Here is a 57,243-nt window from a genome sequence, read left to right as displayed (position 1 = left end):
GGATCCGCGAGCGTTGAGGTATCGCCGAGGTTGCTGGTGTCTCCAGCCGCGATTTTGCGCAAGATACGACGCATAATTTTGCCGGAACGGGTTTTCGGCAGCGAGTCGGTCCAGTGCAGCACGTCCGGCGTCGCCAGCGGGCCAATCTCTTTACGCACCCAGTTGCGCACCTCAGCGTAGAGCTCAGGCGACGGTTCTTCACCGTGGTTCAGGGTGACATAGGCGTAAATCGCCTGGCCTTTGATGTTGTGCGGAATGCCCACAACCGCCGCTTCGGCAATCTTCGGATGCGACACCAGCGCCGATTCAATCTCAGCGGTGCCCAGACGGTGGCCGGAGACGTTCAGCACGTCGTCCACGCGCCCGGTTATCCAGTAATAGCCATCTTCGTCACGACGCGCGCCGTCGCCGCTGAAGTACATGTTTTTAAAGGTCGAGAAGTAGGTCTGCTCGAAGCGATCGTGATCGCCGAACAGGGTACGCGCCTGACCAGGCCAGGAGTCAGTGATCACCAGGTTGCCTTCGGTGGCGCCTTCCAGCGGGTTGCCTTCGTTATCCACCAGCGCAGGCTGCACGCCGAAGAACGGACGGGTTGCGGAACCGGCCTTCAGCTGCGTGGCGCCCGGCATCGGGGTGATCATGAAGCCGCCGGTTTCGGTCTGCCACCAGGTGTCCATCACCGGGCATTTCTCGTTGCCGATTTTCTTCCAGTACCACTCCCAGGCTTCCGGGTTGATTGGCTCACCCACGGAACCGAGGATGCGCAATGAAGAGCGGTCAGTGCCTTCGATGGCTTTATCGCCTTCAGCCATTAATGCGCGGATCGCCGTTGGCGCAGTGTAGAGAATGTTGACCTGGTGTTTGTCGACCACCTCACACATACGCGCCGGGGTCGGCCAGTTTGGTACGCCCTCAAACATCAGCGTTGTTGCGCCACAGGCCAGCGGGCCGTACAGCAGGTAGCTGTGTCCGGTAACCCAGCCCACGTCGGCGGTACACCAGTAGATGTCGCCCGGATGGTAGTCGAAGACGTATTTGAAGGTGGTGGCCGCATAGACCAGATAGCCGCCGGTGGTGTGCAGCACGCCTTTCGGCTTACCGGTGGAGCCGGAGGTATAAAGAATGAACAGCGGATCTTCTGCGTTCATCTCTTCCGGTTGATGCTGGTCGCTCGCGTTCTCGATCAGGTCGCTCCACCACAGGTCGCGCCCCTCGTTCCAGTCGATTTTGCCGCCGGTACGCTTAAGGACGATGACGTTACTGACCGTTTTGACGTTCGGGTTTTTCAGCGCTTCGTCGACGTTTTTCTTCAGTGGGATTCCGCGCCCGGCGCGCACGCCTTCATCGGCGGTGATCACCAGTTTTGAACTGGAATCGACAATACGGCCCGCAACCGCCTCTGGCGAGAACCCGCCGAAAATCACCGAGTGGATCGCACCGATACGCGCGCAGGCCAGCATGGCCACCGCCGCTTCCGGCACCATCGGCATATAGATAGCGACCACGTCGCCTTTTTTAATGCCTTTATCCAGCAGGACGTTGGCGAAGCGGCACACGTCGCGGTGCAGCTCTTTGTAGGTAATGTGTTTGCTCTGCGAGGCGTCATCGCCTTCCCAGATGATGGCCGTCTCATTCCCGCGCTCGGCGAGATGACGATCGAGGCAGTTCGCCGCCAGGTTCAGGGTGCCATCTTCATACCATTTAATGGAGACATTGCCGGGTGCAAAGGAGGTGTTCTTCACCTTCTGATAAGGTTTGATCCAGTCAAGGATATGGCCCTGCTCACCCCAGAAGGTGTCCGGGGCGGTGATAGATTGCTGATATTTCTCGTGGTACTGCTCCGGGGTGATCAGGCAACGGTCCGCAATGTTTGCGGGAATGTCATGTTTGTGTATTTGGCTCATGGCTTTTTTTCTCCTTGTAAGATGTTAATAATATGTCGCAAAAACGTTAATTGTAGGGGCTTTACAAGCTTTGTTTATTATTTGGGCTGCAGATCACGCATTGTTTGAAGAGTATGAAAATTGAGCGAATGAATCTTTGAAGGGAAATAATTTACGCTGATTATTATTCACATTTATGTTTAAAAAAGCGTTTTTATAACAAAAGGTTATTTATCAGAATTAGAACAAACTCCCGTCATCGTCGCTTTTGTGAGTGAAACGCGTCGTTCTTTAAGGCTTGCGCAACAGGTCGCGCAAATGATACTCATACGCCGCGTTAAAAAATCCCATAAACCAACGCAACACAATTCATACCCTTTCAGTATGTCTCCCTGTTCATGCAGTTTGAATGAATAAGGCGCTTCATTGAGGAAGTCAGTTTTTATGAAAAACGTTAAAGTCAGCCTTGCCTGGCAGATCTTAATCGCCCTTGTGCTGGGCATCTTGCTGGGCAGTTACCTCCACTATCATAGCGACAGCCGCGAATGGCTGATTGCGAACTTGCTCTCTCCGGCAGGGGATATCTTTATTCATCTGATCAAGATGATTGTGGTACCGATTGTGATCTCGACGCTGGTGGTCGGTATTGCGGGCGTCGGCGATGCGAAGCAGTTAGGCCGTATTGGTGCGAAAACCATTATCTATTTCGAAGTGATCACTACGGTTGCGATTATCCTCGGTATCACGCTGGCGAACGTGTTCCAGCCGGGTTCCGGGATCGATATGTCGCAGCTGGCCACGGTGGATATTTCGAAATACCAAAGTACGACCGCTGACGTGCAGAGCCATGCGCATGGCCTGATGGGCACTATCCTGTCGCTGGTGCCGACCAACATCGTGGCGTCGATGGCGAAGGGCGAGATGCTGCCCATCATCTTCTTCTCGGTGCTGTTTGGTCTGGGGCTCTCTTCTCTGCCGGCGACGCACCGTGAGCCGCTGGTGACCGTGTTCCGCTCTATCTCCGAAACCATGTTTAAAGTGACCCACATGGTGATGCGTTACGCGCCGGTAGGGGTGTTTGCGCTTATCGCCGTCACCGTGGCGAATTTCGGTTTTGCCTCTCTCTGGCCGCTGGCGAAGCTGGTGCTCCTGGTGCATTTTGCCATCCTGTTCTTTGCGCTGGTGGTGCTGGGGGTCGTGGCGCGTCTGTGCGGGCTGAGCATCTGGATCCTGATTCGCATCCTGAAAGATGAGCTGATTCTGGCGTACTCCACGGCAAGTTCTGAGAGCGTGCTGCCGCGCATCATTGAGAAGATGGAAGCCTACGGCGCGCCTGCCTCTATTACCAGCTTCGTGGTACCGACCGGCTACTCCTTTAACCTGGACGGTTCGACGCTGTACCAGAGCATCGCCGCTATCTTTATTGCGCAGCTGTACGGCATTGACCTGTCGCTGTGGCAGGAGATTGTACTGGTGCTGACGCTGATGGTGACGTCCAAAGGTATTGCAGGCGTTCCGGGCGTCTCCTTCGTGGTGCTGCTTGCAACGCTTGGCAGCGTCGGTATTCCGCTGGAAGGTCTGGCGTTTATCGCCGGTGTCGACCGTATCCTCGACATGGCGCGTACCGCGCTGAACGTGGTGGGGAATGCCCTGGCGGTGCTGGTTATCGCCAAGTGGGAACACAAATTCGATCGTAAAAAAGCGCTGGCGTATGAACGCGAGGTGCTGGGTCGTTTTGATAAGACTGCTGACCAGTAATGTAACGTTTTCTTCCCTCTCCCCTTTGGGGAGAGGGTTAGGATGAGGGGATTTTATTCCCCGCTCAACGCATCAAACTCTTCGCACCCCGTATCAAACCCTTCCGTACAGCTCAGGTTCAACCAGTACAGCGCTTTCTGTTTATTGGGCGTGATAAAGCCTTTCTCACCCTGCCTGAACAACATCCCTGCCCAGTACTCGGAGTAGCCCGTGCGTGAAAGTGCCGAGCTCCGCTTGAACCACGAGGCGGCCTGCACGTCGTCCTGGGCCACTTCAACGCCGTTGGCATAAATCAGCCCCAGCAGCATTTGCGCATCTACCGCAGAGTCGTTGTCGATATCTTCGGCCGCCGTTTGCAGCAGTTTGATGGCCTGAGGATAGTCAGTTTTACCTGCCTGAGTGTTGACCAGCACGCGCGCCAGCATGATCGCGCCGCGTTTGCTGCCTGCGATGGTTGCCTGCTGCGCCAGTGCCTTAGCTTGCGCATAATTTCCCTGGGTAAAGAGGATTTGCGAGAGCAGCCCCATGGCGTCGACGTCGCCACCTTTAGCGGCTTTCTCGGCCCACAGCGCGGCCTGCTTGCTGTCACCGGAGCTAAAGTATGTATCGGCCAAATAATACTGGGCACGGGCGTCACCCGCTTCAGCCTGTTCTTTGTACTGGCTGCCAATCTCGTCGGCACGGACAAGCGATGTAAAAAGGGCTTTGTTGAATAAATCGAACTTTTGCTGAGTTGAAGGATCAGATCACGCATCTTCCCGACAACGCAGACCGTTCCGTGGCAAAGCAAAAGTTCAAAATCACCAACTGGCCCACCTACAATAAAGCCCTCATCAACCGTGGCTCCATAACTTTCTGGCTGGATGATGAAGCTATTCAGGCCTGGTATGAGTCGGCAACGCCTTCATCACGGGGAAGACCTCAGCGCTATTCTGATCTCGCCATCACCACCGTTCTGGTCATTAAACGCGTGTTCAGGTTGACCCTGCGGGCTGCACAGGGTTTTATTGATTCCATTTTTACACTGATGAATGTTCCGTTGCGCTGCCCGGATTACACCAGTGTCAGCAAGCGCGCAAAGTCGGTTAATGTCAGTTTCAAAACGTTCACCCGAGGTGAAATCGCGCATCTGGTGATTGATTCCACCGGGCTGAAGGTCTTTGGTGAAGGCGAATGGAAAGTCAAAAAACACGGCAAAGAACGCCGTCGTATATGGCGAAAGTTGCATCTGGCAGTTGACAGCAACACACATGAAATCATCTGTGCAGACCTGTCGCTGAACAATGTGACGGACTCAGAAGCCTTCCCGGGTCTTATCCGGCAGACTCACAGAAAAATCAGGGCAGCATCGGCAGACGGCGCTTACGACACCCGGCTCTGTCACGATGAACTGCGGCGTAAGAAAATCAGCGCGCTTATCCCGCCCCGAAAAGGCGCGGGTTACTGGCCCGGTGAATATGCAGACCGTAACCGTGCTGTTGCGAATCAGCGGCTGACCGGGAGTAATGCGCGGTGGAAATGGACAACAGATTACAACCGTCGCTCGATAGCGGAAACGGCGATGTACCGGGTAAAACAGCTGTTCGGAGGTTCACTGACACTGCGTGACTACGATGGTCAGGTTGCAGAGGCTATGGCCCTGGTACGAGCGCTGAACAAAATGACGAAAGCAGGTATGCCTGAAAGCGTGCGTATTGCCTGAAAACACAACCCGCTACGGGGGAGACTTACCCGAAATCTGATTTATTCAACAAAGCCTGTAAAAAGTAACAACAACAGAAAAATATGTTTCATAGGTTCTTATCATCGGGGTACACGCCGCGCAGTATAATCGCGGCGACAGAAGAAAAAAATGGGTGCATTAAGACCTCAGCATCCTGCAAGCCGGGCGGAACAGTGGTTCCGCCCGTAGAGGTTAGCCTGCGTTACAGGCTAATTTAGCCGCCACCTCCTGATGTTCACCCTTTATTGAAAACTCGCATAGCTTACCTCGAGTAATAAAGATAAAGATCACTATCGTCAGGCAAATAATAAAGACGATGCCTAACGCAGTTTTTAATGGCGTCATGCCTTTTACTCCTTGTCAAAAAAAGAATAAGAGGCTACTCTCAACTTGTTCGGAGTTGAGGGAGTAGCCTCGGGTTGTACTGACCCCAAAAAGTTGGACAGTTAAACACGAGGCACATAGGTCTGGGTTCGATATTCAATTGGACTCAGACCTTTTAATTTCAGGCTAATTCTTCTGCTGTTGTAGTAGTCAATATATTCCGTAACAGCATCCTTCAGTTCGCTTATATTACTGAACTCGTCAAGATAAAAACACTCCGACTTTAAGGTTCCAAAGAAACATTCCACGACTGCATTATCCAGACAATTGCCTTTTCTGGACATGCTCTGTGTAATGCCTTGTTCTTTAAGGATGTTTTGATACCTTCTCATACGATACTGCCATCCCTGGTCAGAGTGCAGAATAGGATGCTCGTGAGGCTTAAGCTTTTTGAATGCCTGATCGAGCATATTCTCGACCATGTTCATCACAGGTCTTTCCGACAGGCTGTAAGAAATAACTTCGTTGTTGAAGAGATCTATTACTGGAGACAAATACAGCTTTCGCCCATTGACTGCAAATTCAGTAACGTCGGTAACCCACTTCTCGTTTGGCCGTGTAGCCTTGAAATCCCTTTGGAGAACATTGGGGGCGGTTTGCCCTACCTCTCCTCTGTAGGAGCTGTATCGCTTGACCTTAATCGCTGCCTTAAGCGAGAGGGTTCCCATCAGGCGCTGAACGGCTTTATGGTTAATCCGTTCCCCGTCTCGATGGAGAGACAACGTTACCCTACGGTATCCGTAACGACCTTTATTCTCGTGATAAATCTCACCAATACGCTTTTTAACATCCGCATACTTATCAGGCTTGCTGAGAGCCTTTAGATGGTAATAAAACGTACTGCGCGGTATCTCCGCTGCCTTGAGAAGCTCATCAAGAGGGTAAAACTGCCTTAGCTCGTTGAGTACTTTCACTTTTTCGCGGGATGAGCTAAGGCTTTCAGCTTTTTTAGATACGTAAGCCGCATTTCAAGGAATCGAACTTGTCTTTCAAGATCCTCAATACGTCGGTCTTTCGACAGCTCCAATGCTAACGCCGCTTTTTCTGGATCAACTGACATTGTAATGTTTCTTTTGGTGCCGATCTTGAGTGCGCGTAAACCAGCTTCTCCGTGCTCCTCATAGACTTTCAGCCACTTGGCTACAGAACCACTACCAGCAAGCATAAAGTGAGCAGCAGCCTGATTGAGGGACATCTGCTGCTCGGTCACGGCTTTCACGACCTTAATGCGCAACTCTGGATCAGCACTAACGCCTTTAGGTTTGGGAATTAAACCTTTTTCTCCATGTTTTTCATAGAGGGCAACCCACGTCCTGACCTGTGTTCGAGGCACACCAAAACGTGCAGAGATGATCCTGTAACCATCATCAGTTGTGAAGTAGTGATTCACGACTTCAAGGCGCTTTTCGAAGGGGTATTTTGGCTTTGACATATCAGGGACTATTCCATTTCATCGTCCAACAAAATGGGTGCAGTACAGGTAAATGAAAATTTCCCGGGGCTTTCTACTTTCTGTCCCTCAACAATGCTCAAGACAGAAAGTCTTAAGCACCCGCCGCACATCTTATCCCTCTGAATTAAAATGAAAAGATGTAATTCTTTTTCGCGAGAATTACATTATTTCTGCGAGCCGCTTTCCAGATTAATAATTGATATATTTGATGAGTTAATCGGAAATAAAAAGGGAGTGAATATCTCACTCCCTTTATTCACTGATGAATTAACGGCTTCAACCCATTGCGCTTTCTCGCAGTCGGGCTTTCAGCTTGTTATATTCGTCGATGACGTACTGTTCCGCTGCGTGCTGATCCGCAATCGGCTCCACGCGTACGGCGCAGTATTTATACTCCGGCGTTTTGGTTATCGGGCTTAAGTTCTCCGTGACCAGCTCGTTACAGGCGCCAATCCACCACTGGTAGGTCATATAGACCGCCCCTTTGTTCGGACGATCGCTGACCTGCGCACGGGTAATGATCCGGCCTTTGCGCGAGTTCACCCACACCAGCGCTTCATCCTCAATGCCGAGGCGCGCTGCGTCGGCGGTGTTGATTTGCGCGTAGCCCGGTTCGTCCGCCAGCGCCGCCAGCGCGGCGCAGTTACCCGTCATCGAACGACAGGAGTAGTGGCCCACTTCACGCACGGTGGAGAGCACCATCGGATACTCGTCAGTGAGTTTATCGATCGGCGCGACCCAGTCGCAGGTGAAGAACTGCGCCAGCCCGTTCGGGGTGTCGAACTTCTCTTTAAAGAGGTATGACGTCCCCTGGTCGGCTTCGGACTCATCCCGGCACGGCCACTGGATGTATCCCAGCTCACCCATTTTTTCGTAGGTTGCCCCGTAGAAGTCTGGGCACAGATTGCGCAATTCGTCCCAGATCTCCTGAGTGTTGTTGTAGTGCATCGGGTAGCCCATGCGGGTGGCGATTTCGCTGATGATCTGCCAGTCCGTTTTCAGGTCCCACTTCGGCTCGACCGCCTTAAAGAAGCGCTGGAAGCCGCGGTCTGCCGCCGTGTAGACGCCTTCATGCTCGCCCCAGGAGGTCGACGGTAAAATCACATCCGCCGCCGCCGCGGTTTTGGTCATGAAGATATCCTGGACAATCACCAGCTCCAGATCCTCAAACCCTTTGCGCACGGCAGACAGCTCGGCGTCGGTCTGGAGCGGATCTTCACCCATGATGTAGGCCGCACGCACCTCGCCGTGCGCCGCGCGGTGCGGCAGCTCGCTGATGCGATACCCGGTGTGTTCCGGCAGGCTTTCCACGCCCCAGGCCTTCGCGAATTTCTCGCGGTTTTCCGGGAACTTCACGTACTGGTAGCCCGGATAGGTATCAGGCAGCGCGCCCATATCGCAGGCACCCTGAACGTTATTCTGACCACGCACCGGGTTAACGCCGACGTGCGCTTTACCCAGATTGCCGGTCAGCATCGCGAGGCTGGTCAGGGAACGCACGGTTTCCACGCCCTGGTAGAACTGGGTCACGCCCATGCCCCACAGAATGGCGGCGGTTTTCGCCCCGGCATACATCCTGGCCGCCTGACGAATCTCCTGCGCGCTGACGCCGGTGATCGCTTCGACGGATTCAGGCGTATAGCCTTCGACTATTTTCTTATACTCTTCAAAGCCTTCCGTACGGGTGGCGACAAACGCCTGGTCGTACAGGTTCTCCTCAATAATGACGTGCCCCATTGCGTTCAACAGCGCGATGTTCGAGCCGTTTTTCAACGCGATGTGCATATCCGCAATGCGCGCGGTTTCAATTTTGCGCGGATCGCAGACGATGATTTTCGCCCCGTTCTGCTTAGCGCGAATAACGTGGTTCGCGACGATAGGGTGAGAATCCGCCGGGTTATAACCAAAGATGAAGACGAGATCGGTATTATCTATCTCGTTGATGGCATTACTCATTGCGCCGTTACCGACCGACTGGTGCAGACCTGCAACCGATGGGCCGTGTCAGACGCGAGCGCAGCAGTCGACGTTATTGGTTCCAATAACGGCGCGCGCGAATTTTTGCATCACATAGTTGGTTTCATTCCCCGTCCCGCGTGAAGAGCCGGTGGTCTGAATCGCATCCGGGCCATACTTTGCCTTGATGGCGCTCAGACGCGTGGCGACGTAATCCAGCGCCTCGCTCCAGGAGACGGCTTCCAGCTTGCCGCCGCGCTCGCGGCGGATCATAGGGGTTTTCAGGCGCGGGGTGAGGATTTGGGTATCGTTAATAAAATCCCAGCCGTAGTAACCTTTCAGGCATAGCGTGCCCTGGTTGGTTTTCCCCTGTGCGGCCTCCGCCCGGACGATTTTGCCGTTATCGACCACCAGGTGGATCTTGCAACCTGAGGCACAATAAGGGCAAACCGTGACGACTTTTTTCATCAGTCTGCTCCAGTTAATCGAATCATTCGCACCCACTATGCAGCTTCTATGCCATGTTTTTTGTATGGGTATACCCTGACTTTACGGTCCCTTCGCGGTGAAAACCCTGACAAAAAGCAGCCAATCGTCAAAATTGACGTGTCGACAGGGCAGCGGATGTGACATGGGTTGAATTTCCGTCACTGAAAAAACCATTTGACTGGAGCCGACGCCAGAATGGTTCAGACTTAACATAATCCCATGACGGAAGCATACGATGAAACCGGCGATCCTGGTGGTTGATGACGATACGGCAGTCTGCGAACTGCTTCAGGACGTGCTGAGCGAGCACGTCTTTAGCGTGCTTGCCTGCCATAACGGCCAGGATGCACTGCGGCAGGTACAGCAGGATCCGAATATTGCGCTGGTGCTGCTGGATATGATGCTGCCGGATATCAACGGCTTACAGGTTTTGCTGCAGTTGCAAAAGCAGCGCCCGGCGCTACCGGTGATCATGTTAACCGGGCTGGGCAGTGAGTCAGACGTGGTGGTGGGGCTGGAGATGGGGGCCGATGATTATATTGGCAAACCGTTCAATCCGCGCGTGGTGGTCGCCCGCGTGAAAGCGGTGCTGCGCCGTACGGGCGTGCTGGCGGCAGAAGCCCCCGCAGCGCCGGTCGCGGGCATTGCTTTTAACGGCTGGACGCTCGATACCACCCGCTGTGAGCTGAGCGATCCGCAGCGTAACCCTGTTCCCTTAACCCAGGGCGAGTACGGCCTGCTGCTGGCGCTCACGCAAAATGCCCGTCGGGTGCTGAGCCGAGACAGGCTGCTTGAGCTGACCCACAGCGAAAGCGCCGACGTGTTCGATCGCACGATTGACGTGCTGATCATGCGCCTGCGCCGGAAAATAGAGGCTAACCCGCATCAGCCTGCGCTCATCAAAACGATCCGCGGGCTGGGTTACGTGTTTGCTACCGATGTGAGCCGGCCCGAGCAGGCGGCATAAGGCTTACGTTATCGCCGGAACAATGATGGCGGCAAAAATTGCGACGATGCACAGATACTTGAGGGCGTAATAGGCTTTACGGTTCCTTTTTTTCAGACGCTGTCCTCGTTCGCGGGCCGCATGAACGTATTTAAAAATGCGGTTAATGCCGCCGGTGCTGTCATTCTCGTCATTCGGTGAGCTGGCTGCGGACATCAGTGTGGTTCCCACCCAATGGTTAACCGCCTGCGCCCAGCGCCATTTCATCGGACGTTCAATATCACAGAAAAGAATAATGCGCGTTTGATCCGATTTATTCTCTGCCCAGTGGACGTAGGTCTCATCAAAAATAACGGCTTCACCATCCCGCCAGCTGTGGCGCTGCCCGTCGACTTCAATAAAGCAGCGGTCGTCATTCGGTGTGAATAAGCCCAGATGGTAACGAACCGAGCCCGCATACGGATCCCGGTGCTTGCCAAGCTTTGCACCCGCCGGCAGCTCGGCAAACATGGCCGCCTTCACCGAGGGGATTTCACTCACCAGCCGGGTCGTCACCGGGCATAAAGACTGCGCAGAGGGGTGGGCATCGGCATACCATTTCAGATAAAAACGTTTCCAGCCGCGTTTAAAAAAAGTGTTAAAGCCAGCGTCGTTATTATTTTGCGCCGCCTTAATATGATGCTGCAAACGCAGGGCCTCTTCGCGAATAACCAGCCAGTTTTCCGTCAGCTTATTTAATTCCGGGAAGCGTTCTGTTTCAAAGAATGGCTGCCTGGCGGGCAGGGAAGAAAACGCCGTCATAAACATATTGATGGGCGCCATGAACGTCGAATGGTCAAAGAGCTGACGAGAAAGCGTCTGTTTTTCTTTGCCGCGTGAATGCGCATAAATAACGCTGATAATGAAAATACCGATGATGATGGCTGCGAACATTTTTCCCTTGTCCTCTTTCTATCTCATTTCGGAAAAGCGTGCGGGCAGAGTGCTGCCCACGCCGAATATGCCAGATGGAGAGAGTGTAGTTCGGGGATATAAAATTCATAGAACTGTAATGAAAAATCGCAATTTTTGTTAAATTAAGTGCTCTCGCGAATAAACGCCTGCAGCTCGGCCAGCGTTTTCGCGCCGTCAATTGCGTTGGCGGCCAGCAGGCTTGCGCGCGCGCAGGCGTGCGCCAGATAAATGCTCTCCGTGAGCGGGAGCGATTCGTGGCAGCCGTATAAAAACCCCGCGCAAAACGCATCGCCCGCGCCGACGCTGCCGACAATGTCTTTCTGCTCCAGCAACCATGATGGGATCCAGCGACCTTGTTCACCCGGCGCTTCACCCCATGCTCCTTCCGGACAGTGGATCACCACCCGCTGACGCACGCCTGCCGCCAGCAGCTGCGTCGCGGCATCGGCGATATGGGCGATATTCAGCGCATCGTCGCCGTCGCGCATCTCAAGCCCGCTAAACTCCCCGGCTTCCAGCTCGTTAATCACCAGATAATCCAGATGGCGCAGGGCAGGGAGCACCAGCGGCTGATAGCGCGGGTCGCCCTTGCGGGACACCAGATCGAGCGACGTTTCATACCCCTGGTCGCGCATCTGCGCCAGCAGGCGCGCGCTGCGGGTGCCAAACTCGTCATCGGGCATATCCAGGCTGTCGAGCAGCAGCAGGTAGCCGAGATGGAAGATCTTCATCGATCCGTCTAAGCGATCGAAGGCGGGAAGATCCAGCAGGCGGTTGGCGCCCGGCGAGTGGAAGAAGGTGCGCTGTCCGCTGGGATCGGTCATGACCTGCGACATGGAGGTCGGGGCAAAGGTGGTGCGCTGCACGCGCTGGCGGTTGACGTGGTACTGGTCGAGCATCGCCAGAATGTAGTCCCCGTCGGCATCTTCACCAATCAGCCCCACTGCCTGCAGCGGCAGGCCAACGTGCATTTTTGCCAGCGTCAGCAGCACGTTGAGCGGCGCGCCGCCGGTTGAGCGTTCGCTGTGGGTAATTTCCGCCAGCCAGCCGCGCTCCGGCCACTGCACGATCTGGTGGACGTGATCCACCAGCATGTTGCCTGCGGCGATGATGCCTTTGCGTTCCATTATGCCTGCCCCGCGCTGCCGAAGATGCGCATCTGTTCGGCAACCGTATCGGTAATCGCCTCTTCTATCCCCAGCAGCAGTTCGGCAAACTCATCGTACAGCGGCTGGCGGTTCGCCATGCGCTGCTCCACGGCGGCGAGTGCGGCCTGCGACATGCCGGTATAGAAGTTTATTTTATGAATGCCCAGCTCGATGGCGCGGCGGAAGTCGGCATCGCTAATCCCGGAGCCGCCGTGTAAAACCAGCGGCAACCCCGTATGCTGGCGAATGGCGTCCAGGCGTGGGAAATCGAGTTTCGGCTCGCCCTTGTATTTGCCGTGCGCGTTGCCGATGGCAACCGCCAGCGCGTCAATGCCGGTTGAATCGACAAATTCGCGCGCCAGCTGCGGGTCGGTAAAGAACGCTTCATCCGCATGCCCGTACAGCGCGCCGCCTTCATCGCCACCGACCGCGCCCAGCTCCGCTTCCACCGACACGCCGACCGCGTGGCACATCTTCACCACCTCCCGCGTCTGGCGAATGTTCTCCTCATAGCTTAGCGTAGAGCCGTCAAACATCACCGAACTGAACCCTAAGCGCAGGGCGCGCACCACCGCCTCGAAATGCAGGCCGTGGTCGAGATTGAGCACCACGGGAATATCGTGACGGGCGGCCTCGAACTTCACCGCTTCGACAAGCGAATCCAGAGAAACGTACTTAAAATGCACTTCGGCGATGTTGATGATAAACGGCGAGCGTTCCTGCTTCGCGGCGGCGAACAGCGCGCGCAGGAAGTGGGAGTCGAGCACGTTAAACGCGCCCAGCGCGTAGCGATGCGCCCTGGCGTGCTCCAGACCGTCGGCAAGAGAGATCAATGGCATCATTTACTCCTTATATCCGAAACAGGTTGTACTCGTTGCACAGCACCAGTAGCGCCGGTTCGTCTTCTTCGATGTTGTTATAGCGGGCAACGGGCTGCAAAAAGTGGTTGTCGTGCTCGTCGTCGTTTACCGATGACACCTCCCCAACCAGCACGTCGCCGAAGCCGCGTTCGCCCCAGAAGCTGTGGTACAGACCGGGTGTCAGACAGATGCTTTCCCCTGGCATGAGGCGCAGCTGGCTGCCGGGCGCGTGGGTCTGACGACAGCCGTCGACGGTGACCGTCACGTCGGTGTTTTCCGTCTCTTCATGCGCCCCGGCATTCCATAACTCAATAATCAGATTCCCGCCGCCCCGGTTGATGATGTCTTCCCGCTTGCGCCAGTGAAAATGCATTGGCGTCACCTGGCCGTCACGCACGTGCATAATTTTTTCGGCATAGCACTTTTCATAAGGCACGCCGTTGGGCGAACCGTTGCGCAGGGTAAACAGCGTCAGGCCCTCAGCGGCAAAGCTGTTGCCGCCGAACGCCGTCACGTCCCAGCCGAGCTTGAGGTCGAACACTTCCTGCCAGGCGGCCTGGTCAAGCTGCTGCCATTTTGTGGGCGGGAAGCTGGCAAACGGCGGGAGATGCACGTCGTGCATGGAAAAGAACTGTCGCGTGTGGCCGAGAATTTCATTGATGTCGGAGCGTTTCATGGGGACTCCTGGCTTTTTTTGCAAAACCTTAGCACTCACCCGGCCCTCTCCCTTGAGGGAGAGGGGGAGTAAGTTCCCTCTCCCTGTGGGAGAGGGGTAGGGTGAGGGCATCAGGCCGCACCGAAGTTACTTAACCGTCCAGCCCTTATAGGTACCGACGTTCTTTTTATCGATCATCGTCACCGGGATTAGCACAGGCGCTTTCGGCGCAGGTTTGCCCTGTAGAATGTCATAGCCGATCTCCACCGCTTTTGCCGCCATCACCTGCGGATCCTGCGCCGGGGTTGCGACAAACAGCGAGTTTTCGCGCTTCAGCGCTTCCTCACCGTCCGGGGAACCATCCACGCCGACGATAAAGAACTCGTTGCGCTGAGCCTGCTTCGCGGCCAGATCGGCACCGATCGCCGTCGGATCGTTAATCGCAAACACACCGTCGATCTTCGGATTGGCCGCCAGCAGGGAGGTCATGACCTCCAGACCGCCTTCGCGACTGCCCTTGGCGTTTTGGTTATCCGAAAGCACCTTGATATCCGGATGTTTTTTGAATTCCGTCTGACAGCCTTCCACGCGGTTTTGCACCGCAGAGACCGGCGGTCCGTTGATGATCACCACGTTGCCTTTTCCCTTCAGGCGATCGGTAATGTATTTACAGGCCATTTCGCCCGCCTGGGTGTTATCGGAGGTGATGGTCGCATCCGCCCCTTCCGCCGCTACGTCAACCGCAACGACCACGATCCCAGCGTCCTTCGCGCGCTTCACCGCCGGGCCGATCCCTTTGGAATCCGCAGCGTTGAGGATGATCATGTCCACCTTCGCGGCGATGAAGTTGTCGATCTGCGCCACCTGCTGGCCCAGATCGTAACCGCTGGAGACCAGCGTCACCTTGACGTTATCGCCAGCCAGCTTGCGCGCTTCCAGCTCGGCACCTTTGGTGATCTGCACGAAGAACGGGTTGGCCAGGTCGCCCACCGTCACGCCGATGGACTTCAGATCTTTTGCCTGCGCAAACGGCGTTGCGGCAAGCAGCGCGCCAGCACAGAGCGCGGTCACTAACGGTTTCAAACGCATATATTTTTCCTCGAAGCTGTAGGGTTTTGTTGTTATGCACTTTGATGGTGTCGGGTACGGTATTTGTCGATCAGCACCGCTATGATGATCACCGCCCCTTTGATCACCAGCTGCCAGAAGTAGGAGACGCCCATCAGCGTCATGCCGTTATTGAGGGTGGCGATGATCAGCGCACCCACCAGCGTGCCGGTGATCGTGCCGATCCCGCCGACGAAGCTGGTGCCGCCGAGGATCACCGCCGCAATCGCATCCAGCTCGTAGCCCGTACCGAGGTTGCCGTTGGCGCTGTAAAGGCGGGAGGCGCTCATCACGCCGCCAAGCCCGGAGAGCAGGCCGCTCATGCCGTAGACAAACAGCAGCACCAGCCAGACCTTAATGCCGGTCAGTCGCGCCGCCTGCATGTTGCCGCCCACCGCGTAGATATGTACGCCGAGCGTGGTGCGGCGCAGGATGAACCAGCACACCGCAATCACCGCAAGGGCAATGACAACCAGCCACGGGATCGGGCCGAGGTAGTTATTGCCGATCCACTCGAAGCTGATGTTGGAGTTAATGACCGTCGTGCCGTCCGCCAGCAGATAGGCCGCGCCGCGCAGCGCCGTATAGGTGCCGAGCGTCACGATAAAGGGCGGCAGCCCGGCAAAGGCCACCAGCGCGCCGTTGAACAGGCCCAGCACCATGCCGAGCATCAGCGCGGCCGGAATGGAGAGCATCGCAAATTCAGGGATAAGCGAGACCACCATCGCCGCTACCGCCGTGGTGCCCAGAATCGAGCCCACGGAGAGGTCAATCCCGCCGGTCAGGATGATGAAGGTCATTCCCGCCGCCAGCACGATGTTGATCGACGCCTGACGGGTAATGTTGAGCAGGTTGCTCTCGGTGAAGAAGTTCGGGGCGATAAAGCCAAATACCGCCACAATCAGGATAAGAATCGGCAGGATGCCGACCGTTTGCATCAGATCGCTCATCAGCATTTTTTTGGCGGAGGCGGATTTCGCCACCTGCTGCGGATGGGTTGGAGTTGTCATGATTGCACCGCCTGATGATGAGTGTCGTTCACGCCGGTTGCCAGCGTCATAATGTTTTCCTGAGAGATGTCGCGCCCGTGGAGTTCACCCGCAATGCTGCCTTCCCGCATCACGTACACCCGGTCGCTCATGCCCACCACTTCCGGCAGTTCGCTGGAGATCATTAAAATTGCCACCCCTTTGCGCGCCATCTGGTTCATGATGCGGTAGATCTCGCTTTTCGCGCCGACGTCCACGCCGCGCGTGGGTTCGTCCAGGATCAGAATGCTCGGGCCGATGGCCACCCAGCGGGAGATAAGCAGCTTTTGCTGATTGCCGCCTGACAGCCCGCCCGCGCGCACCTGCGAATGGGGTACGCGGATGTTGAGCAATGCAATGGCGTCATCGGAAATCGACTGGGCTTTTTTGCGGTTTAACATACCGAAGGTCGCGTCGCGCTCCAGCGTCGCCATGGTGATGTTCTCCTGCGCCGCCAGCTCCAGAAACAGCCCCTGCTCCTTGCGGTTTTCGGTGAGAAAACCGATGCCGTTTTCGATGGCCGCACGCGGGGAGTGGATCACCACCGGCTCGCCGTCGACCTCAATCATGCCGCCGGTGGCTTTACGCACGCCGAAAATCAGCTGCGCCAGCTCGGAGCGTCCGGCCCCGACCAGGCCCGCCAGCCCAACGATTTCACCGGAACGCACCTGCAGGCTGCACGGCTGTACTTTTTTACCGTCGGTGAGGTGGTGGACGTTGAGACGCGGGCTGCCGAGGGGAATATCACGCTCCTTGTTGAACAGGTCGCTTAACGGGCGGCCCACCATCATGCGCACCAGCTCGGAGGCGTTTAGCTTGTCGCGCGTCAGGCTGCCGACGTACTGCCCGTCGCGCAGAACGCTGACGCGGTCAGAAAGTTCATACACTTCCGCCATGCGGTGGCTGATATAGATGATCGCCATCCCTTCATCGCGCAGGCGCAAAATCAGTTCAAACAGGCGGTGGGTTTCCCGCGAGGAGAGGGCGGCGGTGGGTTCATCCATCACCAGAATGCGGCTGTTGCGGTGCAGCGCACGGGCAATTTCCACCTGCTGCTGCTCGGCAATGGTCAGCTTCATCACCAGGTCGGTAGCATTGAACTGTGCGCCGAGGCGCTCAATCACCGCCTGCGCCTGGGCGGCCATCTCTTTGCGCTGCACCATCCCGCCGCGCGACAGCTCGCTGCCAAGAAAGATATTTTCGGCAACGGTCAGGTTGGGCGCGAGCTGCATCTCCTGATAAATCAGGGTAATGCCTGCGGCCAGCGCATCTTTCGGCCCTTTAATGTGAAACGGCTGACCGTCGATCAGGATCTCACCGCTGGTGGCGGTATAGGCTCCCGCGAGGATTTTCATCAGCGTGCTTTTTCCCGCGCCGTTTTCGCCCATCAGCGCGTGGATCTCTCCGGGAAAGACCGTCAAATCCACACCCTTGAGCGCGTGGAAACTGCCAAACGTTTTGGCAATGCTGCGCATCTCTAATACCGGGGTTCTGCTCATGGCGGATCTCCTGCGAATGCCGATATCTGCACTTCATCACAGGTGCGTAAATGCAAAATGTCAGAAGCTGTTCATATTTGTCATAGTTATGAATAGCTAATCGCCATCACATTTTCCTTTTCCCTCTCCCGGTGGGAGAGGGCCAGGGTGAGGGCACCAAACCACTCAGGAGCCCAAACCCATGCCATCACGCCGTCCGCCCTTTTTCGCCAGCGCCCGAGGCCGACTGCTGATTTTTAATCTGCTGGTGGTCGCCGTGACGCTGATGGTGAGCGGCGTGGCGGTGCTCGGCTTTCGTCACGCCAGTCAAATCCAGGAGCAGGTTCAGCAGCAAACGCTGGATGACATGACCGGCAGCATGAACCTGGCCCGCGATACCGCCAACGTGGCGACGGCGGCGGTGCGGCTTTCACAGGTCGTCGGGGCGCTGGAGTACAAAGGCGAAGCCGAGCGCCTTAAGCAGACGCAAATGGCGCTGCGCCGCTCGCTGGAACAGCTTGCGGATGCGCCGCTGGCGCAGCAGGAGCCGGCGCTGGTGGCGCGCATTATTCAACGAAGCAATGAGCTACAGCAGAGCGTGACGGAGATGCTTGAGCGCGGACAGCGCCGCCATCTGGAGCGTAACGCGCTGCTGAGCTCGCTGTATCAAAGCCAAAGCTACCTGCGTCATCTGCAGGACATCAACCGCCGTTACGACAGCAACGTGCCGGATGCGCAGCAGCTGATGGAGATGGACCGGCTGATCGCCGCCGCCATCGACACCCCTTCGCCGCGCGCGACCGTTCAGCAGCTGGACGCCGTGGCCGCAGCGCTGCCCCGGAGTGCCGTACAGCCGGTCGTGAAGGAGGTTCTGCCAGATTTTAACGCCGAGTTAGGCAGGCTCGCCCCGCTGTCGAAGCAGCTGGAAGAGAGCGATCTGGCGATAAGCTGGTATATGTTCCACATCAAGGCGCTGGTGGCGATCCTCAACAGCGACATTAATCAGTACGTCGGGCAGGTGGCGCAGGCCTCCCGGCTTCGCACGGCCCAGAGCCATCACGAGCTGCAATCCATTAGCGTGTTTATCAGCATCTTCGCCGTGCTGGCGCTGATCATCACCGGGTGCGCCTGCTGGTATATCTACCGCAATCTGGCCTCTAACCTGACGGCGATTTCCCGGGCGATGTCGCGCCTTGCTCACGGCGAGCAGGACGTGTCCGTTCCCGCCCTCCAGCGGCGCGATGAGCTGGGCGAGCTGGCGCGCGCGTTTAACGTTTTTGCCCGCAATACCGCCTCGCTTGAGCACACCACGCGCCTGCTGAAAGAGAAAACCACGCAGATAGAGATCGACCGCGTTGAGCGTCAGGGGCTGGAAGAGGCGCTGCTGCACAGCCAGAAGATGAAGGCGGTCGGACAGCTGACCGGCGGGCTGGCGCATGATTTTAACAATCTGCTGGCAGTGATCATCGGCAGCCTTGAGCTCACCGACCCCGAATCGAAAGACGCGCCGCGCATTACCCGGGCGCTGAAGGCGGCCGAGCGTGGTGCCTTACTGACGCAGCGCCTGCTGGCATTTTCCCGCAAGCAGTCCCTGACGCCGCATGCGGTAGAAATGCTGCCGCTGCTGGAGAACCTCCGGGAACTGATGCGCCACTCCCTGCCTGCCACCCTGACCCTGGAGATTGAAGCGCAAACCCCGGCATGGCCCGCGTGGATTGACGTTAGCCAGCTGGAAAACGCCATTATCAACCTGGTGATGAACGCGCGCGATGCGATGGAAGGGCAAAGCGGGGTGATTAAAATCCGGACCTGGAATCAGCGCGTCACCCGCAGCGACGGGCGCAGGCAGGATATGGTGGCGCTGGAGGTGATTGACCGCGGCAGCGGCATGTCGCAGGAGGTGAAATCCCGGGTCTTTGAACCGTTCTTCACCACCAAGCAGACCGGAAGCGGAAGCGGGTTAGGCCTGTCGATGGTCTACGGCTTTGTCCGCCAGTCCGGCGGGCGCGTGGAGATTGAAAGCGCGCCGGGGCAGGGAACGACCGTTCGGCTTCACCTCCCGCGCTCCGTGCTGCCCGCCGCTGCAGACGATGAAGCGCTGTCAGCTACCGCCTCCGTCGATAGCGAGCGGCTGGTCCTGGTGCTGGAAGATGAGGCCGATGTTCGGCAAACCCTGTGCGAGCAGCTGCATCAGCTCGGCTACCTGACGCTGGAAGCGGACAACGGCGAACAGGCGCTGAATATGCTGGAGGCTTCATCGGATATTGGCATGTTTATCAGCGACCTGATGCTGCCCGGCAGCCTCAGCGGCGCCGAGGTGATTAGCCATGTGCGCAGCCATTACCCGCAGCTTCCTGTACTGCTGATCAGCGGCCAGGATTTACGGCCCGCGCATAACCCTCAGCTGCCGGACGTCCAGCTACTGCGCAAGCCGTTTACGCGGGTGCAGCTGGCGCAGGCGCTGCGCAAGGTTATGGTAATTTGAGATTCCTCCGCTACCCCGGCTTCCCGCCGTTCATTATCGTAAGGCCAGTTCACCTGCGAGTCTGGCCTTATGAAACGTTACTCAACTGCTCTGTTATTCGGTCTGCTGTCACTCACCAGCCAGCTGGCTCATGCCGATATTGTTGATGATGCTATTGGCAACATTCAGCAGGCGATCAACGATGCCTATAACCCCAGCAGCAGCCGCAGCAATGACGACGACGATCGTTATGACCGAAGTCGCCAAATCGACAGTCGACAATACGACGATCGTCGTCGGCAGCTTGAAGACAGACGCCGCCGTTTAGATGAACGTCAGCGTCAGCTGGATGACGATCGCCGTCGGTTAGAAGAGGATGAGCGCAGGTTAGAAGACGATTACGATCGAGGCTGAGTGCGGCCTGTTGCCCTCACCCCAACCCTCTCCCACGGGAGAGGGAGAAAACCTAATCCAGCACCAGCACCATCCCGTCATAGCCCGCTTCTATGCCCTGCGGCAGCGGGTTATCCATCATCCACACGTCAAACTGATGGCTGATGTGCGTCAGGATCACCTGCGGGCAGCCAATCGCTTCGTTTAACGCAATCACGGTATTTAAGTCGCAATGGTTTCGCGGCGTTTCCTCACGTGGCTCATGGCTGCAGTCGATAATCATCGCCTGCGGCTGGTTGTTGAGCAGGAACTTCACCGTTTTTTCCGGCAATCCGGCGGTATCGGAAAGCCAGGCCACGCGGCTGTGGGCCGATTCCAGCAAATACCCGAAGGTCAGTTTCGAATGATTGAGCGGCAGCGGCGTGACCCGCAGACCCTGAAGCTCAAACATCACAAACGGTTCGACCCTGTGGCTGAAATCCAGAATGCCGGGGTGTTTAAACAGATCGTCGCATCCGGCGTCGTCCGGCGGACCGTAAACCGGGATCGTCGCCCCCACGCCCCAGCGCAGGGGGAACAGCCCCTGAACGTGATCCATATGGTAATGGGTGAGCAAAAACTGCTGGAAGCTGCCCGCCGGCCAGTCGTCCATCAGGTGCGGAATACCGGCATCCAGCAGGGTGACGGCATCGTTGAATTTCACCACCGCGCTGCACGGGCGACGGCGATAGTTGTCCTGCAGGCGCGCCCGGCGGCAGGCCGCGCAGTCGCAGCCAAAGACCGGCACCAGCTGGGCGCCACCCGTTCCCGTCAACGTGATGGTCAGACTCATAGCGCACCTCTACAGCGGTTTGGTGAATCGGAAATGGCTCTGCGTGTATCCTTCACGAACGTAAAAACGGTGCGCGTCGGTGCGCTTCACGCTGGTGGAAAGTTCGGTCAGCTCCGCGCCGGCCTGTCGTGCTACCTCTTCCGCCCAGGCCAGCAGCTGACTTCCGACCTTTAACCCACGCGCCTGCGGCATTACGACCAGCTCCTGGATCTCGCCGATCCAGCGCGCGTGATGGAGGTGAAACTGCATGTGCAGACCGATCATGCCGATGACCTGTCCCTCTCTCTCCGCAAGCTGGTAGCGCATGTTGCGATCCTGCAGATTGGCAAGAAACCCGGCGTGGAACGCCTGATGATCGAACTCTGCCTGCTTCAGTTCGCAGATCAGGGCATAGACAATCTGCGCATCGTCGGCGGTGGCGGGGCGAAGCTGGAAGTCAGGCATGCTGTTTCTCCTTCTGACGGATAAGCGATAAAAAGGTATCGACTGACTGTAGCAAACTTCCGTCGTTATTGAGGATGTGGCAGTCCGACGGGGCATAGCGGGCCGCGCGCTCAAGCCGCAGATCGATCTCACGGGCTGATTCACGCCCCCGGTTCTGCAACCGGCTGCGCAGGACGTCCGGCGAAACCTGCAGACAGACCGGCAGCAGGGCCGCCTCATAGCGGGCGCGCGCCTGTGGCAGATGCGCACGCGAGCCGTTAACCAGCACGTCAAAACCCGCGTGCAGCCAGAGGTCGATTTCGATGCCCACGCCATAGTAAAAGCCGTTGGCGTGCCAGCTCAGCGCCAGCAGGTTTTGCCCGGCGCGGGTAAAAAACTCCTGCTCGCTCAGGGCGATATGGTTTTCACTCCCGGCATTGGCCGCGCGGGTAATATAGCGGTGCGCGACCAGCAGCTGCGGATGTTCCCGCTGCCGTAAGGCGGACAGCAGACTGTCCTTACCGGAGCCGGAGGGCCCCATTAACCAGATGAGCCTTCCCATCAGAACACCCTTTTTCCCTGACGCCAGACGTGGTCGATGTGAACGTGCTCGCCCTTGCGGTGGGCGAGTACCAGATCCGCGCGTTTACCCTCGGCGATTTCCCCGCGATCCTGAAGATTAAGCGCCGAGGCCGGGTTTTTCGTCACCAGTCGAATCGCCTGCGGCAGCGTAAAGGTGTTGTTCTCGTCGTCGGCAACCCGGAATGCCGCATCCAGCAGGCTGGCGGGGTAGTAGTCGGATGAAAGGATATCCAGCAGACCAAGGGAGGCAAGCCTGCTTGCCGCGACGTTGCCGGAGTGCGATCCGCCGCGCACGATGTTAGGCGCGCCCATCAGCACGTTCATGCCGTGCCTGCGGGAGGCTTCCGCTGCTTCAAACGTGGTGGGAAATTCGGCGATCACGCTGCCAAGCTGGTGGGATTCGCGCACGTGATCGTGCGTGGCGTCGTCATGGCTGGCCAGGGCGATATTGCGGTCCCGGCACATCGCGGCAATCCTGAGACGGTTTGGCTGCGACCACTGCGCCGCCAGCGCCAGCTGCTCCTCCTCGTAGCGCGCCATCTCGGCATCGCTGAGAGAATATTTGCCCTGATAGTATTCGCGATACTTTTCAATGTTGGCGAACTGGCGCTGCCCCGGCGAGTGGTCCATCAGGGAGACCAGCGAGACCGGCTCGCGTCCGACCAGCTTTTCAAACAGCGGCAGGGTGGTGTGGTGCGGCAGCTCGCAGCGCAGGTGCAGACGGTGCTCGGCGCGGTTGAGGCCGCGTTTTTGCGTCTCCTCCACGGCGTTGATCATCTTCTCGAGATTCTCCAGGCGATCGCCGCCGTCGCGCACGTCGCCAATCGCCACCGCGTCCAGCACGGTGGTAATGCCGCTGGCGACCATCAGCGCGTCGTGGCTGCTCATCGCCGAATGGGCGGGCCAGTCGACCTTCGGGCGCGGGGTGAAGAATTTGTCCAGATTATCGGTATGAAGCTCAATCAGCCCCGGCAGCAGCCAGCCGCCTTCACCGTCCATCGCTTCAGGAGTACGGCTCTGGGTTTCGGCAAAGGCGCGAATAACGCCTTCATGAACTTCAACCGAGCCATTAACGACTTCATTTTCCAGCACCAGCCTGACGTTATTGATAATCATGCGTTTGTCCCCATCGGGTGCAATCTGTCCGCCACGCGGCTGCGTACGGTTTCGTCGTGGAAGATCCCGACGATCGCCGCGCCGCGAGCTTTGGCCTGTTCGATCAGCTCCACCACGGCGGCGCTGTTTTTACCGTCGAGCGAGGCGGTGGGTTCATCCAGAAGTAAAATCGGGTAGTCGACGATAAATCCGCGGGCGATATTGACGCGCTGCTGCTCGCCGCCGGAAAAGGTCGACGGGGCGAGATGCCACAGGCGCTCCGACACGTTGAGGCGCGTCAGCAGGCTGGAGGCTTTGGCGGCGCAGGCTTCTCGCGGCACGCCCAGATCCAGCAGGGGCTGCATCACCACGTCCAGGGCGGAGATCCGCGGGATCACCCGCAGAAACTGGCTCACCCAGCCGATCGTCGTGCGGCGCACTTCCAGCACTTTACGCGCGGGGGCCTGCACCAGATCGACCCACTCATCGTTGTGGCGAATGCGGATGTGGCCTTCATCCGGCAGATAGTTGGCATACAGGGAGCGCAGCAGGGTGGATTTTCCGCTACCGGAATGGCCGTGCAGCACCACGCATTCGCCGCTGCTGACCTCTAACGAGGCATTTTGCAGCACCGGCAGGCGCACGCCGTTTTGCTGGTGGAGCACAAAGGTCTTACTTACGTTTTCTACGCGGATCATGTTGGCCTCTTAATTCTGCAATACGGACGACACCAGCAGCTGGGTGTACGGATGGTGCGGATCGTCGAGCACCCGGTCGGTTAACCCACTTTCCACCACCTGGCCCTGCTTCATCACCAGCAGACGGTCCGCCAGCAGGCGCGCAACGCCTAAATCGTGGGTGACAATCACCACCGCGAGGTTCAGCTCCACCACCAGGCCGCGCAGCAGGTCGAGCAGGCGCGCCTGCACGGAGACGTCCAGCCCGCCGGTGGGTTCATCCATAAATACCAGCTTCGGATGGGTGACCAGGTTGCGCGCAATCTGCAGGCGCTGCTGCATCCCGCCGGAGAAGGTTGTCGGCAGGTCGTCGATGCGCGAGGCGGGGATTTCCACCTCTTCCAGCCAGTGCTGGGCGGTAGCGCGGATGTTGCCGTAGTGGCGCGCGCCGGTGGCCATCAGGCGTTCGCCGATGTTGCCCCCGGCGGAGACCTGACGGCGCAGGCCGTCCATCGGGTGCTGATGCACCACGCCCCACTCGGTGCGCAGCAAGCGGCGGCGTCCGGCCTCGCTCATGCCGTACAGCGAGGCGCCCTCATACAAAATGTCGCCGTTCTGCGGCGTCAGGCGCGCGGAGATGGACTTCAGCAGGGTGGTTTTGCCGGAGCCGGACTCGCCGACGATCCCCAGCACTTCTCCCGGCCACAGCTCGAACGACACGTCGCTAAAGCCTTTGCCCGGCGCATACAGGTGAGTCAGGTTATTAACCGAAAGCAGCGGTTTCATTGGCCGTTCGCCTCGCTCTGTTGGCGGCAGTAATCGGTGTCGGAGCAGACAAACATCCGTTTGCCCGTATCGTCCAGCACCACTTCGTCCAGATAGCTGTGTTTGGATCCGCAGATGGTGCACGGCTCGTCCCACTCCTGCACCGTAAACGGGTGATCGTCGAAATCGAGACTTTCCACGCGGGTGTAAGGCGGAACGGCGTAGATGCGTTTTTCGCGCCCGGCACCGAAAAGCTGCAGGGCCGGCATCATGTCCATCTTCGGGTTATCGAATTTTGGGATTGGCGACGGGTCCATCACGTAGCGCCCGTTCACCTTCACCGGGTAGGCGTAGGTGGTGGCGATATGGCCGAAGCGGGCGATATCCTCATACAGCTTCACCTGCATGACGCCGTACTCTTCCAGCGCGTGCATGGTGCGGGTTTCCGTTTCGCGCGGCTCGATAAAGCGCAGCGGCTCCGGGATCGGCACCTGGAAAATCAAAATCTGATCTTCAGTGAGCGGGGTTTCCGGGATGCGGTGTCGGGTCTGGATCAGCGTGGCGTCTTCGGTTTTTTCGGTGGTATTGACGCCGGTGACGCGCTGGAAGAAGCTGCGGATCGACACGGCGTTGGTAGTGTCGTCGGCGCCCTGGTCGATGACCTTCAGCACGTCCGCCTCGCCGATCACGCTGGCGGTGATCTGTATACCGCCCGTGCCCCAGCCGTAGGGCATCGGCATTTCGCGGCCGCCGAACGGCACCTGATAGCCCGGAATGGCCACCGCTTTTAAGATGGCGCGGCGGATCATGCGTTTGGTTTGCTCATCCAGATAGGCAAAGTTGTAGCCGCTTAAGTTAGCCATTTTTGCGCTCCCGTTGCAGGCGTTTCAGCAGTTCCAGTTCGGCCTGGAAATCGACGTAGTGCGGCAGCTTGAGGTGCGAGACAAAACCGGCGGCCTCAACGTTATCCGCGTGGGCCAGCACGAACTCTTCGTCCTGCGCCGGGCCTGCAACGTGCTCGCCGTAGTCCGGTGCCTGGAGTGCGCGGTCAACCAGCGCCATGGCCATGGCCTTGCGCTCGCCGAGGCCGAATACCAGCCCGTAGCCGCGGGTAAAGTGCGGGTCTTCGTCTTCCGGGGCGACGAAACCGTTGACCATTTCACACTCGGTCATCAGCAGTTCGCCGACGTTCACCGCAAAACCCAGCTCTTCCGGTACGATCTCGACGTCGATGTAGCCGCTGCGAATTTCGGCTGCAAACGGGTGGTTGCGCCCGTAGCCGCGCTGGGTGGAGTAGGCCAGCGCCAGCAGATAGCCTTCGTCGCCGCGCATCAGCTGCTGCAGGCGGGACGAGCGCGAGCACGGGTAAACCGGCGGCGTGCGGGTGATGTCATCCGGCTGCGCGCCAGAATCTTCTTCCGCCTTCGCCAGGCCCTGTTTTGCCAGCAGGCTGAAGACGTGCGGAGACGGTTCCTGTTCGGCGTCGGAGGTGCTGAGCGTCGGCGCTTCGCCGTTCGCCAGCAGGGTAAAATCCAGCAGGCGGTGGGTGTAGTCGTACGTGGGGCCAAGCAGCTGGCCGCCGGGAACGTCTTTATAAACGGCAGAAATGCGGCGTTCCAGACGCATCTCCGCCGTGTTCACCGGCTCGCTTACCGCCAGTCTGGCAAGCGTGGTGCGGTAGGCGCGCAGCAGGAAGATGGCTTCCACGTTGTCGCCGCTGGCCTGCTTCAGGGCCAGCGCCGCCAGCTCGCGGTCGGCGATGCCGCCCTCGGTCATCACGCGGTCGACGGCGAGGTTTAGCTGCTGTTCAATCTGGGCGACGCTCAGCTCGGGAAGCCGTTCATCGCCCCGTCGTCTGTGCGCCTGTAGCGCATGGGCGGCGGCGATGGCCTTCTCGCCCCCTTTGACGGCAACGTACATCAGCACACCTCCACGTGGGTGGTCCGCGGGATTGCCAGCAGGCGCTCGCCGCAGGTCAGGATCAGGTCAATGCCCAGCGGGAACGGGTGCGGGCGCTCGGTCAGCTCGTGAATGATGCACTCCGGCAGCTGCGGCGCGACCATGCGCTCGTCGGCGATGCCTGCCCCCGTGAGGCGCAGCATGCGGCCGCCGCTCAGGCTGGCGACCTGCAGGATCAGCGTGGCGCTGGTCTCCGGGGCGACGGTGCTGCCTTCGCTCAGGGCGTTCAATTGCTCATGGCTGATTTGTTCATCGGCCACGGCAAAAACCGCCTGCTGGGGCTGATCGACCAGCGGAGCGCTGGTGTGAAAACGCAGGTTCTGGCTGGCGATATCGTTCGACAGCGCGCCCGAAAGCCACACCGGGGTGTCGTTGTCGGCAAGCGTCAGCAGCACGCTGGTGGTCGCCAGATTCAGCGGCAGCCAGCCCTGGGAGAGCTGGTGCAGCGAGACGATCGCGCCCGGCTCGCTCATCGCCTTCAGCAGGCGACGAAAACTGTGTTGGGCATCCTGGACGGCCAGGGTAAAAGCAGGTTGAAGCGTCATGCGTTGTCTCCGCGAACGAGCGTAAAGAAGTCGACCCGGCTGGTATTCACTTCGGCCTGACGCGCGGCAAGACGTGCGGCGCGGTCGGCTTCCAGCGGGGTAATAAGGGTTTCCATTAGCGTCTGGAAATACGGCTGTTCCTGTAAAAGCGCGTCGATCACCGCGCAGCGCTCGGCGTGGGCTTTATCACGCCCCAGCACGTAGCTGTAGCCCAGCGTGCCGCTGTTCAGGCGGATTGCCGCGCGGGTGAGGGTGGCGTCTCCGGCGAAAAAGCGCTCGCCGGTGCCGCCCATGCGCGCCTGGATCTGAACAAGGCCGATCTCCGGGGCGCGAAGGGTGTCGTAGTCTGGCGTCAGGCTGATCGCGTTCATGCGGGCAGCCAGCGCAGCAGGCTGGCTGTGGGCCAGCACGCGCATCCAGCGCTGTCGGGTGGCGATGTCGAAGTGCATTCAGTGCTCCATGGTGAATTCGATCATGTCGGCGCGGGTAAGGCTGACGGAGTATTCCGTCGCGTTGATCTCGCCGTCACGGTGGTTGAGGGTGCGTACGCAGAGCAGCGGGGCCATATTGGGGATTTCGAGCACCTTGCTCTCTTTCGCCTGCGCGCGACGGGCGCTGATGCGCGTCTGGGTGCGCTTGAGCGCAATACCTGTCGCATCCTGAAGAAAGTCATGCAGCGAGCCGCTGGAGAAATGCTGGAGCACGGGCCAGAGGGCGAGGTCCGCAAAGTAGTGGTCTATCTGGCATACCGCCACGCCGTTAACGCGACGCAGGGTACGCAGGTGAATGACGTCGTCGCCCTCCTGAATACCCAGCGCGTCCGCCACGTGGCTGGAGGCCGGACGCAATACCGAGAGCAGCTTTTCGCTGGTCGGGTGGCTGCCCTGATCCAGCAGGTTCTGGCTAAAGCGCGCCTGGGCGTTCAGCGGGTAGTCGAACGGGCGCATCAGCACCAGCACGCCCACGCCCTGACGGCGCTGAACCCAGCCGCGCTCGACCAGCTGGTCAATGGCGCGACGCAGGGTGTGGCGGTTCACTTCATAGCGGTCGGCAAGCTGCTGCTCGGCGGGCAGGTAGTCCCCGCAGCGGTAGTGCGTGCGCAGCTCCACTTCGAGCTTTGCGGCAATCTCTTGCCAGCGGGTAGGATAACTGGTCGGATGTCTGGATAAGTGCATAGAAAACAAAGCCTCGCTTCTCAGATGAAGTGCTTACGCAAACGTTGAGAGAGGAAATCCAGCAGGCTGACGGTGACGATGATGAGCACCATCAGGGCGCAGGTTTGCTGGAACTGAAAACCGCGAATCGCTTCCCACAGGGTGACGCCAATCCCGCCTGCGCCAACCATACCGACCACCGTCGCGGAGCGGACGTTGGACTCAAAGCGGTACAGGGAGTAGGAGATCAGGAGCGGCATAACCTGCGGCAGGACGCCGTAAAGGATCTCTTCGATTTTGTTGGCGCCCGTTGCGCGGATGCCTTCCACCGGGCCGGGCTCAATGGCTTCGACCGCTTCAGAAAGCAGCTTGGAGAGCACGCCGGTGGTGTGGATGAACAGTGCCATCACGCCGGCGAACGGACCCAGGCCGACGGCGACCACGAACAGCATCGCAAAGACCATTTCATTGATGGCGCGACAGGCGTCCATCAGGCGACGCATCGGCTGGTATATCCACCACGGCACGATGTTTTCGGCGCTCATCAGGCCAAAGGGAATAGAGAGAACGACGGCAAGGGCGGTGCCCCAGACGGCGATTTGCAGGGTGACCGCCATTTCGCTGAGATAGTCCTGCCACTGGCTGAAGTCCGGCGGGAAGAAGTCGGCGGCGAAGGTCGCCATGTTGCCCGCGTCCTTGAAGAGCAGCAGCGGATCCATTTCCGCGCCCTTCCAGGAGATAACCAGCACCGCCAGCAGGATGGCCCAGCTTATGAGCGAGAACCAGCTGCGCTTCGGCGGCGGGAGGGTGATGGTTTGCATGTTGGCTCCTTTGGGTTTAGTCCCCTCTCCCTGAGGGAGAGGGAGAAAGGCACTACTGCACCGCTTTATTCACGCTCGTCATCGCACCGAGTGCGGCGGTCAGGCGATCGAGGTCTTCCAGCTGTGCCTCAATTGCGGCCACTTTGCTGGTCTTCTCCTCGTCCTTCAGCCCTTTGTTGTCCTTCACGCCCTGCATCTCTTTAAACAGCGCCAGCTGGCGAATCGGGACCAGCTGCAGGTCGCTTGACGGGCGGAACGGTGCCCAGCCCAGGCGCGCCAGGACCGCTTTCTCTTCCGGCGTTTTGCCATAGGTCATAAAGAAGTCGTACACCTTATCCTTGGTGTTTTCGGACAGGTTTTTACGCCAGACGATCGGGTCGCCCGGGATCAGCGGCGATTTCCAGATAACCTTGATCTCTTTCAGCTTGTCCGGCGCGGAAGTTTTCAGCTTGTCGAGGTTCTCGGTGTTGTTGGTAGCAACGTCCACCTGCTTGTTGGCCACGGCCAGAGCGTTGGTTTCGTGGCTGGCGTTCACCGTGCGTTTGAAGTCGCTGGCGGAGGCGTTGTTTTTGGCGAAGACGTAGTAGCCGGGGACAAGGTAGCCGGAGGTGGAGTTCGGGTCGCCGTTGCCGAAGGTCAGCTCTTTGCGTTTGGCGAGCATGTCGTTGAGGTTGTTGATCGGGCTGTCTTTATTCACGATCAGCACGCTCCAGTAGCCCGGGGATCCATCTGCCGCGACGGTCTGGGCAAAGACCTGGCCGTTCGCGCGGTCCACCGCTTCCATGGCGGAGAGGTTGCCGTACCAGGCGATGTCCACTTTATTAAAGCGCATCCCCTGGATGATGCCCGCGTAGTCCGGGGCGAAGAAGGCGTTCACTTTGATTCCCAGCCTGGTTTCCATATCTTTCAGGAACGGTTCCCACTGAGGCTTCAGATTCTGCTGTGATTCCGTCGAAATAATGCCGAAGTTCAGCGCTTTTTCCTGCTCTTGTGCATACGCCGGGCTTAACAGGGTGCTGAGGCTGAACATGCTGGTAAAGGCCAGCGCGGCAACGGCTTTGTAGCTCATGTACTTTCCTCGGATCGGGTTTAATTAAGCAGCCTGCGCGTTCTCTTCGACGCGGTTAATGCTGCGGTAGAGATGGTCAAAACGTTCGTTATCAAACTGATGGCTCGCGCCATCAAAGAACACATGTCCCTGACGCAGGGCGACAATGCGTTCGCAGTAGCGCAGGGCGTAATCCACCTGATGCAGCGTGACCACCACGGTGATACCGTCGTTCTGGTTAATGTCGCGCAGGGTTTCCATCACGATGCGGGCGGACTCCGGGTCCAGCGAGGCAATGGGTTCGTCTGCGAGAATGATTTGCGCTTTTTGCATCAGGGCGCGGGCAATGGCGACGCGCTGCTGTTGTCCACCGGACAGGGTGGAGACGCGCTGGTGGGCAAAATGCGCCATGCCGACGCGGGTCAGCGCCTGTAAGGCTTCCTGCTTCTGGGAAGGGGAGAACCAGCGCAGACAGGTGCGCCAGAACGGGGTGCTGCCGAGCGCGCCAATCAGCACGTTCTCCAGCACCGTCAGGCGGTTCACCAGGTTGAACTGCTGGAAGATGTAGCCCGTCCGGGCGCGGCTCTTGCGGATATCGCTGGCGAGACGCCCCGCGCGCTGCACGGTATTGCCCAGCAGCTCGACGTGGCTTTCCGGCGTTTTATCGCAGGTGATAAGACCGCTTAAATGACGCAGAAGGGTGGATTTACCGGAACCGGATGGCCCCAGCAGCGCCACCATTTCGCCCTGCTGGACGGTCAGATCAACGGCATGCAGAGCCTTATTATGATTGAAGGTTTTGCTCAGTTTCTCGACGCGGATGACGGTTTGCATGTGCTGGGCCTCACGATAAATGTGGCCTCATGCTGGCGCATCAATGTGACATTTGGGTTAAGTCTGGATTGCGGGAGTTTGAAGAGTTGAGGGGAATTCGATGACAATCACCGTAGGCCCGGTCAGCGCAGCGCCACCGGGCGCTGTTGCCTGCTGCGCTGCGCTTATCCGGCCTAAGGCGTTTGTTGCTGCTTAACAACGTTAATCATCCACGGCACGCCGTATTTATCGGTGACTTTACCGAAACCGTGTGCCCAGAAGGTTTCCTGCCAGGCCATTTCGATATTCCCGCCCGCGGCGAGGTTGTCGAACCAGCGCTTGCCTTCATTAACGTCCTGAGTATCGAGTACCAGCGTGAAGCCCGCGTACTGCGCGTTGCTGCCCGGCGGCATCCCGTCGCTCATCATGATATCGCTGCCCGCAATGCGGACGTTGGAGTGAGCGATAGCCGAATCCGGAAATTGCATACCGGACGGACAGCCTTCTTCGCTGTTATCGCTTTTTGGCATTTCGCCGAAGGTGATTTTATAGAGAAGCTCTGCGCCGACGGCTTGCTGGTAGAAAGAAGTGGCTTCTGCACAGTTGCCGGCGAAGGAGATGTAGGGACTTAACGGCATAATCTTTACCTCACGTAAGAAAAGCCCGTTAAGTGTAGTTCCCGAAAGCCCGGTAAGCGAAGCGCCACCGGGCGGGTAAATCAGTTCTTTTTCACGAACTCTGATTTCAGCTTCATCGGACCGAAGCCGTCAATTTTGCAGTCGATATTATGATCGCCTTCAACCAGACGGATATTCTTCACTTTGGTGCCGATCTTCAGCATGGAAGAACTGCCTTTCACTTTCAGATCTTTAATCACGGTTACGCTGTCGCCGTCCGCCAGCAAATTGCCGTTCGCATCTTTTACGACAAGTGCATCAGCATCGTGTGATGGTTCGGCATCGTTCCATTCGTGAGCGCATTCCGGGCAGATGAACATGCCATTATCTTCATAGGTGTATTCAGAATTGCATTTTGGGCAGTGTGGGAGTGACATATCGGTATCCTCAAAAAGTGTAAACGCGCTGGAAAGTGCCAGCTAAATGACGGCAGCGTGCCGAAAAAGGCGGCAAGTATAGCGCAAATCCACACGTTTGTCGGTGACATTGTGAATTAAAAAAATGCAAAAAGCGTATCGGGAGTGACACTTCCTGTCAGTCAGTTAAGCGATGCTTACCTCATTAACACGGTGGGAAGAAATGACGCTAAATATATCGAATATTTTATTGCAGCAAATTGCTACGCTCCTTCATTTCGGATAAGGTGAAGCGACACATTGTTATTTATCTCCTGACTTCGCTGCCATCCATATCTTTTGGCAGGGGCGTATTACCTCTCTTTTTAGGTGGGTAAATAATGATGATATATCCTGAAGTTTCTTAAAATTGGGCTACGCTTTTTTCCTTTGGCCTTCAGGCCAGGAGGGGAGCTATACACGCCATGCAAGGATAGCGAATTATTTCTGATTATCATCAATCAGTTATATTTCGGCGAACATGTTTTCCACACGTGATCATATAAGCCTGAACAACATAATTAATACCAGTGGCTTAATAAAAGTAATAAATTTGCGTTAAGGAAAGGCTTTTATCATGCACACACAGACCATTTTTGAATTAAGCCAGGAAGCTGAGCGTTTGTTACAGCTCGCCCTGCAAAACCTTGATACGTTGAAATCAATGCCGACTGCGATGCTGGAGAGCACCGCGGCTGCTATTACGGGTGAAAAGAACAACGTTTTACCTTTGCATTTTAGCGCGCGCGGTGTCGAAGCGCAGCAGGCGATGCTGAATAATGAATTACGAAAAATAACCCGGCTGGAAATGGTCCTGGCTATTGTGGGCACCATGAAAGCGGGAAAATCGACCACCATTAATGCGATTGTAGGGACCGAAGTGTTGCCGAACCGCAATCGTCCGATGACGGCGCTCCCGACCCTGATTCGCCACACGCCGGGCCAGAAGGAGCCGGTGCTGCATTTCTCACATGCCTCGCCCATTGATGAATTGATCCAACTGCTACAGAAAAAGCTATGCGATTACGATCGCGGAAAGCTGGCTCAGCATCTGGAAATTGATAAAGACATGAATACGCTGCTGGAGCGCATTGAAAAAGGAGAGGCTTTTGAGAAGCATCACCTGGGCGCGCAGCCGATATTTCATTGTCTGAAAAGCCTCAATGACCTGGTGAGGCTTTCCCAGGCGTTAGGCGTGGAGTTTCCCTTCTCTGAACACGCCGCCATCGAACATATTCCGGTGATTGAAGTGGAGTTCGTGCATCTTGCGGGTCTGGATGCTCACCTCGGACAGCTGACGCTGCTCGATACGCCCGGGCCGAATGAGGCCGGACAGCCGCATCTGCAAAAAATGCTCAGCGAGCAGTTGTCCCGCGCGTCGGCGGTGCTGGCCGTGATGGATTATACCCAGCTTAAATCCATCTCTGATGAAGAAGTCCGCCAGGCCATTTCTGCGGCGGGAAAATCCGTGCCGCTGTATGCCCTGGTCAATAAATTCGATCAGAAAGATCGCAATAGCGACGATGAAGAGCAGATCCGGGCGATGATCTCCGGCACCTTAATGAAAGGCAATATTTCGCCTGGCCAGATCTACCCCGTTTCGTCCATGTGGGCCTATCTGGCAAACCGCGCTCGCTACGAGATGAGTACCCACGGACAACTGCCGGATCATCAGGAGCAACCCTGGGTGCAGGATTTTGCCGAAGCGGCGCTTGGGCGGCGCTGGCGTACGGCGGACCTGGACGATATCGACCATATTCGTTATTCTGCCGATTTGCTCTGGGAAGATTCGCTTTTCGAACAACCGATACGCAAGCTGATCTACGCCGCCTATGCCAATGCCTCGCTATACGCGCTGCGTTCGGCCTCGCACAAGCTGCTCAACTACGCACAAAATGCCCGGGAGTACCTCGACTTCCGCTATCAGGGGCTGACGGTTGCCTTTGAGGCGCTGGAACTGAATATCGCACGTCTGGAAGAGGATATGGCGCTTCTCAAGACGCGTCAGAGCGTGGTGAGCGATGAGGTGAAACATGAAGTTGAGGAGGCGCTGAACGCTACCGCGGACTTTATGGGAGCGCAAAAATCCGCGCTTAACCAGGCGATTGGCGAGGTGTTCAGCGCTCAGCATATTCATGATTTGGCTGGCATCGATCGGCAGAACCCTCACGGTGACGAGCCGAACGAGCTGAAGCAGCTGGTTCTGGACGATGAAGGGAAGGCGCAGATCGCGCTAAGTAAAATCCGCTCCTCCTGCGAACGGGTGATGCTGGATGCACAGACGAAAATCTGCCGGGAGCTGGCGTTACGCTTCGACCAGCTTGAATCTACGCTGGCGCGTTCCCTGAACGAAGCCATGCGCCCCATCGAAACGCGTATTAAAGAGCATCTGAGCCATGCGGGTTTTCGGGCGCGAATCAGTTTCCCGGCGTTTCAGGCTCACCACCTCAACTTCAACACGCGGGCGCTGTTTAACGATGCGATAGCGCAGGATGACAGCCTGGCAGGTCCGCCATCAGGCGGGAGCAGCATGCGAGAAACGGTCTCTCGCTGGCTCAATAATCCGGGCTGGGGCTGGGATGAGTATGTGGAAACGCGCACGCGCTATGTTATCGATATTGCGCAGCTACATGACAAATTTAAGCAACATATTGAGCTGTTTTGTGAACAAATACGTAAAGCTTTGTCCGCGCAGGTCGATGTCTCTGTTACGGCAGGAATGGCGACGTTCTTTGCAGAATTTTCGCTGTGCCTGACCGGATTACAGGAAAGCTTGCGTGATAGCCTCGCAGTACGTCAACAGAATGAGCATTCAACCCGAGCGCTCTGCCAGCTGTTGAAGCAAAGTATTACGACTGCGACGTGGATACAGGAAGATACCCGACTGTTACGCGATGATATTCAAACTCTATTCGCGGCAGAGCAACCATGACAACACCACTACTGGACGGTCCCGGGCGAACGCTGGAGTGTATTAATCCAAAATTTATGGTCGATCTGGTGCAGGGAGTGGACGCGGCGCGTCATTCTCACCTGGGACCACAACAGCTTCAGTTTCGTGAGCGTTTGACTCAGGAAATCATGACGCATACCCGGCTACGCCCCTGGGCGATGGCGGGTATGCTCAATGAAAATGCAGCGCTGCGCCTGGGGCTGGCGGAAAAACTGGCCGGCATGCTTGACCCGGGCCATCTCGCGCTGACGCTGATGGCAGAGAAACTGATTGCTTTGCGCCAGCAGACTCACCCGCGCGCCCAGCAGCCCCCGGGGCTGATGCAGCAGTACGCTGAACTCGCCTCTCATTTTACCCAACGCGCCGCATATAAAGAGAAGGCGCTAACCCAGCGCGGGCTGACGGTGCAGGCGGGTGAGCACAGCGAGCAGATTTTTACCCGCTGGCGGGCCGGGCATTATGATGGCTGGTCGCTGGCCGGGCGCTGTTTTATCGTCCTGGAAGAGCTGCGCTGGGGGGCATTTGGTGACGCATGCCGTCTCGCGAATGAAGATGTGGCGGCAATGCTTAAGGATAACCTGCGCAGCATGGCGGCTAACTATCTGGCACAGGGCATCAATGCGTCCCCCACGACCCGCCATTTCTATCACCAGTGGCTGACAACGCCGGCCTCTCCGGGTTTAATCGATCATAAAGACATGCTGGGCTGGCTGGGGGACTGGTGTCAGGCGGATCAACATCCGGTGAGCTGGTCAGTGACGCAAAACTGGCAGACCGTCGCGCTGGGTATGCCGAGGCTTTGTTCGGCAAAACGGCTGGTGGACGGGATGGTGGAAGAGATTTTTGGGTAAATCCCTCACCCTCTCCCCGTCGGGAGAGGGAATGGTGTGGTGTGTTAATGATTCATTTCTATCGGCTTCGGTTCAGGCAGGGTCTCTTGCATATTCCCGTAGCGTTTTGCATACAGCGCCGTGATGATGGGGACCAGAATCGCGGTGACAATTACGCTCGCGGCAACCAGCGCCGTCGCTGAAGCGGCGACCGGTTCGAAGGCCGGGTTAATTTGGGCGATAATCACCGGGTTTGCAACAGCAGCCCCCGCGGCTGAAGAGGCGGCGACGCCGGCCGTGCCGTTTCCTCCTCCGATTACGCGGTCGGCAATAATCAGCGGAATACCGGTGATGACGATCACGGCGACACCCAGCACAATGCCCAGCAGGCCGGTATCGAGAATGACCTTCAGGTTGATGGTGTTCCCCAGTGCGAAACCGAAGAACGGGATCAGCACCGGCGTGGCTTTGCTGAAGAAATCACGCAGATCGCGGTCGAGATTGCCAAGGGCGAAACCGACCAGGAAGGGCAGGATTGCGCCGACAAAGTGGTGCGGTTCAAACGAGGCCAGGCCAGCAGACCCCAGGATCAGCATCGTCATCAATGGGCCGGACTCCAGAGACATTAACACAAATGCGCCGGACTCTTCTTTCGTTCCGTACTGGTTCATCAGGCTGGCGTACAATCCACCGTTGGTCATATCCATCGCCGAGACAATCGCCAGGACCGATAAACCCGCAAAGAACCCGGTCTGAATTCCATTCTCCGGAATGAACATCGCGCATATCATTGCCACCGCCCAGGCTACCGCTATTTTGGTTATCACCAGCGTTCCGGATTTCCGTAATACTGTCCCCGTTGCCCGCAAATTAATGGATGCGCCGATACAAAAAAACCAGACGGCAAGAATGGGAACCGTGCCTGTTATCATGCCTTTTGTGAAACCACCGAAATAGGCTCCGGTATCGGGAGCAAGAGTATTCAGGATGGCGCCCAGCACCAGCGGAACCAGCATCATGCCGCCGGGTATACGTTCTATCGTGGCTTTAATCTTCATAGACAAACCTCACATCGGATCCCGCAGGACGGGTGATAGGTGTTAGAAATTAGTCAATAAATTCAACCGATTGCTCGTATTGCTTGCGGTGTTTTTTCGAAAGCCCTGCAACAAAATTAAATGCGTGCTCTCAATTAACCTTTTTCTGAAACACATAAAACGCTGAATTCGGATTTATGATGCGATCATTGGAATACCGATTCAATTAAAATAAAACATTGTTTTAGTTATCCGTATCACATATTCAACGTAAAACCTGAGGCCGGTTCCTGTTGATGAAGATTTATGTAAACCTGATGTGAATTAACGTGGTTTGTTTTTCCGTTAAGAAAGAAATAATGACGCGCGGGAGGATGTCCTTTAGGTGGGGTAAGGAAGTGCTTATTTGCACTCCTTGACAAAAATTGGACTGAGTTGACGAGACGCGAAAATATGTGTGAAGTTGATCACAAATATAAACGCTGGTAGGGTAAAAAGGTCATTAACTGCCCAGGCAGGCGTCAACAGGTTCGGTTGTATCGACGTAAAACGTCAATGTAAGTAAACCTGCTACGCTTGAATAAGGCGATTCGCATGGAGCGGATCCCATGGTTCACAGAACGCTAACTGGACTGTGAAACAGACAGGGCCGAGTCAACGAGGATAGCTATGCTGAGAAGGAAAAAGATTAAACCCATCACGCTTCGCGACGTCACCATTATTGATGACGCAAAGCTGCGTAAAGCGATTACCGCAGCCTCGCTCGGTAATGCGATGGAATGGTTCGATTTTGGTGTCTACGGCTTTGTGGCCTATGCGTTAGGTAAAGTGTTTTTCCCCGGGGCCGATCCCAGCCTGCAGATGATCGCCGCACTGGGTACGTTCTCCGTTCCCTTCCTGATTCGCCCGCTGGGCGGTCTGTTCTTCGGTATGCTCGGCGATAAATATGGTCGTCAGAAGATCCTGGCCATCACCATCGTCATTATGTCGATCAGTACATTCTGTATCGGCCTTATACCGTCTTACGCCACCATCGGCATTTGGGCACCCATTCTCCTGCTGATTTGTAAGATGGCCCAGGGCTTCTCCGTAGGCGGTGAATATACCGGTGCCTCGATCTTCGTTGCCGAGTATTCCCCGGACCGTAAGCGCGGTTTTATGGGAAGCTGGCTGGACTTCGGCTCGATTGCCGGGTTTGTCCTGGGGGCGGGCGTCGTGGTGTTGATTTCAACCGTGGTTGGTGAAGATAACTTCCTCGACTGGGGCTGGCGTATTCCGTTCTTCCTGGCATTGCCGCTGGGGATTATTGGCCTCTACCTGCGTCATGCGCTGGAAGAGACGCCTGCCTTCCAGCAGCACGTCGATAAACTTGAGCAGGGTGACCGCGAAGGGCTGCAGGATGGTCCGAAGGTGTCGTTCAAAGAGATTGCCACTAAACACTGGCGCAGCCTGCTGACCTGTATTGGTCTGGTGATTTCGACCAACGTGACCTACTACATGCTCTTGACCTACATGCCGAGCTATCTGTCGCATAACCTGCACTACTCGGAAGATCACGGTGTGCTGATTATTATCGCCATCATGGTGGGTATGCTGTTTGTGCAGCCGATTATGGGTCTGTTGAGTGACCGTTTTGGTCGTCGACCGTTCATTATTCTGGGAAGCGTTGCGCTGTTTGCTCTGGCAATTCCGGCATTCATTCTGATTAACAGTGATGTGCTGGGGCTGATTTTTGCCGGTCTGCTGATGCTGGCGGTGATCCTTAACTGCTTTATCGGGGTGATGGCCTCAACGTTGCCCGCGATGTTCCCGACGCATATTCGCTACAGCGCGCTGGCCGCGGCCTTTAACATCTCGGTGCTGATTGCCGGTCTGACCCCGACGCTTGCCGCCTCGCTGGTCGAGAGCACGCAGAACCTGATGATGCCGGCTTATTACCTGATGGTGATTGCGGTGATTGGTTTGATTACCGGTCTTACCATGAAGGAGACGGCGAACCGTCCTCTGAAAGGTGCAACGCCTGCGGCGTCTGACATCCAGGAAGCGAAAGAGATCCTGCGCGAGCACTACGATAACGTAGAGCAGAAGATTGAGGATATTGACGCAGAGATTGAAGAGCTACAGAAAAAACGCTCCCGACTGGTGGACCAGCATCCACGCATCAACGAGTAATAAAGAAACCCGCCAACGGCGGGTTTTCTTTTATTAGCATCCGGCAGCGATGTAGTCGCCATTGGCGCTGACGGGGATCACCGTCAGGAACAGCACCGTCGCAAACAGGATCAGGACTATCCCTCCGGCTATTTTGACTGCTGGCACCAGCCATCTTAATGAGGCGCTTTCTCCGAACCAGGTCACCGTGCGCTCGCGGGCGTAACGTACAGCCAGGGAAAGCCCCACAATAGAAAGTGCGGTGCCCAAAGACATGGTCATGACCGCGGCCACTCCCCAGGTGACAATGCCCAGCGCATTCGAAAACATCAGAATCATGATCGCCCCGCTGCACGGGCGTGCGCCAATTGCCAGAATCACGCCCAGACGGGTTTTCCAGTCGCCCTGCGTCAGGTCTGTACCTACGCCGTGATGGCCGCAGCCACAGTGTTCATCGTGCTGATGAAGAGGCTTGATGGCGGAGATAGACATCCTGCGCGGGCGCAGGCTCTTCAGCGCCTGATAAATGACAAAAGCACCGAATGCACCAATAAGCACTGCGCTTATCTTCTCCACGTACCAGCGGCTGGTACTGATATCTCCGGAGGCGAGGTTAAACCCCACCGCCAGAATAAAGACAAACAGAATGGCGCTGACGCCCTGCATCAGGCTACCCAGGAAGGGGACGACCCGGGCGGCCAGCTCGCTTTCCTTATTGGTGGTCAGATAGGTCGTCACGATGAACTTTCCGTGTCCGGGTCCGATGGCGTGAAGGACACCATAAAGGAAAGCCCCTGTTAACAGCCATAATCCGCCGCTGTACTGGTGATTATTAAGCTGCAGCAGATACATCACCAGATAGCGGTGCAGCGTAATTTGCGTGGCGAGGCACCACTGGATAAAGGCGTTCCAGTGCGCATGCAGGGTAAAACCGGCAAAGAGGAGTGCCAGCAGCATCACCCCTGCTGTAGGGAGACGCCAGTCGCGGGCGAGGCGTTGTGTGGTCATGAGGGTGGGCCTGCACTGAGGAGAATATTTGCCGCTAGTATAGTTGATCTTCTCGCTCAATTCGTGGGATCGCATCGTGATCCGCTCATGATTGTGGATAACTTTGTGCATAAAAGGGTATAAGGCGGGGTTTTGCTGTGGAATGCAGCAGTCAGTCATTTTTCTGACATTTAGCGGTTGCGGCCAGCTGATAACTCCCTATAATGCGCCTCCATCGACACGGCGGATGTGAATCACTTCACACAACAAGCGGTTCGGTTGAAGAGAAAAAATCCTGAAATAACGGGTTGACTCTGAAAGAGGAAAGCGTAATATACGCCACCTCGCAACGGTGAGCGAAAGCCGCGTTGCACTGCTCTTTAACAATTTATCAGACAATCTGTGTGGGCACTCAAAGTGACATGGATTCTTAATGTCTTCGGACAATAAATGAATACCAAGTCTCTGAGTGAACATACGTAATTCATTACGAAGTTTAATTCACGAGCATCAAACTTAAATTGAAGAGTTTGATCATGGCTCAGATTGAACGCTGGCGGCAGGCCTAACACATGCAAGTCGAGCGGTAGCACAGAGAGCTTGCTCTCGGGTGACGAGCGGCGGACGGGTGAGTAATGTCTGGGAAACTGCCTGATGGAGGGGGATAACTACTGGAAACGGTAGCTAATACCGCATAACGTCGCAAGACCAAAGAGGGGGACCTTCGGGCCTCTTGCCATCAGATGTGCCCAGATGGGATTAGCTAGTAGGTGGGGTAACGGCTCACCTAGGCGACGATCCCTAGCTGGTCTGAGAGGATGACCAGCCACACTGGAACTGAGACACGGTCCAGACTCCTACGGGAGGCAGCAGTGGGGAATATTGCACAATGGGCGCAAGCCTGATGCAGCCATGCCGCGTGTATGAAGAAGGCCTTCGGGTTGTAAAGTACTTTCAGCGGGGAGGAAGGCGTTGAGGTTAATAACCTCAGCGATTGACGTTACCCGCAGAAGAAGCACCGGCTAACTCCGTGCCAGCAGCCGCGGTAATACGGAGGGTGCAAGCGTTAATCGGAATTACTGGGCGTAAAGCGCACGCAGGCGGTCTGTCAAGTCGGATGTGAAATCCCCGGGCTCAACCTGGGAACTGCATTCGAAACTGGCAGGCTAGAGTCTTGTAGAGGGGGGTAGAATTCCAGGTGTAGCGGTGAAATGCGTAGAGATCTGGAGGAATACCGGTGGCGAAGGCGGCCCCCTGGACAAAGACTGACGCTCAGGTGCGAAAGCGTGGGGAGCAAACAGGATTAGATACCCTGGTAGTCCACGCCGTAAACGATGTCGACTTGGAGGTTGTGCCCTTGAGGCGTGGCTTCCGGAGCTAACGCGTTAAGTCGACCGCCTGGGGAGTACGGCCGCAAGGTTAAAACTCAAATGAATTGACGGGGGCCCGCACAAGCGGTGGAGCATGTGGTTTAATTCGATGCAACGCGAAGAACCTTACCTACTCTTGACATCCAGAGAACTTAGCAGAGATGCTTTGGTGCCTTCGGGAACTCTGAGACAGGTGCTGCATGGCTGTCGTCAGCTCGTGTTGTGAAATGTTGGGTTAAGTCCCGCAACGAGCGCAACCCTTATCCTTTGTTGCCAGCGGTTAGGCCGGGAACTCAAAGGAGACTGCCAGTGATAAACTGGAGGAAGGTGGGGATGACGTCAAGTCATCATGGCCCTTACGAGTAGGGCTACACACGTGCTACAATGGCGCATACAAAGAGAAGCGACCTCGCGAGAGCAAGCGGACCTCATAAAGTGCGTCGTAGTCCGGATTGGAGTCTGCAACTCGACTCCATGAAGTCGGAATCGCTAGTAATCGTAGATCAGAATGCTACGGTGAATACGTTCCCGGGCCTTGTACACACCGCCCGTCACACCATGGGAGTGGGTTGCAAAAGAAGTAGGTAGCTTAACCTTCGGGAGGGCGCTTACCACTTTGTGATTCATGACTGGGGTGAAGTCGTAACAAGGTAACCGTAGGGGAACCTGCGGTTGGATCACCTCCTTACCTTAAAGAACCTGCCTTTGTAGTGTCCACACAGATTGTCTGATGAATGATGAACTTCTGAATGTACTTTTGAGTGCATTAAGAAGTTTTGTTCTTTAAAAATCTGGATCAAGCTGAAAATTGAAACGACACATCTTAATGGTGTGTTCGAGTCTCTCAAATTTTCGCAAGTCGATGGTGAATCGAAAGAAACATCTTCGGGTTGTGAGGTTAAGCGACTAAGCGTACACGGTGGATGCCCTGGCAGTCAGAGGCGATGAAGGACGTGCTAATCTGCGAAAAGCGCCGGCGAGGTGATATGAACCTTTGACCCGGCGATGTCCGAATGGGGAAACCCAGTGCAATTCGTTGCACTATCGTTAACTGAATACATAGGTTAACGAGGCGAACCGGGGGAACTGAAACATCTAAGTACCCCGAGGAAAAGAAATCAACCGAGATTCCCCCAGTAGCGGCGAGCGAACGGGGAGCAGCCCAGAGTCTGAATCAGCTTGTGTGTTAGTGGAAGCGTCTGGAAAGTCGCACGGTACAGGGTGACAGTCCCGTACACGAAAGCACACAGGCTGTGAACTCGAAGAGTAGGGCGGGACACGTGGTATCCTGTCTGAATATGGGGGGACCATCCTCCAAGGCTAAATACTCCTGACTGACCGATAGTGAACCAGTACCGTGAGGGAAAGGCGAAAAGAACCCCGGCGAGGGGAGTGAAAAAGAACCTGAAACCGTGTACGTACAAGCAGTGGGAGCACCTTCGTGGTGTGACTGCGTACCTTTTGTATAATGGGTCAGCGACTTATATTCTGTAGCAAGGTTAACCGTATAGGGGAGCCGAAGGGAAACCGAGTCTTAACTGGGCGTTAAGTTGCAGGGTATAGACCCGAAACCCGGTGATCTAGCCATGGGCAGGTTGAAGGTTGGGTAACACTAACTGGAGGACCGAACCGACTAATGTTGAAAAATTAGCGGATGACTTGTGGCTGGGGGTGAAAGGCCAATCAAACCGGGAGATAGCTGGTTCTCCCCGAAAGCTATTTAGGTAGCGCCTCGTGAACTCATCTTCGGGGGTAGAGCACTGTTTCGGCTAGGGGGCCATCCCGGCTTACCAACCCGATGCAAACTACGAATACCGAAGAATGTTATCACGGGAGACACACGGCGGGTGCTAACGTCCGTCGTGAAGAGGGAAACAACCCAGACCGCCAGCTAAGGTCCCAAAGTCATGGTTAAGTGGGAAACGATGTGGGAAGGCACAGACAGCCAGGATGTTGGCTTAGAAGCAGCCATCATTTAAAGAAAGCGTAATAGCTCACTGGTCGAGTCGGCCTGCGCGGAAGATGTAACGGGGCTAAACCATGCACCGAAGCTGCGGCAGCGACGCGTATGCGTTGTTGGGTAGGGGAGCGTTCTGTAAGCCGTTGAAGGTGTGCTGTGAGGCATGCTGGAGGTATCAGAAGTGCGAATGCTGACATAAGTAACGATAAAGCGGGTGAAAAGCCCGCTCGCCGGAAGACCAAGGGTTCCTGTCCAACGTTAATCGGGGCAGGGTGAGTCGACCCCTAAGGCGAGGCCGAAAGGCGTAGTCGATGGGAAACAGGTTAATATTCCTGTACTTGGTGTTACTGCGAAGGGGGGACGGAGAAGGCTATGTTAGCCGGGCGACGGTTGTCCCGGTTTAAGCATGTAGGCGGAGGTTCCAGGTAAATCCGGTACCTTTTAACGCTGAGGTGTGATGACGAGGCACTACGGTGCTGAAGTAACAAATGCCCTGCTTCCAGGAAAAGCCTCTAAGCATCAGGTAACACGAAATCGTACCCCAAACCGACACAGGTGGTCAGGTAGAGAATACCAAGGCGCTTGAGAGAACTCGGGTGAAGGAACTAGGCAAAATGGTGCCGTAACTTCGGGAGAAGGCACGCTGATATGTAGGTGAAGCCCCTGCGGGTGGAGCTGAAATCAGTCGAAGATACCAGCTGGCTGCAACTGTTTATTAAAAACACAGCACTGTGCAAACACGAAAGTGGACGTATACGGTGTGACGCCTGCCCGGTGCCGGAAGGTTAATTGATGGGGTTAGCGGCAACGCGAAGCTCTTGATCGAAGCCCCGGTAAACGGCGGCCGTAACTATAACGGTCCTAAGGTAGCGAAATTCCTTGTCGGGTAAGTTCCGACCTGCACGAATGGCGTAATGATGGCCAGGCTGTCTCCACCCGAGACTCAGTGAAATTGAACTCGCTGTGAAGATGCAGTGCACCCGCGGCAAGACGGAAAGACCCCGTGAACCTTTACTATAGCTTGACACTGAACACTGGTCCTTGATGTGTAGGATAGGTGGGAGGCTTTGAAGCGTGGACGCCAGTCTGCGTGGAGCCGTCCTTGAAATACCACCCTTTAATGGCTGGTGTTCTAACGTAGACCCGTGATCCGGGTTGCGGACAGTGTCTGGTGGGTAGTTTGACTGGGGCGGTCTCCTCCCAAAGAGTAACGGAGGAGCACGAAGGTTAGCTAATCCTGGTCGGACATCAGGAGGTTAGTGCAATGGCATAAGCTAGCTTGACTGCGAGAGTGACGGCTCGAGCAGGTGCGAAAGCAGGTCATAGTGATCCGGTGGTTCTGAATGGAAGGGCCATCGCTCAACGGATAAAAGGTACTCCGGGGATAACAGGCTGATACCGCCCAAGAGTTCATATCGACGGCGGTGTTTGGCACCTCGATGTCGGCTCATCACATCCTGGGGCTGAAGTAGGTCCCAAGGGTATGGCTGTTCGCCATTTAAAGTGGTACGCGAGCTGGGTTTAGAACGTCGTGAGACAGTTCGGTCCCTATCTGCCGTGGGCGCTGGAGAATTGAGGGGGGCTGCTCCTAGTACGAGAGGACCGGAGTGGACGCATCACTGGTGTTCGGGTTGTCATGCCAATGGCACTGCCCGGTAGCTAAATGCGGAAAAGATAAGTGCTGAAAGCATCTAAGCACGAAACTTGCCCCGAGATGAGTTCTCCCTGACCCTTTAAGGGTCCTGAAGGAACGTTGAAGACGACGACGTTGATAGGTCGGGTGTGTAAGCGCAGCGATGCGTTGAGCTAACCGATACTAATGAACCGTGAGGCTTAACCTTACAACGCCGAAGCTGTTTCGGCGAAGAGACAGACAACGATTTTCAGCCTGATACAGATTAACAGAATTTGCCTGGCGGCTTTAGCGCGGTGGTCCCACCTGACCCCATGCCGAACTCAGAAGTGAAACGCCGTAGCGCCGATGGTAGTGTGGGGTCTCCCCATGTGAGAGTAGGGAACTGCCAGGCATCAAATAGAAGAACCCCGTACCGAAAGGTGCGGGGTTTTTTGCTTTGTGCGCAGAAAAGTCCGTTGGCGCTGTGCTTGCCGGGCCTGCGGGCTCAGTAGACCGAAAAAGGCAAAGCCGCCATCCGGCAACGCAGACCGCACGATCCCACGGCAAAGAGAAACAGGAATACAAAGAAGGGATGTATAAACGCAGAAAAGCAAAAACCCAGCCATAGGCTGGGTGACCTGCCCCCCGTTGATTAGTACACCCCGATGTTAGTAATGTCTTCATAAGCCACATGAGGACATCCCCATGAAGAAGCGTTTTTCCGACGAACAGATCATCAGTATTCTCCGCGAAGCCGAAGCTGGGGTACCCGCCCGTGAACTCTGCCGCAAGCATGCCATTTCCGATGCCACGTTTTACACCTGGCGTAAGAAGTATGGCGGTATGGAGGTGCCTGAAGTTAAGCGCCTGAAGTCGCTTGAGGAAGAGAACGCCAGACTCAAGAAGCTGCTTGCCGAAGCCATGCTGGATAAAGAGGCGCTTCAGGTGGCTCTTGGGCGAAAGTACTGACGACAGACCAGAAGCGGGAAGCCGTGATGTTGATGTGTGATGCGACCGGTCTGTCGCAACGTCGTGCCTGCAGGCTTACAGGTTTATCCCTGTCGACTTGCCGCTATGAGGCTCACCGTCCGGCTGCTGATGCGCATTTATCAGGGCGCATCACTGAGCTGGCACTGGAGCGCAGGCGTTTTGGCTACCGTCGTATTTGGCAGTTGCTGCGCCGTGAAGGGCTTCATGTTAATCATAAGCGCGTGTACCGGCTTTATCACCTCAGTGGCCTGGGCGTAAAACGCAGAAGACGTCGTAAAGGGCTGGCAACAGAACGTCTGCCGCTGCTCCGTCCGGCGGCGCCCAATCTGACCTGGTCGATGGATTTCGTCATGGACGCACTTTCCACCGGTCGCAGGATCAAGTGTCTTACCTGCGTCGATGATTTCACAAAGGAATGCCTGACGGTCACTGTTGCCTTTGGGATTTCAGGCGTTCAGGTCACGCGTATTCTGGACAGCATTGCACTGTTTCGAGGCTATCCGGCGACGATAAGAACTGACCAGGGGCCGGAGTTCACTTGCCGTGCACTGGATCAATGGGCCTTTGAGCATGGTGTTGAGTTGCGCTTAATCCAGCCGGGCAAGCCAACGCAGAACGGATTTATTGAGAGCTTTAACGGACGATTTCGCGATGAATGTTTGAATGAGCACTGGTTCAGCGATATCGTTCATGCCAGGAAAATTATTAATGACTGGCGGCAGGATTATAACGAATGCCGCCCGCACTCCACGCTGAATTATCAGACACCGTCTGAATTTGCAGCGGGCTGGAGAAAGGGTCATTCTGAGAATGAAGATTCCGACGTTACTAACTGAGTGTTGTATCTAATCGTGGGGGCAGGTCATGGGTTCTTTAAATAGTGGTGCCCGGACTCGGAATCGAACCAAGGACACGGGGATTTTCAATCCCCTGCTCTACCGACTGAGCTATCCGGGCAACGGAGCGCATTAAACCGCAATCACGCTCGATCGTCAACATTATTTCGGGAAAAGCTGTTCAACTGCTTAAGTTTGCGGCAATCTGTCCGCTTTCGCCGTGAAAATGCACAAATCTTCCAGACATAACCAGTGTAATACGGCAATGCTGATAGCAAGAGGAGGGCAGTATGGCAAATGACTGGCTTGAACTGCGTCAGCATGCAGATACGGGTATTGAGACGATTAAAGCGCATTTCGAAGGGCATGCCTTTGATCCGCACTGGCACGATAGCTATCTGGTAGGGATAACCCTCTCTGGCACGCAGCAGTTTCACTGCCGCCGTGAGCGTCATCGTAGCCAGCCGGGCGACGCATTTCTCCTCGAGCCTGGCGAGATCCACGACGGTGATGCGCCTGTAGAGGGCGGCTTTACCTATTTGACCTTCTATCTTGATGAGCGCTGGCTTACCCGTGCGCTACAGGGGCTTTACGAATCTACTCCAGGGAGTTATTCACTCCACTTTGACCAAACGCTGACAAGGGAGCCGCAGCTGGTGCGCGCTATCGGTGAGACATTCTCCACCCTGCATAATGACGAGATGAAAATCGTTCAGCAGAGCACAATGGATAATCTGCTCTCCCGGATCACCGCCCACTGCCACTGGCGTAAGAAACTGCCGTCGCAGTTACAAAGCGCTGCCGTGGCGCATCGTGCGCGCGACTATCTCTATGCCCATATCGGTGAGAACGTGGGGCTGTCAGACCTTGCGCGCGAGACGGGCACAGATCGCTTTACCCTGACGCGCTGTTTTAAGCGCGAGTTCAACCTGGCGCCACACGCATGGCTTATTCAGCTTCGTCTGGCAAAGGCCAGACAGCTGCTGGCGCGCGGTGACCAGCCCGTTGATGTGGCTGCCGCAGTGGGATTTGCCGATCAAAGCCATCTGGGGCGTTGGTTTCAGCGTGCTTACCGCATCTCTCCTGCACACTACCGACGGTTGTGCACAAACCTTCCAGACGTTTCCAAAAAATAACGGCACATTCATGGCTCTAATAAAAAGGAGCCACCTGTGAGTTTGATACCCTTTCTGTTGTTCGCATTTGTCGCCTCCATTACGCCGGGGCCGACCAATATTCTCGTGCTGACGAACAGCCAGCACTTTGGCGTAAAAAATACCGTACCTGCTATTCTGGGCGGGTGTATCGCGGCCAGTGCGATCGTGCTGGTATCCGGCGCGGGCGCGGGGGAAGTGCTGCGTCAGTACCCTCTGATACGTCAGATAATGAGCTGGGCAGGCGTGCTGTGGCTAAGCTGGATGAGCTGGCAGCTGTTTCGCGCCCCGGCTGCCCGTCTCTCCGCTGAGCACCGTATCCGATTCACCGTTCGGGCGGCGGCACTGCTGCAGATCGTGAACCCCAAAACCTGGATGATGGCGCTGGCCGTCGTCAGCCTGTTTGCCCCAGCTGGCGACCATGCATTGCGGGATATTGCGCTAATGGCGCTATGGTTTCTGCTGATCTCGATAGCCTGTTTGATGTGCTGGGCGTGGCTGGGTAAAGCGGTGAACCGAATTTTTCGCACCACCGTGGCGATGGTGCGGTTTCAGCGCCTGATGGCGCTGTGTCTGCTCATCTCCGCCTGGGCGGGCATGCTGGCTTAGGTCAGCGCTCCACCCATTCTGCATTGGGCAAAGCGTAGAATATCTTCCGCCAGGCGGTGCGCCGTATCCACATCTGCCTGGCTACGGTTCACCAGCATGCGGCTGAGGCAACCTTCCAGCACCAGCTCCATCTGTTTAGCCACCATCGCAGGGTCATCGACTTCCAGCGTGGTCAGCAGCTCGTGGGTGAAGTCATGCGCCGCCCGTTTTTGCTGCTCCGCCAACTGGTGGATAGGATGGCCTGGGTCGGGAAAATAAGTGCAGGCGGCGATGAACAGACAACCCGGGTAGCGGTTGTTGCTGACGCATTCCGTCAGCGCGGTATAGCGCGCCAGCAGCTTTTGCTCCGCGGTCAGTTCTTCATTCAGCATCAGCTGTCTGCGCCAGATATCAACCTGCTGGCTGAGATAGCGCAGGGCATCATAGAGTAGCGCCTCTTTATCCGGCCAGAAGCGCTTAAGTTCATCCAGAGGATAATCGATACGGTCGGCTACCATCTCAAGCGTGGTGCTGGCGATCCCTTGAATCTCAAGTAGTTGCAGGGCTTGTCCCAGTACGTCTTCACGTTGCACGGTTATCTCCTCCGCTATTCCCAACGGTTTGTCCCGTTTAAAGTGTTGTTTACGGTTGGCGATTGCGCAAATGCGCGCTAAATGCGGCAGCATCCATAAACCCGGTTACACGCTGCTCAGGCTGCTCATGGCCCTGTTGATTGAAGAACAGAATGGTTGGCAGCCCGAGTACGTTAAGCTGCTTCAGCAGAGCCTTATCCTGCGCATTATTGGCGGTCACGTTAGCCTGGAGCAAAACGGTCTCTTTCAGGGCGCTTTGCACCTGTGGATCGCTAAAAGTATATTTTTCAAACTCTTTGCAGGCGACACACCAGTCGGCATAGAGATCGAGCATCACCGGTTTGCCTTTCGCCTCTGCCAGGGCGCTGTTAAGTTCATCCACGTTTTTAATCTGGGTGAAGTTCAGATGCGCTTGCATCTGACCCACCGGTGTGCCGAACGCCCAGTCCTGCAGAGGGCGTACGCTCACCAGCGCGGCAGCCAGCAGCAGGATTTGCACCAGGCGCATCCATGGCTTCTTTGCCTCCAGGCTGACGATAAACGCCCATGTAAAGAACGCTACGCCGAGCATCGCCCACAGGCGCAAACCCCAGGCGTCGCCGATGATACGCTCAAGGAGGAACATCGGCAGCGCGAGGATGACAAAGCCAAATGCGGTTTTCACCGTCTCCATCCACGGGCCGCTCTTCGGCAGAAGTCGATTACCGAAAACCGTGACCAGAATCAGCGGCAGGCCCATGCCCAGGGCATACAGGTACAACGTTCCGCCGCCGAGCCACATGTTACCGCTCTGGGCGATATAGAGCAGGATGGCGCTCAGCGGCGCGGTGGTGCAGGGAGAGCATATCAGCCCAGCAATGGCACCCATCGCGAACACGCCGCCTGCGGAGCCGCCCTGCTGACGGTTGCTCATCAGCGTTAAGCGAGTCTGCAAAGCCGACGGTAGCTGCAGGGTAAACAGGCCGAACATCGACAGTGCCAGCAGGATGAAGACCGCCGACAGGCCAATAAGGACGTAAGGATGCTGCAGTGCGGCCTGGAACTGTAACCCGGCAGCGGCAACCACGAGGCCGAGCGCCGTGTAGGTTAGCGCCATTCCCTGCACGTATATAAAAGCCAGCAGCAGCGCGCGGGCGGTAGAAAGACGCTGTTTGCCGCCCAGCACGATGCCAGAGATGAGCGGATACATCGGCAACACGCACGGCGTAAAGGCAATGCCGATACCAATCAGTAAAGCCCACAACGCTGAGAATGGAAGGTCAGCGCTGTCGTTGGTTTTCTCAACCGAGGGGACCGGCATTACAGCAGCAGTCGCTTTCACTTCGCTAAGCGGCACGACTTTCGTTTCCGGCGGATAGCAGAATCCCGCATCCGCGCACCCCTGGTAGGTCACCGTCAGCGTTGCACCTTTATCGGCCTGATTCACCGTCACGGGCACGCTTAAGCGCTGGCGGTAGATTTCACTCTTGCCGTAGAACTCGTCCTCGTGCCACTCGCCTGCGGGCAACTGTAATGCGCCTACGTTTGCCTTAGCAGGGGTAATGCTCACCTGCTTGCGGTAGAGGTAATAGCCCTCTTTCACCTGCCAGGTAAGATTGAGATCGTGCTGGTTTTGCTGAAAGTCGAAAACGAACGCCTGGTCGGCAGGAATAACGTTCGAACGGCCGGGCGCGTCAAACAACCCGGCAAAAGCTGACGTGCTGCACAGCAGCAGGATCAGCGTAAGGAAGCGTTGAGCCATGAGAGATAGTCGTTATCGCCGTGGACCACTGGCAGCACCAGCAGTTCCGGAGTTTGGTAAGGATGATGAGATTTGAGGCAGTCCAGGAGAGCCTGCTGATTCGCCAGATTGGTTTTGAGCAACATCTGGACTTCGTACTCTTGCTCCAGCTTGCCTTCCCAGTAATAAAGGGAGGTGGCACCGGGGAGGAGCGTCACGCAGGCTGCCAGTTTTTCGGCCAGCACTTTGGCGGCGAGATCCTGGGCAGAGGCTTCATCAGGGGCGGTACACAGTACGACAACAGCATCAGGCGTGTTCACAAGTCGACCTCCTCATCACGAAAGGCTTCACTATATCACGCAAGGCGGTTGGTCATTAATGAAACGGGCCGCAGAGCGGCCCGATTTTAACTATTTTTACAACCACTCACGGTTTACAGCACCACGCCGCCAATGATAAAGCCGAGGATCACGCAAAGTGAAATGGCGACCACGCCCGGGATCAGGAACGCGTGGTTAAACACATACTTACCGATACGCGTTGAGCCGGTGTCGTCCATCTCCACCGCCGCCAGCAGGGTTGGGTAGGTTGGCAGAACGAACAGGGCGGAAACCGCCGCGAAAGAGGCAATCGCCGTCAGTGGCGTAACGCCCAGCATCAGTGCCGCAGGCATCAACGCTTTTGTGGTCGCCGCCTGGGAGTAAAGCAGGGTAGCGGCAAAGAACAGCACCACCGCCAGCAGCCACGGGTAGTTGTGCAGCAGGTCGCCTGCTACGGTCTGAATGTCGCTGATGTGCGCTTTCACGAAGGTATCACCAAGCCAGGCTACGCCGAGGACGCACACGCAGGCGCTCATACCGGATTTGAAGGTGCTGGCGTTCAGCACTTCGCTGGTGTCGATTTTACAGGTGATGCTAATCAGCGTCGCGATGGTCAGCATAAACACCACAATCGCTTCGTTACGCGGCAGGACCGGGTTCTGGATCAGGCCCACGGTGTCGCTGATGGCGGTCGCGTAGAACATCACCGCGACAATACCGATCAGAAACAGCAGCACGGAACGTTTTGCGTGCGGCTTCAGCTCGAAGACCTGGCTGCCGCGCAGCCTCACTTCACCCTTGGCAAGGCGTTCCTGGTAAACCGGATCGTCTTTCAGTTCGGCGCCGAGGAAGTTACACAGCACTGCTGTGATCATCACCGCGATCAGCGTCACCGGGATACAGATCGCCAGCAGCGTCAGGTAGCTCACGCCCATCGGCTCAAGGATACCGGCGAAGAAGACCACCGCAGCGGAAATCGGTGAGGCGGTAATCGCAATCTGGGACGCGACGACGGCAATAGAGAGCGGACGAGACGGACGGATACCCTGCTCTTTCGCCACTTCGGTAATCACCGGCAGCGTAGAGAAGGCGGTGTGGCCCGTACCGGCGAGAATGGTCATAAACCAGGTCACCAGCGGGGCAAGGAAGGTAATGTATTTTGGATGGCGGCGCAGCATACGCTCCGCCAGGCTTACCAGGTAGTCCATACCGCCTGCCACCTGCATGGCGGCGATAGCGGCAATAACTGCCATGATGATTTCGATAACGTCGAACGGGATTGCGCCGGGTTTAATCTGAAAGATAAGGGTAAGAACGAGCACCCCGAGACCGCCGGCAAAACCGATGCCGATACCCCCGAGTCTTGCTCCCAAATAAATCGCCAACAAGACGATGACGAGTTCTGCTCCAAACATAAGGACCTGCCTTGCTTATTAACAAGTTGATATTGAATTGTTGTATTTAGGTAACGCCTAAAAAGAAAAAAGGCACGTCACAAGTGACGTGCCTTAAGAAGCCTAGCCAGAACGGTTACTGTTCGCTTTCATCGGTATATCGTTTCGCTTTATATGCCGGGTGCATCAGGTTCTGGGCCGAGAAGATATCGTCCAGCTCAGCTTCGGTCAACAGCCCGCGCTCCAGCACCACTTCACGTACGCTCTTACCGGTTTCGGCGCAAATCTTACCGACGATATCACCGTTGTGGTGACCGATGAACGGGTTGAGGTAGGTGACGATCCCGATGGAGTTGTAGACATAACCCTCACAGACTTCTTTATTCGCCGTGATGCCGTTAATGCATTTTTCCAGCAGGTTGTAGCAGGCGTTGGTCAGGATGTGGATGGATTCAAACATCGCCTGGCCAATCACTGGCTCCATCACGTTCAACTGCAGCTGACCCGCTTCAGAGGCCATGGTCACGGTCGTATCGTTACCGATGACTTTGAAGCAAACCTGGTTCACCACTTCTGGCACCACCGGGTTCACCTTGGCTGGCATGATGGATGAACCGGCCTGCAGCTCTGGCAGGTTAATTTCATTCAGGCCAGCGCGCGGACCGGAAGAGAGCAGGCGCAGGTCGTTACAGATTTTGGACAGTTTCACCGCCAGACGTTTCAGGGCGCTGTGTACCATGACGTAGGCGCCGCAGTCGGAGGTGGCTTCAATCAGGTCTTCTGCAGGCACAACCGGCAGGTTAGAGACTTCAGCCAGCTTCTGTACCGCCAGCTGCTGATAGCCATCCGGGGTGTTCAGACGGGTACCGATGGCGGTGGCGCCCAGGTTCACTTCCAGCAGCAGCTCGGAGGTGCGCAGCAGGTTTTTGGTCTCTTCGTTCAGCAGTACGTTAAACGCGTGGAATTCCTGGCCGAGGGTCATCGGCACCGCGTCCTGCAGCTGGGTACGACCCATTTTCAGGATGTCCTGGAACTCAACCGCTTTACGCTGGAAGCCATCACCCAGCTGGTTGATCGCATCCACCAGTTTCACCACAGAGGCATACACCGCGATACGGAAGCCGGTAGGGTAGGCGTCGTTGGTAGACTGGCATTTGTTTACGTGATCGTTCGGGTTCAGGTACTGGTATTCACCTTTCTGGTGACCCATCAGCTCCAGGCCAATGTTTGCCAGTACTTCGTTGGTATTCATGTTGACGGAGGTGCCCGCGCCGCCCTGATAGACGTCAACCGGGAACTGGTCCATGCATTTGCCGTTGTTCAGCACTTCATCGCAGGCTGCGATAATCGCATTTGCCGCGCTTTTAGGAATGGTTTGCAGCTCTTTGTTGGCCAGTGCTGCGGCTTTCTTCACCATCACCATGCCACGGACAAACTCAGGGATGTCGCTGATTTTGCTGTTGCTGATGTAGAAGTTTTCAATCGCTCTCAGAGTGTGGACACCGTAGTAGGCATCCGCTGGAACTTCCCTGGTACCCAACAAGTCTTCTTCGATACGAATGTTGTTTAACATGTGAACCTTCTTTTCAAGCTGCCGATGGATTGTACTAAACACACAGTATTTATGTGGTTTTGAATATTTTCTGACCGACGATTATTCCCTCAATCAGCCAGATGCTCGAGAGCATATGCTGATGATAGCGAATTGCCGTAAGCTGGATCACTTATTATCGAGCCCATTCCATGATAATTATTAATCTGTGAAATGGGTCACCGCTTTAAAATTTCCAAAAAAAATATCCGTGCAAACTGATTGAATTTTCGCTAACCGTCACCATCTCATACAAACGCGCGTCGCGAACACATTCAGACAGGGGCCCGATGGCCTCTGCCACACAGGAGATGCCAGTGCGCTGGATACCGTTTATTGCTTTCTTTCTCTATGTTTACATTGAGATTTCCATTTTCATCCAGGTTGCCCATGTGCTGGGCGTCCTGCTGACGCTGATTCTGGTGATTTTCACCTCCGTCATCGGCATGTCGCTGGTGCGTAATCAGGGTTTCAAAAATTTCCTGATAATGCAGCAGAAGATGGCCGCAGGGGAAAGCCCGGCGGAAGAGATGATCAAAAGCGTGTCGTTGATTATTGCGGGGCTGCTGCTGATCCTGCCGGGGTTCTTCACTGACTTCCTCGGCCTGCTGCTGCTTCTGCCGCCGGTGCAAAAACACCTGACCATGAAGCTGCTGCCGCATCTGCGCTTTAGCCGTATGCCGGGCGGCGGGTTCAGCACCGGGCCGGGCGATACCTTTGAAGGGGAATATCAGCGTAAGGATGAACAGCACGACCGTTTAGATCATAAAGACGATCGGTGATTTTGTTGCCCGGTGGCGCTTCGCCTACCGGGCCTCCGGGAGCGCACCGCGCTTCGGCAAAAACACCCACAGCCCTGCCAGCATGATAATCGCGTACAGACTCTTCCATCCCACCATCGCCAGCAACAGCAGGCAAAGCAAACCCCCGACGACCGCCAGAGCTTTATAGCGACCTTTCAGCAAACGACATCCCGCCAGCATGCACAGCAGGTAGATCATGATGAAAATGCCGTTGGCGTAGACGATCAGCGCGTCCAGATTAATCTTCAGTGCGTAAATACACAGCGTGCTCACCGCGCAGCAGCCCAGTACGGTATTCAGGGCATTCAGCGGAAGCTGGCGTTTAGACAGGCGCGCGAGGCGATTCTCAGGTTTGTCGAGCGCCTGCGACCACACCAGCCGGGCAAAGCTCTGGATATAAATATTGAGGCTGGCAAAACAGGCGAGATAGCCGATGACACAGGCGATCCATAGCGCCTTCACGCCGAACAGTTCCACCACGATACCCGGCAGCGATGCCGCGGCGGCGAGATCCGCTCCGAACGCGTGGAAGTGTAAGACCAGCACGGTACATGCCCAATAGACCGTACCTGCCAGCAGCAGGCCTATCATCAGCGCGCGGGGGAAATCGCGTTCAGGCTGCTTAAATTCAGAGGCCAGATGGGCAAAGGCTTCCAGGCCGACAAAACACCAGAACATGACGGAGAGCGCGGCGAAAAGCTCGGAATGGTCGACGTCTGTCACCGCAGGGAAGGGAATTTCCTTTATTGTGATATCGCCCGCCCACCAGATTGCGACAACGAGCGCGACAATCAGCACCGCAACCAGCGTCTGCAGGTTGGCGCTGGAGCTGGCGCCTCGAGAACCCACCCACCAGACGATCGCCAGCGTACCCAGTTCGGCCAGCAATAACTGCTCGTTATGCCAGCCAAACAGCGCCTGACCAAAGCCGGTCGCAATATGCAACGCCGCAGGTAGGCCAACCGGAATGACGGAGAGAAACAGCCAGCCGGTGACACGCTGCAGCCGCGGGCCAAAGGCCAGTCCGACAAAGTGCGCCACGCCGCCCGCGCTGGGGAAATGCCGCCCCAGGATGGCAAACACAATGGCTATCGGGAAAACCAATACAATCAGCGCCGGCCACGCCCACAGGCTATTATTTCCAGCCACCAGCGCCGCCAGTGCGGGTACGGCAAACACGCCCGTACCTAACAAGGAGGTTGAGAGCAGTCCGACGCCCTGCGCCAGCCCCAGCTCCTGCTTGAGTCCACTCATTCACATCGCCCTGCCAGTACCAAAAGAGAGGCGATGGTAACACTTTCGCAAATTTTTTTTTCGACTCCCCCTTGAAGGGGGAAAAAGCTATCCCCATCTCTCAGGGCACTAGTCGGAAAACCGCATGCGGGCCGGCGTCATCCATAACTGATAATGACTTTCTCAAAGGAGAGCTATCAATGAGTATTCGTCCGTTACATGATCGTGTGATCGTCAAACGTAAAGAAGTTGAAACCAAGTCTGCTGGCGGCATCGTTCTGACAGGTTCTGCAGCAGCCAAATCAACGCGTGGCGAAATCATCGCTGTCGGTAAGGGCCGCATCCTGGAAAACGGAACTGTGCAGCCACTGGACGTTAAAGTTGGTGACATCGTAATTTTCAACGATGGCTACGGCGTGAAATCCGAGAAGATCGACAATGAAGAAGTGTTGATCATGTCCGAGAGCGACATTCTGGCAATTGTTGAAGCGTAATTTACGCACGAGAATTTGAGGAAATAAGAACATGGCAGCTAAAGACGTAAAATTCGGTAACGACGCTCGTGTAAAAATGCTCCGCGGCGTAAACGTACTGGCAGATGCAGTTAAAGTGACTCTGGGCCCGAAAGGCCGCAACGTAGTGCTGGATAAATC

50 protein-coding genes, 1 tRNA gene and 3 rRNA genes (2 of these 54 only partly in view) are annotated in these 57,243 nt (G+C 56.3%); 17 read left to right on the top strand and 37 right to left on the bottom strand.

Going from position 1 to position 57,243, the window contains the following annotated elements; all coding sequences use genetic code 11:
- A protein-coding gene (acs, locus tag AC1VYI_RS22725) for an acetate--CoA ligase (protein ID WP_134866900.1) crosses the window boundary here: on the bottom strand, positions 1-1,904 show its 5' portion. Its footprint begins 55 nt before the window's first position; 1,904 of the gene's 1,959 nt are visible here — the first part of the coding sequence; it begins with the start codon at positions 1,902-1,904; its stop codon lies off the left edge, out of view.
- A 423-nt stretch (positions 1,905-2,327) separates the two neighbouring features.
- Between acs and gltP the strand changes: the two genes are divergently transcribed.
- Entirely contained in the window at positions 2,328-3,641 is a 1,314-nt protein-coding gene (gene gltP, locus AC1VYI_RS22720) for a glutamate/aspartate:proton symporter GltP (RefSeq protein ID WP_045355265.1), read from the top strand.
- A gap of 53 nt (positions 3,642-3,694) precedes the next feature.
- Here gltP and AC1VYI_RS22715 read toward each other — a convergent pair whose 3' ends face one another.
- Positions 3,695-4,312 (bottom strand): tetratricopeptide repeat protein, encoded by a 618-nt coding sequence (locus tag AC1VYI_RS22715; RefSeq protein ID WP_226484452.1) that lies wholly within the window; start codon positions 4,310-4,312, stop codon positions 3,695-3,697.
- Between the two features lie 62 nt (positions 4,313-4,374).
- On the opposite strand from AC1VYI_RS22715, the gene AC1VYI_RS22710 reads away from it, so the two are divergent.
- Positions 4,375-5,343: an IS5 family transposase gene (locus AC1VYI_RS22710; RefSeq protein WP_016151349.1), complete on the top strand. Its 969-nt coding sequence runs from the start codon at positions 4,375-4,377 to the stop codon at positions 5,341-5,343.
- Between the two features lie 213 nt (positions 5,344-5,556).
- On the opposite strand, the gene AC1VYI_RS22705 is transcribed toward AC1VYI_RS22710, so the two are convergent.
- The 3 genes from AC1VYI_RS22705 to fdhF all read right to left on the bottom strand — a co-directional run bounded on the left by AC1VYI_RS22705 (position 5,557) and on the right by fdhF (position 9,625).
- A complete protein-coding gene (locus tag AC1VYI_RS22705) occupies positions 5,557-5,709 on the bottom strand; it encodes a Hok/Gef family protein (RefSeq protein ID WP_134866899.1) in 153 nt (50 codons plus the stop codon).
- Between the two features lie 101 nt (positions 5,710-5,810).
- Positions 5,811-7,180 (bottom strand): IS3-like element ISKpn8 family transposase gene (locus tag AC1VYI_RS22700; RefSeq protein WP_085949440.1). Its coding sequence is split into 2 segments (ribosomal slippage): positions 5,811-6,700 and positions 6,700-7,180, totalling 1,371 coding nucleotides; the frame shifts between segments, so codons are not numbered across the junction.
- 297 nt (positions 7,181-7,477) lie between these two features.
- The gene (gene fdhF, locus AC1VYI_RS22695; protein ID WP_134866898.1) at positions 7,478-9,625 is read right to left on the bottom strand and encodes a formate dehydrogenase subunit alpha; all 2,148 of its coding nucleotides are present in this window, start codon (positions 9,623-9,625) and stop codon (positions 7,478-7,480) included.
- Positions 9,626-9,881: 256 nt separating this feature from the next.
- On the opposite strand from fdhF, the gene AC1VYI_RS22690 reads away from it, so the two are divergent.
- Positions 9,882-10,613 (top strand): response regulator, encoded by a 732-nt coding sequence (locus tag AC1VYI_RS22690; RefSeq protein WP_023310072.1) that lies wholly within the window; start codon positions 9,882-9,884, stop codon positions 10,611-10,613.
- Between the two features lie 3 nt (positions 10,614-10,616).
- On the opposite strand, the gene lpxO is transcribed toward AC1VYI_RS22690, so the two are convergent.
- The 7 genes from lpxO to AC1VYI_RS22655 form a co-directional block, all read right to left on the bottom strand.
- On the bottom strand, positions 10,617-11,525 hold the full coding sequence (lpxO, locus tag AC1VYI_RS22685) for a lipid A hydroxylase LpxO (RefSeq protein ID WP_023310073.1): 909 nt from the start codon (positions 11,523-11,525) through the stop codon (positions 10,617-10,619).
- Positions 11,526-11,668: 143 nt separating this feature from the next.
- The gene (locus AC1VYI_RS22680; protein ID WP_023310074.1) at positions 11,669-12,673 is read right to left on the bottom strand and encodes a carbohydrate kinase family protein; all 1,005 of its coding nucleotides are present in this window, start codon (positions 12,671-12,673) and stop codon (positions 11,669-11,671) included.
- The gene (locus tag AC1VYI_RS22675) at positions 12,673-13,533 is read right to left on the bottom strand and encodes a ketose 1,6-bisphosphate aldolase (protein WP_045355268.1); all 861 of its coding nucleotides are present in this window, start codon (positions 13,531-13,533) and stop codon (positions 12,673-12,675) included. The genes AC1VYI_RS22680 and AC1VYI_RS22675 overlap by 1 nt, the downstream gene beginning before the upstream one ends.
- A gap of 10 nt (positions 13,534-13,543) precedes the next feature.
- Entirely contained in the window at positions 13,544-14,230 is a 687-nt protein-coding gene (locus AC1VYI_RS22670; protein ID WP_023310076.1) for a D-lyxose/D-mannose isomerase, read from the bottom strand.
- A 126-nt stretch (positions 14,231-14,356) separates the two neighbouring features.
- Positions 14,357-15,298 (bottom strand): ABC transporter substrate-binding protein, encoded by a 942-nt coding sequence (locus AC1VYI_RS22665; RefSeq protein ID WP_021242935.1) that lies wholly within the window; start codon positions 15,296-15,298, stop codon positions 14,357-14,359.
- Positions 15,299-15,330: 32 nt separating this feature from the next.
- Positions 15,331-16,326: an ABC transporter permease subunit gene (locus AC1VYI_RS22660; protein ID WP_023310077.1), complete on the bottom strand. Its 996-nt coding sequence runs from the start codon at positions 16,324-16,326 to the stop codon at positions 15,331-15,333.
- Complete coding sequence (locus AC1VYI_RS22655; RefSeq protein WP_482882941.1) at positions 16,323-17,843, bottom strand: sugar ABC transporter ATP-binding protein; 1,521 nt, start codon at positions 17,841-17,843, stop codon at positions 16,323-16,325. The genes AC1VYI_RS22660 and AC1VYI_RS22655 overlap by 4 nt, the downstream gene beginning before the upstream one ends.
- Positions 17,844-18,024: 181 nt before the next feature.
- On the opposite strand from AC1VYI_RS22655, the gene AC1VYI_RS22650 reads away from it, so the two are divergent.
- Positions 18,025-20,307 carry an ATP-binding protein gene (locus tag AC1VYI_RS22650; RefSeq protein WP_482882940.1) on the top strand — a complete coding sequence of 761 codons (2,283 nt, stop codon included), beginning with the start codon at positions 18,025-18,027 and terminating at the stop codon, positions 20,305-20,307.
- Between the two features lie 69 nt (positions 20,308-20,376).
- Positions 20,377-20,700 (top strand): DDRRRQL repeat protein YjdP, encoded by a 324-nt coding sequence (yjdP, locus tag AC1VYI_RS22645; RefSeq protein ID WP_033144428.1) that lies wholly within the window; start codon positions 20,377-20,379, stop codon positions 20,698-20,700.
- Between the two features lie 52 nt (positions 20,701-20,752).
- Here the strand turns inward: yjdP and phnP are convergent, their stop codons facing one another.
- The 16 genes from phnP to AC1VYI_RS22565 all read right to left on the bottom strand — a co-directional run bounded on the left by phnP (position 20,753) and on the right by AC1VYI_RS22565 (position 32,447).
- Positions 20,753-21,511, bottom strand: a complete 759-nt coding sequence (phnP, locus tag AC1VYI_RS22640) for a phosphonate metabolism protein PhnP (RefSeq protein WP_134866896.1) — start codon at positions 21,509-21,511, stop codon at positions 20,753-20,755.
- Positions 21,512-21,520: 9 nt separating this feature from the next.
- Positions 21,521-21,955, bottom strand: coding sequence for an aminoalkylphosphonate N-acetyltransferase (gene phnO, locus AC1VYI_RS22635; protein WP_134866895.1), 435 nt, complete (start codon positions 21,953-21,955; stop codon positions 21,521-21,523).
- Positions 21,948-22,499, bottom strand: a complete 552-nt coding sequence (gene phnN / locus AC1VYI_RS22630; RefSeq protein ID WP_115504024.1) for a ribose 1,5-bisphosphokinase — start codon at positions 22,497-22,499, stop codon at positions 21,948-21,950. Before phnN ends, phnO begins: the two co-directional genes overlap by 8 nt.
- On the bottom strand, positions 22,496-23,632 hold the full coding sequence (gene phnM / locus AC1VYI_RS22625) for an alpha-D-ribose 1-methylphosphonate 5-triphosphate diphosphatase (RefSeq protein ID WP_134866894.1): 1,137 nt from the start codon (positions 23,630-23,632) through the stop codon (positions 22,496-22,498). Before phnM ends, phnN begins: the two co-directional genes overlap by 4 nt.
- Entirely contained in the window at positions 23,629-24,309 is a 681-nt protein-coding gene (gene phnL / locus AC1VYI_RS22620) for a phosphonate C-P lyase system protein PhnL (protein WP_134866893.1), read from the bottom strand. Before phnL ends, phnM begins: the two co-directional genes overlap by 4 nt.
- A gap of 9 nt (positions 24,310-24,318) precedes the next feature.
- On the bottom strand, positions 24,319-25,074 hold the full coding sequence (phnK, locus tag AC1VYI_RS22615; protein ID WP_033144434.1) for a phosphonate C-P lyase system protein PhnK: 756 nt from the start codon (positions 25,072-25,074) through the stop codon (positions 24,319-24,321).
- Entirely contained in the window at positions 25,071-25,916 is an 846-nt protein-coding gene (gene phnJ, locus AC1VYI_RS22610; protein ID WP_134866892.1) for an alpha-D-ribose 1-methylphosphonate 5-phosphate C-P-lyase PhnJ, read from the bottom strand. Before phnJ ends, phnK begins: the two co-directional genes overlap by 4 nt.
- Positions 25,909-26,973, bottom strand: coding sequence for a carbon-phosphorus lyase complex subunit (locus AC1VYI_RS22605; protein WP_134866891.1), 1,065 nt, complete (start codon positions 26,971-26,973; stop codon positions 25,909-25,911). Before AC1VYI_RS22605 ends, phnJ begins: the two co-directional genes overlap by 8 nt.
- On the bottom strand, positions 26,973-27,557 hold the full coding sequence (phnH, locus tag AC1VYI_RS22600; RefSeq protein ID WP_482882935.1) for a phosphonate C-P lyase system protein PhnH: 585 nt from the start codon (positions 27,555-27,557) through the stop codon (positions 26,973-26,975). The genes AC1VYI_RS22605 and phnH overlap by 1 nt, the downstream gene beginning before the upstream one ends.
- Complete coding sequence (gene phnG, locus AC1VYI_RS22595; RefSeq protein WP_047743051.1) at positions 27,554-28,006, bottom strand: phosphonate C-P lyase system protein PhnG; 453 nt, start codon at positions 28,004-28,006, stop codon at positions 27,554-27,556. The genes phnH and phnG overlap by 4 nt, the downstream gene beginning before the upstream one ends.
- Positions 28,007-28,732 (bottom strand): phosphonate metabolism transcriptional regulator PhnF, encoded by a 726-nt coding sequence (gene phnF, locus AC1VYI_RS22590; RefSeq protein ID WP_023310091.1) that lies wholly within the window; start codon positions 28,730-28,732, stop codon positions 28,007-28,009.
- 20 nt (positions 28,733-28,752) lie between these two features.
- Positions 28,753-29,532, bottom strand: coding sequence for a phosphonate ABC transporter, permease protein PhnE (phnE, locus tag AC1VYI_RS22585; RefSeq protein ID WP_023310092.1), 780 nt, complete (start codon positions 29,530-29,532; stop codon positions 28,753-28,755).
- A gap of 52 nt (positions 29,533-29,584) precedes the next feature.
- Positions 29,585-30,601: a phosphonate ABC transporter substrate-binding protein gene (phnD, locus tag AC1VYI_RS22580; RefSeq protein WP_045355278.1), complete on the bottom strand. Its 1,017-nt coding sequence runs from the start codon at positions 30,599-30,601 to the stop codon at positions 29,585-29,587.
- Positions 30,602-30,625: 24 nt separating this feature from the next.
- On the bottom strand, positions 30,626-31,414 hold the full coding sequence (phnC, locus tag AC1VYI_RS22575; protein WP_047173690.1) for a phosphonate ABC transporter ATP-binding protein: 789 nt from the start codon (positions 31,412-31,414) through the stop codon (positions 30,626-30,628).
- A gap of 173 nt (positions 31,415-31,587) precedes the next feature.
- Entirely contained in the window at positions 31,588-32,031 is a 444-nt protein-coding gene (gene yjdN, locus AC1VYI_RS22570) for a VOC family metalloprotein YjdN (protein WP_045355279.1), read from the bottom strand.
- An 80-nt stretch (positions 32,032-32,111) separates the two neighbouring features.
- On the bottom strand, positions 32,112-32,447 hold the full coding sequence (locus AC1VYI_RS22565; protein WP_023310096.1) for a zinc ribbon domain-containing protein YjdM: 336 nt from the start codon (positions 32,445-32,447) through the stop codon (positions 32,112-32,114).
- 595 nt (positions 32,448-33,042) lie between these two features.
- On the opposite strand from AC1VYI_RS22565, the gene crfC reads away from it, so the two are divergent.
- Both crfC and AC1VYI_RS22555 read left to right on the top strand, forming a co-directional pair.
- Positions 33,043-35,397 (top strand): clamp-binding protein CrfC, encoded by a 2,355-nt coding sequence (gene crfC / locus AC1VYI_RS22560; RefSeq protein WP_226483399.1) that lies wholly within the window; start codon positions 33,043-33,045, stop codon positions 35,395-35,397.
- Positions 35,394-36,269 (top strand): diguanylate cyclase regulator RdcB family protein, encoded by an 876-nt coding sequence (locus AC1VYI_RS22555; protein WP_023310098.1) that lies wholly within the window; start codon positions 35,394-35,396, stop codon positions 36,267-36,269. The genes crfC and AC1VYI_RS22555 overlap by 4 nt, the downstream gene beginning before the upstream one ends.
- Before the next feature lie 44 nt (positions 36,270-36,313).
- Here AC1VYI_RS22555 and kdgT read toward each other — a convergent pair whose 3' ends face one another.
- Positions 36,314-37,306, bottom strand: coding sequence for a 2-keto-3-deoxygluconate transporter (gene kdgT / locus AC1VYI_RS22550; protein ID WP_023310099.1), 993 nt, complete (start codon positions 37,304-37,306; stop codon positions 36,314-36,316).
- 648 nt (positions 37,307-37,954) lie between these two features.
- Between kdgT and proP the strand changes: the two genes are divergently transcribed.
- The gene (proP, locus tag AC1VYI_RS22545) at positions 37,955-39,457 is read left to right on the top strand and encodes a glycine betaine/L-proline transporter ProP (protein WP_045355283.1); all 1,503 of its coding nucleotides are present in this window, start codon (positions 37,955-37,957) and stop codon (positions 39,455-39,457) included.
- A gap of 33 nt (positions 39,458-39,490) precedes the next feature.
- On the opposite strand, the gene AC1VYI_RS22540 is transcribed toward proP, so the two are convergent.
- A complete protein-coding gene (locus AC1VYI_RS22540) occupies positions 39,491-40,444 on the bottom strand; it encodes a nickel/cobalt transporter (protein WP_126797471.1) in 954 nt (317 codons plus the stop codon).
- A 497-nt stretch (positions 40,445-40,941) separates the two neighbouring features.
- On the opposite strand from AC1VYI_RS22540, the gene AC1VYI_RS22535 reads away from it, so the two are divergent.
- The 4 genes from AC1VYI_RS22535 (at position 40,942) to AC1VYI_RS22520 (ending at position 47,194) form a co-directional block, all read left to right on the top strand.
- Positions 40,942-42,481: ribosomal RNA gene (locus tag AC1VYI_RS22535) — 16S ribosomal RNA — on the top strand.
- 208 nt (positions 42,482-42,689) lie between these two features.
- A 23S ribosomal RNA gene (locus AC1VYI_RS22530) occupies positions 42,690-45,594 on the top strand.
- A gap of 70 nt (positions 45,595-45,664) precedes the next feature.
- Positions 45,665-45,780 (top strand): 5S ribosomal RNA (rrf, locus tag AC1VYI_RS22525).
- Together the 16S, 23S and 5S rRNA genes form the textbook arrangement of a ribosomal RNA operon.
- Positions 45,781-46,073: 293 nt before the next feature.
- Positions 46,074-47,194, top strand: a protein-coding gene (locus tag AC1VYI_RS22520; RefSeq protein ID WP_087451024.1) for an IS3-like element ISSen4 family transposase whose coding sequence is annotated in 2 segments (ribosomal slippage) — positions 46,074-46,332 and positions 46,332-47,194 — 1,122 coding nt in all. Because the reading frame shifts where the segments join, the coding sequence is not laid out codon by codon here.
- A gap of 45 nt (positions 47,195-47,239) precedes the next feature.
- Here AC1VYI_RS22520 and AC1VYI_RS22515 read toward each other — a convergent pair.
- A tRNA-Phe gene (locus tag AC1VYI_RS22515) sits at positions 47,240-47,315 on the bottom strand.
- A gap of 169 nt (positions 47,316-47,484) precedes the next feature.
- Here AC1VYI_RS22515 and AC1VYI_RS22510 point away from each other — a divergent pair.
- Together AC1VYI_RS22510 and AC1VYI_RS22505 are read left to right on the top strand one after the other, a co-directional pair.
- On the top strand, positions 47,485-48,330 hold the full coding sequence (locus tag AC1VYI_RS22510) for an AraC family transcriptional regulator (RefSeq protein ID WP_045357456.1): 846 nt from the start codon (positions 47,485-47,487) through the stop codon (positions 48,328-48,330).
- Positions 48,331-48,366: 36 nt separating this feature from the next.
- A complete protein-coding gene (locus AC1VYI_RS22505) occupies positions 48,367-48,957 on the top strand; it encodes a LysE family translocator (protein WP_134866876.1) in 591 nt (196 codons plus the stop codon).
- On the opposite strand, the gene AC1VYI_RS22500 is transcribed toward AC1VYI_RS22505, so the two are convergent.
- The 5 genes from AC1VYI_RS22500 to aspA all read right to left on the bottom strand — a co-directional run bounded on the left by AC1VYI_RS22500 (position 48,954) and on the right by aspA (position 54,536).
- A complete protein-coding gene (locus AC1VYI_RS22500) occupies positions 48,954-49,529 on the bottom strand; it encodes a transcriptional regulator (RefSeq protein ID WP_023310110.1) in 576 nt (191 codons plus the stop codon). The genes AC1VYI_RS22505 and AC1VYI_RS22500 overlap by 4 nt on opposite strands.
- A gap of 49 nt (positions 49,530-49,578) precedes the next feature.
- Complete coding sequence (locus AC1VYI_RS22495; RefSeq protein ID WP_134866875.1) at positions 49,579-51,270, bottom strand: protein-disulfide reductase DsbD; 1,692 nt, start codon at positions 51,268-51,270, stop codon at positions 49,579-49,581.
- Positions 51,246-51,569: a divalent cation tolerance protein CutA gene (gene cutA, locus AC1VYI_RS22490; RefSeq protein ID WP_014168278.1), complete on the bottom strand. Its 324-nt coding sequence runs from the start codon at positions 51,567-51,569 to the stop codon at positions 51,246-51,248. The genes AC1VYI_RS22495 and cutA overlap by 25 nt, the downstream gene beginning before the upstream one ends.
- Positions 51,570-51,682: 113 nt before the next feature.
- The gene (locus AC1VYI_RS22485) at positions 51,683-52,984 is read right to left on the bottom strand and encodes an anaerobic C4-dicarboxylate transporter (RefSeq protein WP_023334226.1); all 1,302 of its coding nucleotides are present in this window, start codon (positions 52,982-52,984) and stop codon (positions 51,683-51,685) included.
- Between the two features lie 115 nt (positions 52,985-53,099).
- Positions 53,100-54,536, bottom strand: a complete 1,437-nt coding sequence (gene aspA / locus AC1VYI_RS22480) for an aspartate ammonia-lyase (protein ID WP_003855923.1) — start codon at positions 54,534-54,536, stop codon at positions 53,100-53,102.
- A gap of 335 nt (positions 54,537-54,871) precedes the next feature.
- Here aspA and AC1VYI_RS22475 point away from each other — a divergent pair, with 335 nt between their 5' ends.
- Positions 54,872-55,336: an FxsA family protein gene (locus AC1VYI_RS22475; protein WP_023616652.1), complete on the top strand. Its 465-nt coding sequence runs from the start codon at positions 54,872-54,874 to the stop codon at positions 55,334-55,336.
- A gap of 24 nt (positions 55,337-55,360) precedes the next feature.
- Here the strand turns inward: AC1VYI_RS22475 and yjeH are convergent, their stop codons facing one another.
- On the bottom strand, positions 55,361-56,611 hold the full coding sequence (gene yjeH / locus AC1VYI_RS22470) for an L-methionine/branched-chain amino acid transporter (protein WP_134866874.1): 1,251 nt from the start codon (positions 56,609-56,611) through the stop codon (positions 55,361-55,363).
- 179 nt (positions 56,612-56,790) lie between these two features.
- Between yjeH and AC1VYI_RS22465 the strand changes: the two genes are divergently transcribed.
- Complete coding sequence (locus AC1VYI_RS22465; RefSeq protein ID WP_003855929.1) at positions 56,791-57,084, top strand: co-chaperone GroES; 294 nt, start codon at positions 56,791-56,793, stop codon at positions 57,082-57,084.
- A 31-nt stretch (positions 57,085-57,115) separates the two neighbouring features.
- Positions 57,116-57,243: the 5' portion of a chaperonin GroEL gene (gene groL, locus AC1VYI_RS22460; protein WP_023310114.1), read on the top strand. Its footprint extends 1,516 nt past the window's final position; only the first 128 of its 1,644 coding nucleotides appear in the window; its start codon is at positions 57,116-57,118; its stop codon lies off the right edge, out of view.

The sequence above is a fragment of the Enterobacter sp. QK-SA4 genome (assembly GCF_056856775.1).
The sequence above is the reverse complement of the archived record's forward strand: the minus strand, read 5'-3'. Positions and strand labels throughout refer to the sequence as shown.

Bases quoted from the DNA above. Each gene is read 5' to 3' on its own strand.
- yjdN (WP_045355279.1), bottom strand. From the start codon at position 32,031: ATGCCGTTAAGTCCCTACATCTCCTTCGCCGGCAACTGTGCAGAAGCC.
- phnJ (WP_134866892.1), bottom strand. From the start codon at position 25,916: ATGGCTAACTTAAGCGGCTACAACTTTGCCTATCTGGATGAGCAAACC.
- phnM (WP_134866894.1), bottom strand. From the start codon at position 23,632: ATGATTATCAATAACGTCAGGCTGGTGCTGGAAAATGAAGTCGTTAAT.
- phnC (WP_047173690.1), bottom strand. From the start codon at position 31,414: ATGCAAACCGTCATCCGCGTCGAGAAACTGAGCAAAACCTTCAATCAT.
- yjdP (WP_033144428.1), top strand. From the start codon at position 20,377: ATGAAACGTTACTCAACTGCTCTGTTATTCGGTCTGCTGTCACTCACC.
- AC1VYI_RS22705 (WP_134866899.1), bottom strand. From the start codon at position 5,709: ATGACGCCATTAAAAACTGCGTTAGGCATCGTCTTTATTATTTGCCTG.
- AC1VYI_RS22510 (WP_045357456.1), top strand. From the start codon at position 47,485: ATGGCAAATGACTGGCTTGAACTGCGTCAGCATGCAGATACGGGTATT.
- phnG (WP_047743051.1), bottom strand. From the start codon at position 28,006: ATGCACTTCGACATCGCCACCCGACAGCGCTGGATGCGCGTGCTGGCC.
- kdgT (WP_023310099.1), bottom strand. From the start codon at position 37,306: ATGAAGATTAAAGCCACGATAGAACGTATACCCGGCGGCATGATGCTG.
- AC1VYI_RS22665 (WP_021242935.1), bottom strand. From the start codon at position 15,298: ATGCGTTTGAAACCGTTAGTGACCGCGCTCTGTGCTGGCGCGCTGCTT.
- AC1VYI_RS22485 (WP_023334226.1), bottom strand. From the start codon at position 52,984: ATGTTTGGAGCAGAACTCGTCATCGTCTTGTTGGCGATTTATTTGGGA.
- AC1VYI_RS22555 (WP_023310098.1), top strand. From the start codon at position 35,394: ATGACAACACCACTACTGGACGGTCCCGGGCGAACGCTGGAGTGTATT.
- gltP (WP_045355265.1), top strand. From the start codon at position 2,328: ATGAAAAACGTTAAAGTCAGCCTTGCCTGGCAGATCTTAATCGCCCTT.
- phnP (WP_134866896.1), bottom strand. From the start codon at position 21,511: ATGAGTCTGACCATCACGTTGACGGGAACGGGTGGCGCCCAGCTGGTG.
- AC1VYI_RS22650 (WP_482882940.1), top strand. From the start codon at position 18,025: ATGCCATCACGCCGTCCGCCCTTTTTCGCCAGCGCCCGAGGCCGACTG.
- phnD (WP_045355278.1), bottom strand. From the start codon at position 30,601: ATGAGCTACAAAGCCGTTGCCGCGCTGGCCTTTACCAGCATGTTCAGC.
- crfC (WP_226483399.1), top strand. From the start codon at position 33,043: ATGCACACACAGACCATTTTTGAATTAAGCCAGGAAGCTGAGCGTTTG.
- lpxO (WP_023310073.1), bottom strand. From the start codon at position 11,525: ATGTTCGCAGCCATCATCATCGGTATTTTCATTATCAGCGTTATTTAT.
- AC1VYI_RS22540 (WP_126797471.1), bottom strand. From the start codon at position 40,444: ATGACCACACAACGCCTCGCCCGCGACTGGCGTCTCCCTACAGCAGGG.
- phnH (WP_482882935.1), bottom strand. From the start codon at position 27,557: ATGACGCTTCAACCTGCTTTTACCCTGGCCGTCCAGGATGCCCAACAC.
- phnF (WP_023310091.1), bottom strand. From the start codon at position 28,732: ATGCACTTATCCAGACATCCGACCAGTTATCCTACCCGCTGGCAAGAG.
- AC1VYI_RS22495 (WP_134866875.1), bottom strand. From the start codon at position 51,270: ATGGCTCAACGCTTCCTTACGCTGATCCTGCTGCTGTGCAGCACGTCA.
- proP (WP_045355283.1), top strand. From the start codon at position 37,955: ATGCTGAGAAGGAAAAAGATTAAACCCATCACGCTTCGCGACGTCACC.
- phnK (WP_033144434.1), bottom strand. From the start codon at position 25,074: ATGAAACCGCTGCTTTCGGTTAATAACCTGACTCACCTGTATGCGCCG.
- phnO (WP_134866895.1), bottom strand. From the start codon at position 21,955: ATGCCTGACTTCCAGCTTCGCCCCGCCACCGCCGACGATGCGCAGATT.
- AC1VYI_RS22660 (WP_023310077.1), bottom strand. From the start codon at position 16,326: ATGACAACTCCAACCCATCCGCAGCAGGTGGCGAAATCCGCCTCCGCC.
- AC1VYI_RS22655 (WP_482882941.1), bottom strand. From the start codon at position 17,843: ATGAGCAGAACCCCGGTATTAGAGATGCGCAGCATTGCCAAAACGTTT.
- AC1VYI_RS22675 (WP_045355268.1), bottom strand. From the start codon at position 13,533: ATGCCATTGATCTCTCTTGCCGACGGTCTGGAGCACGCCAGGGCGCAT.
- AC1VYI_RS22680 (WP_023310074.1), bottom strand. From the start codon at position 12,673: ATGGAACGCAAAGGCATCATCGCCGCAGGCAACATGCTGGTGGATCAC.
- AC1VYI_RS22605 (WP_134866891.1), bottom strand. From the start codon at position 26,973: ATGTACGTTGCCGTCAAAGGGGGCGAGAAGGCCATCGCCGCCGCCCAT.
- AC1VYI_RS22670 (WP_023310076.1), bottom strand. From the start codon at position 14,230: ATGAAACGCTCCGACATCAATGAAATTCTCGGCCACACGCGACAGTTC.
- yjeH (WP_134866874.1), bottom strand. From the start codon at position 56,611: ATGAGTGGACTCAAGCAGGAGCTGGGGCTGGCGCAGGGCGTCGGACTG.
- phnL (WP_134866893.1), bottom strand. From the start codon at position 24,309: ATGATCCGCGTAGAAAACGTAAGTAAGACCTTTGTGCTCCACCAGCAA.
- AC1VYI_RS22465 (WP_003855929.1), top strand. From the start codon at position 56,791: ATGAGTATTCGTCCGTTACATGATCGTGTGATCGTCAAACGTAAAGAA.
- AC1VYI_RS22690 (WP_023310072.1), top strand. From the start codon at position 9,882: ATGAAACCGGCGATCCTGGTGGTTGATGACGATACGGCAGTCTGCGAA.
- AC1VYI_RS22565 (WP_023310096.1), bottom strand. From the start codon at position 32,447: ATGTCACTCCCACACTGCCCAAAATGCAATTCTGAATACACCTATGAA.
- phnE (WP_023310092.1), bottom strand. From the start codon at position 29,532: ATGCAAACCATCACCCTCCCGCCGCCGAAGCGCAGCTGGTTCTCGCTC.
- aspA (WP_003855923.1), bottom strand. From the start codon at position 54,536: ATGTTAAACAACATTCGTATCGAAGAAGACTTGTTGGGTACCAGGGAA.